The sequence below is a fragment of the Clostridium sp. chh4-2 genome (genome assembly GCF_002899675.1).
Classification (GTDB): domain Bacteria; phylum Bacillota; class Clostridia; order Lachnospirales; family Lachnospiraceae; genus CHH4-2.
This window is the reverse complement of the sequence record NZ_PKUU01000026.1, coordinates 1-57,671: the sequence shown is the minus strand read 5'-3', so window position 1 is coordinate 57,671 and position 57,671 is coordinate 1. Positions and strand designations below refer to the sequence as shown.

The window sequence follows — 57,671 nt, the reverse complement described above, 5'->3', positions numbered from 1 at the left end:
ATATCGTCTTTCTGCTCTTTTTACCGGACAAGTGGCCGCGCCTTCGAAGCATGGCCGCCGTATTTTCCTTGGGAATGTGCATTGTTACCGTGATGGTCCCCCTCTTTATACTGCCTTCCTTCCCAAGCTTTGTACTGTGGTATGGGCCGTTCATTTCCTGGTATAAAGTTTTGTGCGCTGTATTTCTGGCCGGTGCATCCCTCTGCGGCTGTCTGTCTAAACGCCCTCATGCCCATCTGGTTCTGTCAGCGGTTACTGCAAATGGAATATGCCTCTTATATGGTGTTTTGTCGATCGGCATTTTCGAACCTGTTATCGGCGGATGGCCGGAGGAATATGGCTCCTTTTGCATGGTGCTCTCCTTCGCCGGACTCATGGTACTCCGAAACCGGGAAATGTCCGCTGAAAATCTGCGCCTGACCAGCCATCTTCAGGAAGAGGTGGCGGAAAAGACAAAACACTTGAGCCAGCTGCTCACGGAACGCGGCCAGCTCATGTCAGAACTGGGCCATGACATGAAATCCCCTCTCACAGCGCTTTCCAACATGGCGCAGATTATCCTTATGAACGATATCATTCTGGATGCAGACATGAAGGAAAAGCTTCAGGGCATTGAAGAAAAATGCGGCATTTTGGCCAAACGCCTTCACTCGATTCAGGAGTTAGCAGGGGAAACAGCCAAAACCACACATATGGAACGTTTATCACTCAATCAGTTTCTGGCCTGTTTTCACAGAAGCAACCAGCCCGTAGTGGAATTGACAGGCCCTGATTTCCTATGCAGCCTCACTCCCCTTCCCTGCCGGATACTGGCCGATCAGGAGAAATTGACAAGAGCGCTGGAAAATCTCGTATTTAACGCTTCAGAATTCACTCCGCCGGGAGGAACCATCACCCTTTCTCTGGAGCGCAGCGGTGAATTTGCAGTCATCCGTGTCTCAGATACCGGCTGCGGAATCCGCGAAGAAGATCTCTCTTCCGTTTTCCACCGCTTTTACACTACCCGAACGGACGAAGGCGGGCAGGGATTGGGGCTCGCCATCACCCACGCCATCATATCGGAACACAACGGAGACATCACCGTCCACTCTAAACCCGGCAAAGGAACCACCTTCACCATCCGCCTGCCATTGATCTACGAATAACTAAAATTGTTATTTAACGTAGTTGGCGAAAGGGGGGACGCACGGAATCGGGAGGCGGAGCCGAAAGACAAAGGTCGGAGGGGCTGTCCGGGCCGGGGAAGGAAGATGCAGCCAAATGGGATTCGGGATTCGCCCCTAAGAGCTACTAAGGCCCATAAGGACAGAACGAGGCAGGCCAGCGCCATTCGCAGTGAACTCTTTATGACTTCGCTGCTCAGCGGCGCTTTAAAAACTGAGACGGAAATCAGTTTTTACCTGCTTCGTTCTGTCCTTACGGACCTAAGTAGCACTACAGGGGTTCCATACGATCCCATTTGGCTGCATCTTCCTTCCCCGGCCCGGACAGCCCCTCCGACCTTTGTCTTTCGGCTCCGCCTCCCGATTCCGTGCTGGTTTTCGCTAGCCTAGTTAAAAACAATGTTATGTATCGGTATTTACATAAAGCCAAATTTACCTAGATTATGGAGGGATTTTCAGAAATGCCTTCAGGTTTTACTTTAAACGTCAAGGCATTTCTGAAAAAGACTTAACGGTTGATATAAAAATTTACTTTCCCATCCACCAAATCTTTTTTTCCTTAGCTAGCCAAGCACCAGCCGGAAAGAAGGGGAAACCTGGGCGGGCGGCGGACATTGAGAAAGACAGGGGATCGTGTGCAACCCCTTAGTGATACTTGGCCGGCAAGAGTGGAAAAAGGCAGACAAATACTGAATTCCGAATCAGTATTTGAGGCGCCCTTGAGCGATGAAGTCATAAAGAGTTCATCGCGAATGGCGTCGCGCTGCCTTTTTCCGCTCTTGGCGGCCTAGTATCACTTAGGGGCGTAACCCGAATCCCCTGTCTTTCTCAATGTCCGCCGCCCGCCCAGGTGTCCCCTTCTTTCCGGCGTACCTTAGTTAACTAAAAAAGATTTACAGCAATATATCTTCTAAAGGGCGTTTTGGTACGTAGTGTACCTGATTTTCGTCCCGGTAATATTTTATGCTTCCGTCTTCCCCTACCGGCACAATCACCACTTCCTCCTTAGGTTTTCCAAGGGCCAGCACCAGATCGATGCTGTAGCGGCTGCTGTCGATGCCGAGGGCCTCTGCCAGATTGCTGCGCTGTACATTGGCTAACATGCAGCCGCCGTATCCCTTTTCCACGGCTCCAAGCATAATGGTCTGAGCGGTAATGCCGTCGTCGATAGGTTTATTCTGAGCTAACGACAGGTCGCAGCATATCAGGATATAGGCGCTTGGGCGTTCTCCCGGTTCCGGTCCGTCCCAGTCGGGGAGGGCGCCCGCCCATCCCAATGTATCAAATACTTTTTCATTCTCTTTTGGAGAGTTGATTATCTTGAATTTCAAAGCCTGGGAATTGGCTGTAGAAGCGGTTAAGCGGGCCAAGTCCACAAGTTCCTTCAATTCTTCATCCTTAATCCGCACATCCTCATAGAAACGGCGGTATGTACGGCAGCGCTTTACTAAATCAGATAACATAATTTCCTCCTATGCCGGTGCGGTTTACAATGGCTTATCTCGTCTCTGTAAACTTCTTAATATTGCTGGCATTCACATATTTTTTAATCTGTCCGTCTTTTACCACGACCAGAGTAGGAGCCTGCATGATGCCGAATTTTCCGGTCAGATCCGGGTTTTCCTCCGCATCCACTACCTGATAGTCCACATCCTTTAAGAATTCCTTAGCCATCTTGCAGTTAGGGCAGGTCTTCGTAGTAAATAAAAAGGTTCCTACCGGCATGTCTTTTTCAGACTTAGCCGCGGCTTCCACGATCTTGGTCGCAGCTTCCGTTCCCTTTTTCAGCGCTGAATTAGACAGGTCATAAGTGGTACGGTTCTTGTATTCCTGGGTCTTTCCTTCGTTCCAGTTCTTAACCGGGCGGTAATAGCCGGTAATTCTGCTGTAAACTTCCGATTCCTTTCCACAGATCGGGCAGGTGAAATGTTCACCCGACAGATATCCATGGTCTTTACAGATGGAATAGGTAGGTGACAGCGTGTAATAAGGCAGCTTATAATTCTCGGCAATGGTATGAACCAGTTTTGCGGCCGCCTGCCAGTCAGGAAGCTTTTCTCCCAGGAACGCATGGAAAACGGTTCCGGATGTGTACAGGGTCTGAAGTTCATCCTGAACATCCAAAGCTTCGAATACATCGGCCGTACAGTCAACCGGCAGATGGGAACTGTTGGTATAATAAGGGGTATCGCCTTCATGTCCTGCTGTCTTGATGCCGGGATAGCGTGCTTTGTCGTGTTTCGCCAGACGGTAGGTGGTGGACTCGGCAGGAGTTGCCTCCAAGTTGTACAGATCGCCGTATTCCTCCTGGTAAACCACAAGACGTTCTCTCATGTGGTTTAATACGTCCTTTGTAAAGGCCAGTGTTTTCGGATCGGTTAAATCCCCTCCCAGCCATTTTGCATTCAGTCCCACTTCATTCATACCGATCAGTCCGATGGTGGAGAAATGGTTCTCAAATGTTCCTAAATAACGCTTTGTATATGGATACAGTCCGCTGTTCAGCAGTTTTGTGATTACCTCACGTTTTGCCTTTAAGGAACGGGCGGAGATATCCATCATGCGGTCCAGCCTTGTATAAAAATCTCTTTCATCCTTTGCCACAAATGCGATTCTCGGCATGTTGATGGTAACAACGCCTACTGAACCGGTGCTCTCTCCGGAACCGAAGAAGCCGCCTGTTTTCTTGCGCAGTTCGCGAAGGTCCAGACGAAGTCTGCAGCACATGCTTCTCACATCGCTTGGTTCCATATCGCTGTTGATATAGTTTGAGAAATAAGGCGTTCCGTATTTGGAAGTCATCTCAAATAAGAGACGGTTGTTCTCAGTATCAGACCAGTCAAAATCTCTGGTTATGGAATATGTAGGAATCGGATACTGGAATCCACGCCCGTTGGCATCGCCTTCGATCATGGTTTCAATGAACGCGCGGTTGATCATATCCATCTCTTTTTTGCAGTCTTTGTATTTAAAATCAGCGTTCTTTCCGCCGATAATGGCAGGAAGCTCCGCCATATCATTGGGAACGGTCCAGTCCAGCGTAATGTTGGAGAACGGCGCCTGTGTTCCCCAGCGGCTCGGGGTGTTTACGCCGTAAATAAATGCTTCAATACATTTTTTCACTTCAGGGTAGGAAAGGTTATCTGCTTTAACAAAAGGAGCCAGGTAAGTATCGAAGGAGGAAAATGCCTGTGCGCCCGCCCATTCATTCTGCATGATGCCTAAAAAGTTAACCATCTGGTTGCAGAGAACGGAAAGGTGTTTTGCCGGAGATGAGGTGATCTTTCCGGTAATTCCGCCAAGGCCTTCCATCAGCAGCTGTTTTAAAGACCATCCGGCACAGTAACCGGTCAGCATGGACAGATCGTGAATGTGGATGTCCGCATTGCGGTGGGCTTCCGCGATCTCCTGATCGTAGATCTCAGACAGCCAGTAGTTTGCCGTTACCGCTCCGGAGTTGCTTAAAATCAGTCCGCCTACGGAATAAGTAACCGTGGAGTTCTCTTTTACACGCCAGTCCTCCACTTTTACATAACTGTTCACCACGTCTTTATAATCCAGAATGGTATTTTTCATATTACGGATTTTCTCACGCTGTTTTCTGTATAAAATATAAGCTTTCGCCACGTCGGTATATCCGGTCTGCTCCAGAACGTGTTCCACGCTGTCCTGAATCTGCTCTACGGAAACCGTTCCGTCATGCATCTTATCCTGAAAATCAGCCGTTACCCTCAAAGATAACAATTCCAGAATCTCGTTGTTATAGTCCTTTCCGGTTGCCTTAAACGCTTTTTTAATGGCCTCCGTAATTTTCACCAGGCTGAACTCAGCTTTTTCCCCATCTCGTTTTATTACGTTAATCATTACACTAGCTCCTTTCCTACCTACCGCTTCTTGTTATATCAGTTGCCCAAACAGTTCAGAAGGCACATATGCTTTCACTTCAATCCCGTCCTCCCGGTATTCTTCTGAAAGCAGCTGCCCGTATTTTCTGATCAGCTGGATCTTACCAGCATCCTGGTAAGAATAAACCTTTTCCAGATACACCTTCTGGTTCCTTAAAATATCGTCCAGAACCTTTAACAGTCCATCCGTTCCCTGTCCTGTTTTCGCCGATATCTTAACCTGATAATCGGCTTTCATATCTCTTAAAATGATGTCCAACGGTTCCTCATCAATCTTATTAAAGACGGTAACCATTATCTTATCATGAATACCCAATTCCTTCAATGTGTCGTAGACAACATACATCTGTATGTCCATCTGCGGATTGGAGCAGTCCACCACATGCAGTATGATATCGCTGTATTTGGCCTCCTCCAGAGTGCTTTTAAATGCCTCGATCAGATGATGAGGCAGCTTCCGTATAAATCCTACCGTATCGGTCAGCAGCATCTGCTGGCCGCTTGGCAGCTCTAAATTCCTGGTGGTGGGGTCCAATGTGGCGAATAATTTATCCTCCGCCAGAATGCCCGCTCCTGTCAGATAGTTTAACAGCGTTGATTTTCCCGCATTGGTGTATCCCACAATGGCAGCTACCGGAGTGTGGGTTCTGCTTCTCTGCTGCCGGTTCACCTCCCGGTGGCGCTCCACATTCCTGAGTTCCGCCTTTAACTGGCTGATCCTCTCGTGAATCAGACGGCGGTCCATCTCCAGCTTTTTCTCGCCGGGCCCTCTCGTTCCGATTCCGCCTCCCAGACGGGAAAGCGAGCTTCTGAGTCCCACCAGCCTGGCCGCACGGTATTTTAACTGTGCCAGCTCCACCTGGATCTTGCCTTCGCTGGTGGTGGCTCTGGATGCAAAGATGTCCAGGATCACCATGGTTCTGTCCATCACTTTTGTATCCAGTATCGTTTCCAGGTTGCGCAGCTGGGCCGGTGACAGTTCATCATCACACACCACTCCGGTGGCGTTCAGTTCCCAGATCCGCTCCCTCACTTCTTCCAATTTACCTTTTCCAAGATAGGTTCCGGGGTGCACCCGTTCCCTTTTCTGGATTATCTTGTCAACCGTTACGGCACCGGCTGTCTTCACCAGTTCTTCCAGCTCTTCCACCGATGCTTCCGTGTCATCCTCATCGCTTACGCTTGCCGCAATCAGGATCACCCGCTCTTCCACTTCTTTTAAATCGTATAATTCCGCCATCTTCGCCTCTCAATACCAGTCTGATTATCGTGTTTTCAAAAATGCTATTTCCCGGTCCGCCTGTTCGTTTGGACCGTATGTACTGTTGTATTTTTCAAACAATTCCAACGCCTTTGAAAACTCACCCTTGTATTCATAGGCAACGGCCTGGTTAAAATACAGTTCCGCCAGGGCATCTCCTTCACCTGCGCTGATTCCCTTCTCAAAATAAGAAATCGCCTGGTCATAATCCTCATTGTCAATCATACAGAGGCCCATCCGGTTATAAAGCTCCGAATTATTCGCCCCGTCCGCAACCGCCGAATTGTATAAAGCGATGGCATCGTCGTGGCGGCCCTGCTCCTCTAATGCCGATCCCAGCGCCAGAAGCGCTTCTTCAGAACCGGGAGCCTGTTTATCCATGGCATAGGATTTGGTAAAATCCTCTAACGCCTGGTCCGTCTGGCCTGCCAAAATAAGGCTCAGACAGCGGTAATTCAGATATTCCGGCTTTTCGCCGTCCACCTGTATCATAATCCCATAGCTGTGGGCAGCCGCTTCATAATCTCCTGCCTTATATTCTGCCTCCGCCCTGTATTTTAATACATCCAGTTCAAAATCATCCACCATTCCCTTGGAAAGTTCCAAAGCCTGGCCGAAGGAATCGATGGCGCCTTCATAATCTTCCGAATTCAGCTGTTCAATCCCCGTGTCCCTGAGCGTATACCGTTCTTTGCTTTTCCCCTGGCACCCTGTAATCAGCGACATGCTTATTAATGCCGCCCCTGCCAAAATCACAACCCGTCTCATATATCCTCAATTCCGCCGCCATGGGCAGCTGACTACTCTTTTCCGGTACTTCCGTGTCCGCCTCTGTCCTCATGTCCCAGTTTGTCGGTCTCCATAAATGAAATCGCCGGCTGGTGTTCCATGATGCGGAACTGGCAGATGCGGTCATTGGCGCTGATCACAGTGTCCCGCAGCGCATATGCCGGGAAAAACCACTGGTCCCCGTCGCCGCAGTAGGATTCATCCACAACTCCCATGTGGTTGGTCTGAATCACCCCATAGTTTTTAAATGTGCTGCTTCTCGGCACAATATGTGCCTCATAGCCTTTCGGCAGCTCCATAGCCACTCCAAGGGGAATCAGCTTAAATTCTCCTGCCTTCATCTCAATTTCTTCGGCAGCTCTTAAATCGATCCAGTCGGATTTTCCGTCGATGTATCTGAGTCTCTCAATCTTGTCGGTAAAATATTTAATCTTAATGTCAGGCATAAACCAGTTTTCCTTTCAGCTTTCATGGAGAACAACTTCTCCTGTTAACAGGGATCTCTGCACATCGATCACTCTCTGATTCGAGCTTCCCCTCCAATGCAGCTTCGCGTCTTTCAAAGCCACTACAAATTCTCCGTCTACCACCACATCCACCTTGCGGATACATGGAAGACTGCTGATACTTTCCCATTCATAACCGGTATACAGCCAGATGGTCTTATTGGGGAACCGTTCGCAGATCTCATCAATCAGACTGCTTATGTCTTCCCTGTTGTCAGGGTGAAGCGGATCTCCTCCGCTCAGCGTGACTCCTGATACGTACGGTTTTTCCAGTTCTTCGAACAGTTCGTCTTTTGCTGCCTGGTCAAAGGGGATTCCCCCTCTGATATCCCAGGTAATCGGATTATGGCACTCTTTACAATTATGATTGCATCCGGATGTCCACAGAACCACCCGCAGACCATCTCCGTTCAGCATGTCGTCTTTCGTTATATTATGGTAACGCATAATTACATTGATTTCCTCTCTGCTATTTCTGCCATCTTGGCGTCATTCAGTCTTGTATCGCCTTTCACGCGGGAATAGGAAAGATATCCGTTCATACGCTCAATCTTCGTCAGGTTCCTGCTTCCGCATACCGGGCAGACATCCATATCCAGTTCCTGATGCCCGCAGTCGTCGCAATAGGCCAGGGATAAGTTGACTCCCTCGTAGAAACCGTAATCCATCGCCCTGCGGACCAGGGTTTTAATGGCTTCTCTGTTGTAATCGATCGGGTATTTTACATACTGGATCTTGCCGCCGTTACTAAGCTCCCAGAACCGGTATTCCAGATCCTGTTTCTGAATCGGCGTAATATCCTCTGTTACGTGGCAGTGGAATCCGTTGCTCACATACTCCCGGTCGGAAACATTTTCAATGATTCCGTATTTGTTGCGGAACTGCTTTACCTGAAGTCCGCACAGGTTTTCAGCCGGAGTTGCATAGATCGCATACAGATTGCCATCCGCCTCTTTAAATTCATTGATCTTCTTATTAATGTGTTCCAGTGTTTCCAGTGCAAACTGTCCGTCTTCTGCCAGTGACTTTCCGTTGTACAGCCTCTGAAGCTCGTTAAATGCGGTGATACCAAAGGATGCGGTAGCCGTTTTAAGAAGCGGTTTAATCTTATCGTGAAGCCCCAGATGGCCGCCGTAGAAGCCGCCTTCGCAGTAAGCCAGCGGATTGGTGGAAGCCCTCATCTCGCCCAGATACGCATAAGTTCTGATGTGGATCTTGCGGATCAGTTCCAGATAATAATCCAGCACCTCGTAGAAATCCCTGCTCTCCTGTCTGGCCTTTGCCAGAATCATCGGAAGGTGAAGGCTGACAGCGCCTATGTTAAACCGTCCTACGAATACAGGCACATCCTGATCGTCGGCCGGATACATGCCCCCTCTTTCATACCACGGGGAAAGGAACGCCCTGCAGCCCATAGGGGAAATGATCTTGCCGTACTGTTTATACATGCTGGCAATGTAGCCCTTTCCTGTCAGAGACAGCCAGTCGGGATACATGGTCTTTGACGAGCAGTCAATTCCGGCTTCAAACACGTCTTCCAGCTCTCCGCCGGGTCCATGAAGCTTTTCATCATAGAGAAATACCAATTTGGGGAAGAGCACCGGCTTTTTGCATCCTTTCTTTCCCTGGCCTTTCCGTCTTACATTCAGCATGGTGATGGTTGCCATCTTGGCAAACCGGCTGGTACCCGTTCCCGCCGTCATGGTGATAAACGGATAATCGCCGCGGCTTGAGGATACGGAATTGAACTTATACTCCCAGCCCTGGAATCCCTGTTCCATGTCTCTTTGTATATCATCCCAGGCCACGGATTCGGCCTTTTCATGGTTCAGTCCCAGTCTTTCGTATTTATCGATGTATTTCTCATAGGAGATCTCAGCGTATGGAGCCAGAATCTCTTCCACATTGGGGACAGTAAAACCGCCATACTGTTGGCTGGCGGCGCTGAGTACGATATCTCCAATTACGTCAAATGCTACATCCAGGGTCTTAGGCTCATTGTACCATAAGTTGCCCATCTCAAATCCGCCTGTCAGCACATTCTTTACATCGAACAGGCAGCAGTTCATGGTATCACGCCTTGCGGACATATCGTGGATATAGATATATCCTTCGCGGCAGGCCTGTAATTCCTCCACGGTCATGAAAAACTTTTGATATAATGATTTATTTAACTCGTTGAAAATAAGACTTCTTTTGGTGGATACCAGCGCGCTGTCCGTATTGCTGTTCTCTTTATCGCCGATATACATGATGGACTGGCTCTTCTTGTAAACCTCATCCAGCATCTGTACGAAATCCTGCTTGTAATTGCGGTAATCCCGGTAACTCTTAGCCACCTGAGGATTAACCTTTTCAAGCGCTCCTTCCACCAGATTGTGCATCTGTGCGATGGGGATATACCGTTCGTTCAGCGCTGCCGCTTTCTCTTCTACAAACTGACAGATAAAATTAATCTCCGCCTGGGTAAATGTAATCATTGCCCTGTTTGCCGACTTATTAACCGCGACTACGACCTTCTGGACATTGAAATCCTCCCTCGTACCGTCTTTTTTCACCACTTTAATCTCGTTGCAGTCCAATCCCATTCCTCCTAATTCCATTTATCAAAATACTATATATTGTGTTTTATTTGTCACATATTCTCTATATGCTGTGCGACCTACTTCTAAATGGTAACACTTACCGCCTGTGTAGTCAAGGCTGTTTTTCGTTAAAATTGTTCTTTCTGTTACTGTTCGCGGCTCCTGGGTCCTCTGCCGTATATGCCGCGCCAAGCCGGACCAGACGGCAGAGGCCCCAGGAGCCGTGAACAGTAACTTCTTTATGAATCCGCTTCATTTTCAGGCGGCTGGTCATTTTGATTTTCTCCCAAACGGAATTCCAGCTCCTCCTGAACCTCCGCCTTGATCTCCTCTTCCTGTTCCGGATTCATAGTCGGCAGATCGGTCTTCGATCCCACGCCAAACCTACGTAAAAACTCCTCGGTAGTCGCAAATAAAGCCGGTCTGCCCGGTGCGTCCAGCCTTCCGACTTCGTATACCAAACCATATTCAACCAGACGGTTTACCGCATGATCGGAGGTAACCCCTCTGATCTTGGAAATCTCCATCTTGGTCACCGGCTGTTTGTATGCAATAATGGACAGGGTTTCCAGCACCACTTCCGTCAGAACCTGCTTTTTCGGGGCGGAAGCCACCCTGATCAGATTCTCATAATACTCGGCTCTGGTGCACATTTGAAACGCCTCTTCCAGCTCGATAATCTTCATGCCGCCCTTTTGCTTTTCATACCTGGCCGCCAGCTTTTCCACCACTTCCCTGGCGGTGTTCTCATCCTGGTCAATCGCAACCGCCAGCTGTTTGAGTTCCACGGAACGGCCCATGGTAAACAACACGGCCTCTATAATCGCTTCCCATTCCGCTTTCCGGTAAATGCCCTCTTTTTTCACCTTTTCATCCATAAAACGATCCTATCCTTCAAAATCATCCAGGCCTTCTAAATCCAGCTCCGCCTCTTCGCCCTCAGGTTCCAGTGCCTCTATGTACATATCGTCAAAAATGTGTTCCTGAACCAAATGGATCTTTCCGATCTTCATCAACTCCAAAACCGCTAAAAATGACACCACGACTTCCAGCTTGTCCGTCTGCTGTTCCAGCATCTGACGGAAGCTGAACTTCCTGTGCTGTCTGGCATAGCCTAACACAGACTTGATCTTCTGCTCCAGGCTGACCGGCTCTTTTTTAATGTTGCCGAACTTGCTTCTCACAGGATCGATCTTGTCTTCCTGCCGCTTCATCACCGACTCAAAAATGGCCTTCAACCGGGCCAGGGTCAGATCTCCCAGCAGCTGATCCAAATCCACCGGAGGTTCATATTTGGCAACTTCCTTCGGAATGGTGGGCTGTTTATACAGCATGTGCTGCGCCCCTTCCTCCATCTCCTGCAGCTCTAAGGCCATCATCTTGTACATCTTATATTCCAGCAGCCGTGCCACCAGTTCCGCTCTCGGATCTTCCTCTTCCCCGTCTTCGTCCACCTCAAGCGGCAGAAGCATCCGGGACTTGATGTCGATTAAGGTAGCGGCCATCACCAAAAATTCGCTGACCAGGTTTAAGTCCTCTTTCTCCATCTGGCTCACATAATCCAGATACTGCTGTGTAATCTCCACAATCGGTATATCGTAGATGCTCACTTTATTCTTTTCAATCAGATGCAGCAGCAAATCCAGCGGCCCTTCGAACTTTTCCAGCTTATAAGATATACTCATTTCTTCCTCAATTCCCGAAAAAATCGACGGTGTCATCTTCCGGCACCGTCGGTCTTATCTGGTATGTCATTATCAGTCATTTCACATAAAGCCAGTATAGCAGAGTTTCCCTTTTCTGTAAATATCAATCCCATCAAAATATGGACTTATTAGAAAGTTTCACTACTACCACTTGTGGTTTATTATTAATCCTTATATTAATCGAATGGGTTCCCAGTCCGCGGCTTACAATCATATAACGGCCGTCTTTCTCAAAAAATCCGGCGCAGCACGGCATAAAAAACTGGTACTGGGGCGTCATAACCCCGCCAAGCAGGGGAATCCGTATAGTTCCTCCGTGAAAATGCCCCGCCAGGGAAAGGTCTGCCCCCCACGCACAATAGGTCTTATGGTACAGCGGCGAATGGGCCAAAAGGATCTGAAACCGCTCCTTTGACGCTTCTCCCAGCCGTTTAGTCAGATACTCTTTCTTCATCTTCCTGACGAAAAACTTCTTATAATATTCCTCACCGATATCGATGGCGCTGACCGCAATATCCTCTCCCACATACACGGTTTCGTCTTCCAGATAATGAACGCCCGCCTTTAAAAGGCGTCCCTTGTATTCGTCATACTGTCCGCCGTAGACGTCCCGTATCCGGTTCATCCTGCATTCATGGTTTCCGTTGCCGCAGTACACGGGATAGCGCTCTGCCAGGCTGCAGATCAAATTCAGAGCCGTGTCCACTTCCTGCTTTCCCTTGCACACCATCATGTCGCCGCCGATCAAAATCCCGTCCGGCCTAACCTCGCCGATGGCCCTGATCAGATCCTCATTGTTTCTTCCAAATGTATTGCTATGTAGATCGGAAAGGAATACAAATGTTTTTTCTGATTTAATTTTCTCTGATTCAATTATGAACTCTTCCGTAACAAAATGCTTTCGTTCATAAGCGGACCGCATCAAAAACAATACGGCTCCGACAGCACATAGTATGCCTGCTATCATCATGCCCAAGCTGTCAATTCCTTTCTTTTCTATAATCAATTAAAATCAGCCGTCTTCCTCCATCCCTGCCTGCGCCGTCTCCGGCACAAGGCGGGGATGAAGCAATCCGGCTTCCAGTTTCCTTATTACCGCCTATTTTGCGTATGGAGCCAGTTCCAAGCGGATGAAATATCCCTGCTCGTGTCTACAGACCGGACATTTAGCCGGCGCGCTGGTTCCCTGATATACATAACCGCAGTTTAAACACATCCAGCCGGTTGACACATCCGATACGAACAGCTTGTTCTGCTCCATCAGATCTGCAAACAGGTTAAACCTGTCCCCGTGGGTTTTCTCGATCTCGGCGATCATATAAAAAGTGCTTGCAATCTGGGAAAATCCCTCCTCCTTTGCGATGTCGCCAAAGGTACGGTATACCGGATCGTATTCCTCATATTCGTTATGCCTTGCAGCCTTCAATAGATCCACGGTTTTATCAAATAAATCCACCGGATATCCGCCGTCGATATGGATGGTGTCCCCGGTCAGTTCCTTCAGATAATTATAGTAAACCTCGGCATGCTCTTTTTCCTGGCCTGCCGTAAACTGGAACACGGCTTCGATGACAGGAAGCCCTTCCTTTTTCGCCGCTGATGCAGCAAATGTATAGCGGTTTCTCGCCTGGCTCTCACCGGCAAACGCCCTCATCAAATTTTTCACTGTCTCGCTGTTTCTTAAATCTGCCATAGAAAATCCTCCTGTTATGATTATGTAACGATTCAAAGGGGGCATCTTCTTGCATGGCCTATGAACAGTTACATGATTTTCTATATACTATCTCCGCCATGTTGAAAATTATACCAGTTTTTCTTATTTTCCGCATCCTTTATCTACTTTTGATTCTTAAATACCGGATCGGCCGGATAGCCTCCCACGATCTTCTGCATAGTTCTCTGGACCGCGTCTTTGGAATCCTTCCAGTCCGCATCCTGGTTGCGGTAATCGTATTTCTCAATAAACCAATTGATATCGCCCTGGACACGTTCCAAGTTCTTTTCCGTCAGTTCGAAGAGAACAGGGAACCACTCCCCTTTCTCCTTTTCTCCCAGCCCCTCTTCACAGACCTCAATCAAATCTCCAAAATGGTGAATGCAAAAGCCCTTGGACTGCTTGATCAGATCTAAAAATTCATGATCCTTTTTTGCCAGATAGACAAAGGTGTCCAGCATGCGCCGGTACGTCTCGTTCACCCGTCCGCACACATAGCAGTGGCTTTCCTGCCCCCTGACCCAGGAGGTGATTCCATTGCCGGAGGAATCCGACTTTTTCATCTTTCCAAAAAAGGACGGTTTGGACGGCGTAAATCCCTCCATCTCCTTTTTCAGCTGCTTTCTCAAATACTCCATTCTGCTTTTCAAAATCCAAGCATTTCCCAGGGAATTGCCGTAATCGAACATGATCTTCGTATGTTTCCTGCAAAAGCCCTGTTTATCCGTCATATCCCGGATATCGCTTTCCATATAAGAGGAACCGAGCACAAATTCAATGGCCTCCTGCTCCAGCTTCCGTTCCAGATAACAAAACGGACATTCATCCCCTGATTTCACTGCATCCATTAATTCGATCGTATATAATTTTTCTTTCATCCCATTATCTCCCAACGTAATTGCTCATATTTTTCATCATACCTGTTAACGGAAGGCTAAGTCAAGCATAAGTTGTGAGACGCCATATATTTTGCACCAATAGTCAATCAGTATTTCGCCCTGATATTTATATAATTACCAATATTATCCATTTATGGTTAATATACATTTGTGGATAATGTTTGTTTAATGAACATAAAGGAGGCGAAATTATGATTGTTTACGACAATTTATGGGAAACATTGAAACGAAAACGCATCACTCAATATCGGTTAATCCGGTATTATGGAATCAGCCCGGGACAAGTCAGCCGCTTGAAAAAGAATATGTACATATCAACACATACCGTTGATGTGTTATGCGGGATTCTGAACTGTACGGTAAGCGACATTATGGAATATCTCCCTGATCCGCCCGCAGAAGAAAAGAAACCGCCTGCGCCGGTCCCAGTCCCCGGCAAACCTGAAGAATGTAAGAAATCTGTAAAGAAATGAATTACAAAACCGTATAATCTCATGATATAATAAGAAACGTGTAAGAATTTTGAAAATACAGGAGATCAAACCAATGAAAAAATGGAAGTCTTTTCTTATTATATGTATGAGTTTAACGCTGATTGGCAGTTCTGTTGTACATGCAGAAGAAACCGCTGTTTCGGCTCCAACGGTTGCCTCTGAGGGCGCTGTCCTCTTAAACGCCAACACCGGTGAAGTGTTGTTTGAAAAAAACGGTTATAACAAGTACTATCCGGCCAGCATCACCAAGCTGATGACCGCACTTCTCACATTGGAAAACTGCAGCCTGACCGATATCGTGTCTTTTTCCTCCACCGCCACCACCAATTTAGAAGCGGGAAGCGTTTCTTTGAAAATCACGGAAGGGGACAAGATCTCTGTCAAGGACTGTCTTTACGGCCTTCTCTTAAAATCCGCTAACGAAATTGGAAATGGCCTGGCAGAACACATCGCGGGAAGCAACAGTAATTTCGCTGATATGATGAATAACAAAGCCAAAGCCTTAGGATGTACCAATACCAATTTTGCCAATCCCCACGGGCTCAACAATTCCAACCACTACACCACACCATACGATATGGCTCTGATCGCCAGGGAAGCTTTTAAAAATCCCACCATCTGCCAGATCACAACTACCACCACCTATAAATTTCCGGCGACCAAGCTGGCCGGAGAGCGCACCATCGCCATGGGACATAAGATGGTATACACCAGTGATTCCAGATATTATCCCGGCATCATCGGGGGAAAAACCGGCTACACCTCTCTTGCAGGCAATACTTTGGTTACCTGCGTGGAACAGGACGGCGTCCGGCTGATCGTTGTTATCATGAAGAGCAAGTCCACCCACTATGCGGATACGAAAGCTCTTTTGGATTATGGATTTGCAAAGGTGAAGACAGCTTCCTCCCAGCAGCCTCAGGCTGCAGAACCGGGAGTTACCGCACCGGGAATTACCGGCACCGACGCACCCGGAAGCGGTTCTTCCAGCGCCGGCTCTTCCAATACCAGCCTTACCAACGGCCCCGGACAGGATTTGGATTCCACCCCGTCCGCTCCCGGGCAGACTGCCCAGACGAACACCGGATGGCAGCAGGATCAGACGGGATGGTATTATATCAAAGCCGACGGCACCAAGGCCGCTAACGAGTGGCAGACGATTGAAAATGTTACATACTGGTTTGATTCCAATCAATACATGGCTACCGGATGGCGCCAGTACAATAACGGCGCCTGGTACTATTTCAAACCCAGCGGCGCCATGGCCTGCAATACCTGGCAGCAGGACGGCGATCTCTGGTTCTATCTGGGAGCCGACGGAATTATGCTGAAAAATACCACGACGCCGGACGGATACCAGCTGGATGAACGGGGAGTTTGGATTCACTGATTTGTGATGGAGGATTTTACATCATTCAGGAACATGTTGAAAAAAAAAGATATGGATGTGCAGACAAGCTTTGATATGTTGTCTGCACATTTTCTTTTCCGTAAAATAAAAATCGAGGATTATCACTATAATTTTTCTTAAAATCATGAAACTTTTTCTCCTCCTGCTGCGCCTAATAGAGGTACAACGAAAAAAATGGAGGATTTTAATTATGAAAAAACAAATTGTATTACTCACCGCTATGGCATTTACCATCTCAATTCTGGCAGCCGGCTGTGCCCCAAAAACAGCTGCAAACACATCTGCCCCGGCCGCCTCGTCTGCCTCGTCTGCTGCAGAGACTACAGTTGCTTCGCAGGAAACGGAACTTCAAACAGAAAGCGCGGTTTCCCCATCGGACGAATCAGAAACCCATAACGAAAACATGGATGCTTCCAAACTCCAGGAATTTGCCGAAACTGTGCAGGATACGGTGGCAAAAAAGGATCTGAACTCTTTAGCAGCCCTTTGTGATTATCCTTTGTACCTGAACGGAGAAGAGATTGCAGACAAAGACGCGTTTTTAAAACTGGACGGAGATAAATTCTTTTCCGACGGACTGTTGAAATCCATTGCAGATGCAGACCCCTCTTCCCTGGAAATCTTCGGCGCAGGAGCCTCTTTAGGCAAAGATCAGGTGTTCTTCATCAATGAAATCAACGGCAGGATGGCGATCACCAGCATTACTACGGAATAAGAAGCCTAACCGGAAAATAAGCCAGCAAAACCAGCCAATTATCCTCACAAACCGGATAATTGGCTGGTACATGAACAAAATATTCTCTTGTTAATCTCTTTTATAAAGTCACGCCCTGCTTAAAGATAGCGATATCGTGATATCCCGCCACTTCCGACTTCACCTTTTCTCCGGATGCAACTTTAATCACATAGTCAAACAGCTCCTCGGCCAACTCCTCTTTTGTCTTGGTTTCCACCATCTCACCGGCGTTAAAATCAATCCAGTCCGCCTTGAATTTTGACAGTTTTGAATTGGATGAGATCTTTACGGTTGGCACCAGAGAAGCGAACGGGGTTCCTCTTCCGGTGGTGAAAAGCACGATCTGGGCGCCTGAAACCGCCAGTCCTGTGGCTGCTACAAGATCATTTCCAGGAGCGGAAAGCAGGTTTAACCCTTTTTCTTTTACACGTTCCGCATATTCCAGCACGCCGACTACAGGGGCGGAACCGGACTTCTGGGTGCAGCCTAAAGACTTGTCTTCCAGTGTGGAAATACCTCCTTTTTTATTGCCGGGAGAAGGATTTTCATAAATTGTCTGGTTATGGCTGGTGAAATAATTTTTGAAATCGTTGATCAGGTGAACCGTCTTCTCAAAAATTTCCTGGTTTTTACAGCGGTTCATCAATATAGTTTCCGCGCCGAACATCTCCGGAACTTCGGTCAGGATTGTGGTTCCCCCTCTGGAGATCAGAAGATCGGAAAACGCTCCTACCACAGGGTTTGCGGTAATTCCCGATAAACCGTCGGAACCGCCGCATTTCATGCCGATAATGAGCTGGGACGCGTCGCAGTCCTCTCTTTCGCACTGGTTTGCCTGATTATAGAGTTCTTCCAACACTTTAAGCGCTTCTTCCACCTCGTCTTCGAAATCCTGGCACTGCAGGAATTTAACACGGTTTTCATCGTATTCTCCGACATAATCCATAAGAACTGGAATGTTGCAGTTTTCGCAGCCAAGTCCCAGCACCAGCACGCCGCCTGCATTGGGATGGTGAATGATGTCTGCAAATACTTTTCTGGTGTTTTCCTGGTCATCTCCCATCTGGGAACATCCGTAAGGATGGGCAAATGCCACGATGTCTTCCACATTTCCAATTGGAAATCTCTTCTTGGCTTCCTGTTCGATAGCTTTCGCCACGGAATTTACACAGCCTACTGTGGGAAGAATCCACAGCTCATTGCGCACTCCAACCGTTCCATCCGGTCTTTTATATCCTTTAAATGTGGCCGGCTTACCGCTCATCTCACCGAATTTTACCGGTTTATATTCATAATCCAGCACATCTCCGAGAGATGTTTTAATATTGTGAACATGAATCCATGCGCCTGCGGCGATGTCTTCCTTGGCATTTCCGATGCAGGCACCGTATTTGATTACCGGCTCTCCTGCTTTCATATCGCAGAGGGCGAATTTATGTCCCTGTGGAATGTCCTCCAACAGGGTTATCTTCTGCCCGTCCACATTCAGACAGCTTCCTTTTTCCAGCGGTTTTAAGGCCACCGCCACCTTATCTTCTTTATTGATCTTAATAAAATCCTGCATAATTTCCTCTCATTTCTCCGGATTACCGGCCTGACGGCTTTCAATCTGCCGTAACGGTTCAGTACCCCGGCGGGTTTAAAAATGAAAAGGCCGCAGTGCGGCCTTTCCCTTTATCATCGAATGATTAAACTGCTAAAATAGCGTCGTATGCTTTGGACATACCTTCTGTTGTAATGCAGTCATACCATTTCTGAACATCCGGAAGAAGGGCGCTTAAATCCTCTCCCCAATATTCTTCTTTTGCCAGAATGTCGGCAACAGAAGCTGTCTTCATGAATTCCATGATATCTTCTCCGTCATTTGCAGCATCGGTTCTGTAGAATGCGATCAGAGCTGCCAGTGAGAAGGTAAGAGCCTGTGGGTATGTTCCGTACTGCTCTTTGTACTCTAAAATTGTAGGAAGCACTCTGGCTTTGAACTTGGAAACAGAGTTCAGAGCGATGGAAAGCAGCATATGTTTGATAAATGGGTTAGAGAAACGCTCTAACACGGCTGCGCCGAATTTACGGTTATCTTCCGTATCCCCGATAGTTGGGATGATCTCTTCAAAAATGCATTTTTTAAGAAGAGCGGACACTTTTTCGTCCTTCAGGCATTCGCCTACGGTCTCTAAGCCATAGAGATGAGCGCCTAAAACCATGGATGTGTGAGCGCCGTTTAAGATTCTCACTTTTCTCTTCTTATATGGGTCCACATTATCGGTCCAGATCACATTAAAGCCTGCTTTCTGAAGAGGAAGCTCGTCTTCGTGATCTCCCTGGATTACCCAAAGGTGGAAGATCTCAGCAGTATCCATCATATTGTCCTGCTCACCGATTCTCTCGCAGAGAGCTTCATGCTCGTCTCTTGGGAAGCCAGTAACGATACGGTCAACCAATGTGGAGCAGAAATCATTTTCAGATTTCAGCCATGTCTTAAAGTCTTCGCCTAAATTCCATAAATCAGCATACTGTAAACAGCATTTTTCTAATTCTTCCCCGTTGTGGTCGATTAATTCACAGGAAAGTACGATAAAGCCTTTTAAGCCCAGTTTATATCTCTTGTATAACAGCTGTGTCAGTTTTCCGGGGAATGATTTCGCCGGAGCGTCTTCGAATTTGTTGGTTGGAACGAATTCGATTCCTGCTTCTGTTGTGTTGGAAACGATGAAACGGAAATCCGGGTTCTCAGCCAGCTTCATATAGCTGTCAAAATCGCTGTATGGGTTCACACATCTGGAAATTACGTCGATATGTGTATGCTCGTCGATCACTTCTCCGTTGTCAATTCCTCTTAAAAACAGGTTGTATTCGCAGTTCTGCTTTTCCAGCATCTCACACATGCCTTTTTCGATTGGCTGAACGATCACTACGGAACCGTCAAATAAATCTTTGTCTTTTAATTTTTTAAAGAAATAATCTACAAATCCGCGTAAAAATCCGCCTTCGCCAAACTGAATTACTGTTTCTTTCATTATTAATCTCCATTCCGCCGTTTTCGGCACTTGATATTGTTTATATGCAATTTATTCAAGAGGGCAACTTCTTGCATGATCTGCCCTCTGAACAGTTACGTTTATGTTTTTAAATTTCGCTGAAATCTATGCAGACTTTCAGCATATCTCCAGGATTATTTGCAAAATCCTTAAATGCATCCGCAACATCGTCAAATTTATATGTGTTGGTGATGATCTTCTCAAGAGGCGCTTTTCCTGCCTTTACGAGGTCGATCAGTTCGATAAAGTCTTTCTTTAATGCATTTCTGGAACCGTATACGTTCAGTTCCTTCTTCTGAATTAATGTGAAGTTGAAATCCAGGTTCTTCTTGCCGACTCCGATCAGCACCATTCTTCCTCCGAAGCAGGCCGCATCAATGCAGTTCTGGAAGGTGGAAGGAAGGCCTACCGCTTCAATGGTAACATCGAAACCATTGCCCCCGGTGATCTTAGCAACTTCAGCGTCAAATGCTTCCGGTGATGAATTAAGAATGATTCCGTCGATGCCAAATGCCTGAGCCATCTCCAGTTTACCCTGGGCAACATCCGACATGTAAACTTCCGCGCCCTTTGCCTTTGCCGCAATCGCCGCCAGAACTCCGATGGTTCCGGCTCCTACAACCAGCACCCGGTCGCCTTCTTTCACTTCTGCTCTGCTGACTCCGTGATAGCTGATGCAGAACGGTTCAATGGCTGCCAAAACCTTAGGGTCCAGGCCTTTGCCATCATAAATGCGTTCCACCGGCATGGTGATGTATTCGCAGAACGCTCCGTCTCTCTGACATCCCATGGTCTGATTGTCCATACATGCATTGACAATTCCATGGCTGCAGGAATAGCAGTGTCCGCAGTTAAAATAAGGATTGCAGGTTACAACCATTCCCGGCTTTAAGCCCTGGCTGTTCTCTCCGATCTCCACGATCTCAGCAGAAAACTCATGACCCGGAATTCTTGGATAGTCAAAATATGCGAAGGTTCCTTTATAAGATCCTAAATCGCTTCCGCAGATTCCTCCGTACAGGACCTTTAAAAGTGCTTCTCCCTCTTTTCTCACCGGCATCTCTATGTCTTTTATCTCCACTTCGCCGGGTGCGTTAATATAAACAGCTTTCATAATGACCGCCTTTCCTTGTATTCTTTGTTGTATACATTAAAGTATACTTTTATAGGTACCGTTAGTCAATAGTATTTTTATATAAAATGCATTTTTTGTGTAAATTACTGATTAACTCTTCATTTTTTTGTTTAAAAATGACAATTATTGATGTTGCCTCATTCCAGAACAAGCTTGATTCCTGTTTATGAATATGATAAGATAAATTGAAATGCAGATAAAGAAAGGTTGTTATGTATACATGAGCAAAGTAAATTTAAAAACCCTTGCCTATAACAGCATCAAGAATAAAATTATCACCTGTGAATACGCTCCCGGCATGTTTTTAAATGAGGAGACGCTTACCGATGAATTGAATATAAGCCGCACCCCCATCCGGGATGCGCTGGGCCGCTTAGAGCAGGAAGGCCTGGTTGAAATCAAGGCGAAACGTGGAATTACCGTGACGCCCCTCAGCATGAAGGATATCAACATGATCTTTGAAATCCGCTGTATGTATGAACCATATATTATCGAACATTACGGAACCACGCTGAGTGACGAAAAACTGACGGAATTCTACCGCATCTTCTCCCATCCCAATGCGGAAAGCGAGCAGTTTCAGAACAATGATTATTATTATGAGCTGGACTCCGCATTTCACCAGATGGTCATTGACGCCTGTCCCAACATCTATATGAGGCAGAATTACGATTTGATTCAGACTCAAAGCGAACGATTCCGTTTCATGACCGGGAATATCTCCAATAACCGGCTGGAGGATACGTTCAGAGAACATAATGAGATTATCACGGCATGTCTGCAGAAGGATTGGCCGGCGGCGGCGGAGCGGATGGCGTTTCATCTGGAAGAGTCAAAAAAGGCTACTTTTAAACTGGCTTTTGACAGCATGATGGGGATTTAATAAAGATTTACTTTAAAATTCCCGGTATATAGCTGATAGTACTTTCCTTTTTCCTCCATCAGCTGCTCGTGGTTTCCCCTCTCGATAATCCGTCCCTGTTCCAGTACCATGATGCAGTCCGCATTGCGAATTGTGGAAAGACGGTGGGCAATCACGAATGTGGTTCTTCCCCTCATCAAGCGGTCCATGCCTTTCTGTACCAGGGTTTCCGTTCTCGTATCGATGGAGGAGGTGGCCTCATCCAAAATCAGTACCGGCGGATCAGCTACTGCGGCTCTTGCAATGGACAGCAACTGTCTCTGCCCCTGGCTTAAATTACCTCCGTCACCGGACAGCATTGTCTGGTAGCCGTCGGGAAGCCGTGTTATAAAATCATCTGCATTGGCCAGTTTAGCAGCTTGGATGCACTGGGCGTCCGTAGCCTCCAAGCGTCCGTAACGGATATTGTCCATTACCGTACCTGTAAACAGATGGGTATCCTGTAAAACCATGCCCAAAGAACGGCGCAGATCTGATTTTCTGATCTTGTTAATGTTAATTCCGTCATACCGGATCTTTCCGTCCTGGATATCATAGAAACGGTTGATCAAATTGGTGATCGTTGTTTTACCGGCTCCTGTACTTCCGACAAATGCGATTTTCTGTCCTGGCGTTGCAAACAGTTTAATATTGTGAAGCACAATCTTAGATTCGTCATATCCGAAATCTACGTCATTGAACACCACATCCCCTTCCAGCTTCGTATAAGTAACCGTTCCTTCCGCTTTATGTGGATGTTTCCATGCCCAAATTCCGGTACGCTCTGCTGACTCTTCCAATTTTCCGTCCTGATTTTCTCTGACGTTTACTAGTTCCACATAGCCGTCATCATATTCCGGCACTTCGTCCAGAAGTGAGAAAACCCGTTTAGCCCCTGCCATTGCCATGACGATGACATTCATCTGTTGGCTGACTTGGGTGATAGGCTGGGTAAAATTCTTATTTAAGCTGAGAAATGAAACCAGCGCGCCTAACGTGAGCCCTGCAGATCCATTTAACGCCAGTACCGCTCCCGCAATCGCACATAACACATAGCTGATATTTCCAAGGTTTCCGTTAATCGGCATCATAATATTGGCGAATTTATTGGCATGATAGGAACTTTCTCTCAGTTCGTCATTGATCTTTCTGAATTCCTCCAGGCTCTTTTCTTCATGGCAGAAGACCTTTACCACCTTTTGTCCGGCCATCATTTCTTCAATGTATCCATTTACAGTTCCCAGCTGTTTCTGCTGTTTCTTAAAATGGGCTGACGACTTACCGCCGATACCCGCAGTTGCTGCCAGCATCACCGCCGCCATACACAGGGCCGCGATGGTCAGCGGCACGTTCATCATCAGCATTCCGGCCAGGACGGTGATGAGCGTAAACAGAGAGTTCACCGTTTGGGGTATGCTTTGGCTGATCAGCTGTCTCAGAGTATCCACATCATTGGTATAGACGGACATGATATCGCCATGGGCATGGGTATCGAAATATTTGATTGGCAAAGATTCCATATGGGTGAAAAGTTCTTCTCTCAGATTTCGTAAAGTACCTTGACTGACATTTACCATAATACGGTTATAGCCATAAGAACATAAAATTCCGGCCAGGAAAATAAGAATCATTTTTCCGAGCGCCAGGGCAAGACCTGAAAAATCAGGGGAGGGGGTTCCTGTCAGAGGCAGAATGTAATCGTCGATCAGACGCTGCATAAAAGTCAATCCATTTAAAGTGGCGGCCGCAGAGCCGAATATGCCGAACAGTACCACAATACAGGAGCCTTTATATCCGCGGAAAATGGTTAAAAGCACACGTCCCATGGTCTTTGCCATTTCTCTGTTTGTATTTATATTTTCAGTCATTTTTTCTCCGTTCCGCTGTGCGCATTTTTCTTGTGCCCAGCATTCTTATTCTTATTAATTCTAAGACGCCTGGTCAAAATCACCGTTGCCTCTCATCTGGGTTTCGTAGATTTCCCGGTAGATCGCATTCTGTTTCAGCAGATTTTCATGAGTATCGAATCCATTTACTCTGCCGCTCTCCAGCACGATAATGCGGTCCGCGTCCTGTACGCTGGAAATCCTTTGGGCAATGATCAGTTTCGTGGTTCCGGGTATGCTGTCCGCAAATGATCTGCGGATTCTGGCGTCTGTGGCGGTGTCCACCGCACTGGTGGAATCGTCCAGGATCAGAATTTTGGGGTTCTTTAACAATGCCCTGGCAATGCAGATTCTCTGCTTTTGACCGCCTGATACGTTAGCGCCTCCCTGCTCGATATAAGTGTCATAACCGTCCGGAAAACCGGCTATGAATTCGTCTGCGCAGGCCTGACGGCAGGCATTTATACATTCTTCTTTTGTGGCATTTTCATTTCCCCATCTCAAGTTTTCCAAAATGGTGCCGGAAAACAGCTCATTTTTCTGTAGGACTACTGCGACCTGGTTCCGCAGCGCTTCCACATCGTATCGGCGGACATCAATTCCCCCTACTTCTACGGCTCCGCACGTCACATCATAAAGACGGCAGACCAGATTTACCAGGCTTGTTTTTCCGCTCCCCGTACCGCCTATAATCCCTATGGTTTCGCCGGATTTAATATGGAGATCGATCTCCCGGATAGATTCTTTTCCTTTTCCCTTCCGGTAGGAAAATGTAGCGTGATTAAAATCGATTCTTCCGTCGGGAACCTGTTTCACCGGATTTTCCGGATTGGTAATATCTGCCTCCTCATCTAACACTTGCGCAATTCTGCGGCAGCTGGCAGCGCTCATGGTTACCATGACGAAAATCATGGAAAGCATCATGAGAGACATCATGATTCCCATAATATAAGAAAACATGGAGGTAAGCTCTCCTGTAGTCATGATTCCGCCGATGATAAAATGGGCTCCAAACCAGGAAAGAGCAGTCACGCAGCCGTAGATTGCCAGCATCATGACCGGATTGTTAAACGCCAGAATTCCTTCCGCCTTAACAAACAGCTGGTAAAGGTTCTGGGCGGCCGAGGTGAATTTTTCATTTTCGTAATCTTCTCTCACATATGCTTTCACCACCCGGATTGCTGAAACATTCTCCTGAACGCTGGCATTTAAATCATCATACTTTTTAAATACCACATCGAAGATTTTTGTGGTTTTCTTCATAATAATCAGCAGCGCCGCCGCAAGAAAAAGAATGGCGGCAATGAAGATCAGGCTCAGCTTCACATTGATGAAAAAACACATTGTCATGCTGCACACCAACATGAGAGGCGCTCTCACCGCCACCCTTAATATCATCTGAAATGCGTTCTGCAGGTTTGTCACATCTGTTGTCATGCGCGTAACCAATCCGGCCGTACTGAATTTATCAATATTTGAAAATGAGAATGTCTGGATATTTTCATACATGCCGTCTCTTAAATTGCAGGCCAGACCGGATGAGGCTTCAGCCGCATATTTGCCCGCAAGCACGCCAAATCCCAGACTGAACATGGCCAGAACCAGCATGACGCCTCCATAAAAATAAACTTTTTTTACATCTCCGGCTTCAATGCCTTTATCGATAATGGATGCGGTGATAAATGGAATCAATACTTCCATCACCACCTCCAAGGCCGTGAATACCGGCGTCAGGATTGATGCTTTTTTATATTGCTTTATCTGTTTCAAGATCGTTTTCAGCATAATTTTTTGATTCCTCCTGTGCTCTTCTGCTAAATTTAATTTAATCGTTTCCCCTTCTCTTTTTGCTGTGATAAATGATTCACTAACGAATAATTTACTTCATTATCCGTTGATTGTGAAATCAAAAGATGTTATTATTAATAAATATCTTTTATTAATCCAGGAGGTATGTGATGAATACCACACAATTAGAATGTTTTTTAGCGGTGGCCGAACACCTGAATTTTGCCCGTGCTTCAGAGGATCTTCATATCACGCAGCCTGCGGTAACCCATCAGATCAACTCTTTAGAGAATGAATTCAACGTAAAATTCTTCCGCCGTACCACCCGGTCGGTAGAACTGACCCAGGAAGGGATAAATTTTTTAAATGATGCCAGAACGATTCTGCAATCCGTAAATCTGGCAAAAGCCCGTTTCTCTTTCCGGCAGGCCGCTTCATTTACGCATTTTAACATTGGCTGTCACAGCGTAACCGAATTGGCGCTGCTGCCTGAGCTTTTAAAAGGGCTGACGGAAAAGCACCCGAACGTCCACCCGGTCCTGCGCACGGTTCCCATCCGCGCCCTGGAAAATCTGCTGGAAAATGAATCATTGGATGTAATGTTTGATTATAAAGAAGAAAAAAGAAGCAAATCTTCCTCTTACCATGAGCTTTATAAAGCCGAGATCATCTGTGCTCTGCCCAAAGGCCATGCCCATGCTTCTGATCCCTTTATCAGCAAAGAGACCCTTCAGAGCCAGAAAATGATTCTTTTAGAACCCCATAAAATTTCCTCCATTCTATTTGATCTTCAGAAACCGTTTGCGCTCTGCCATATGCCTTCCGACCTCTACTTCTGTGAAAATTTCGAAAGCGCATTAACCCTTGTTAAATCAGGGCTTGGCATAACGATGCTGCCGGATATCCGGCCGCTTCGCGATCCTGATATCTGTTATCTGCCGCTTAAAGACCAAACCTCTTTATCCTACGGAATTCACTACAAACCCAACAGACGGACGGATGTGTTAAAGACCTTTCTTGCTTTGGCTGATGAGATGGCAGAAAAAACAGTCTTGTAAAACTACGGCAAAAAGCCGCCGGCTTTACAAGACTGTACAAAATTCCCCTTATTTTTTCAGCTTAAATCCCATCCCCTCATACACTCTCACCGCCTGCCCTCTGACAATCCGGCTGTGCTCCTTCCATGCCGCATTTTCCTGTCTTTCCCTGGCCTGGCGTTCCAGCTTTTGAAGCTCCAGCTCCAGTTTTTCCATGGCCCGCTTCTTATTCATATACTGGCTTCTCTCTTCCACGGACGTGACCGTGATTCCGGTGGGAATATGGATCAGGCGAACCCCTGTTTCCACCTTATTCACATTCTGGCCGCCTTTTCCGCCGCAGTGGAACCGTTCAAACCGGATTTCCGCCTCCCGTTTTGTCTGTTCACACTCCGGAATCACGCTGATATCCACAAACCAGTTTTTCCTCTTGTGCTCCGGCCGGTAAGGGCTGCGGCAGATCCACTGCACGCTGCCCTCCAGCCGGGACAAATCCTGCTCCGTCTCGGCGATAATGGAAGAATACGTTCCCGCTTTGCTTCCTTCTTTCATGCTGACCGCTTTCAGATCCGGGTATTCCCCCACAAGGGACTGAAACAGCAGGCTGACCGCCAGCTCACATTCTGCCGGCCCCTGGCCTGAACTCAATTGTATGATCATCTGATTTTCCTCCTCATTCCGCTCCGGCTTTAAAATTATAGACAGGCCGTATGATCTCATTTATCTCCACGGTATCGCCAATCTTACTTTGAATCTTTTCCATGGTACGGTAGGCAAACGGCGCCTCGTCCAGAGTTCCTTTCCCGATTACGGAACAGAAGATGCCCTTCATCTCCTTTTTAAATTCTGAGACCGTGTGGGAATTTTGCGCCTCGGTCCGGCTGGCAATCCGGCCGGAACCGTGGGGCGCCGACTCATTCCATTCCTGACTGCCTTTTCCCACGCAGATGAGAGCTCCCTCTTTCATATTGACCGGAATCAGAATATCTTCTCCCTTTCCTGCCGATACGGCGCCTTTTCTCAGCATATGAGTACCTTTTGAAGTGGAAATGTAATTGTGCACCGTATCAAACCGTTCCAGTTCCTTCCATTTCATCCCTTTCATGATCTCATCCGCAATACACGCCCGGTTCAGGGCCGCAAACTTCTGCACAATCTCCATATCGTGAAGATACTGGTCAAACAGTTCCCCTTCCACATAGGCCGAGGAAAAAGGCAGCTCTTCCTGATGCTCCCTGCACCATAAGGACGCCGCTTTCTGATAATACTCAGCAGTTTCCACCCCCAGATGGCGGCTTCCTGAATGGATTACCAGATAATAGGTACCGTCCTCTGCCCTGTCTAATTCAATAAAATGATTTCCTCCGCCAAGGGTTCCCAGGCTTAACAGCGCCTTTTCCTTCCGCACGGCTTTTTTGCAGTACAGCAGGTCAAGTTCTGCCTCTTCGGCAAAACGGTGCGCCTCTCCGCGTATTTTCATTCCGGACGGCACCCGCTTTGCGATCACCGCGTCCAGCTTCTGAAGCTCTATATTCTTATTTTTCAAATGAACGCAGGTCATGCCGCATCCGATGTCCACCCCCACCAGATAGGGAATCACCCTGTCTTTTATGGTCATTGACGTGCCCACCGTACAATATTTCCCCGGATGTACGTCCGGCATAATTCTGATTTTGCTGTCTTTAAAAATGGGATTGTCACAGATATTCTTAATCTGTGCAGCTGCATAGTCTTCGATATCATCGGTAAAGATGACGGCTGATGTATAGACTCCTTTTATCTCTTTCATATACCCTCTAATCTGCCGTTTTGAATAAATAACGGCATTCTTTCATATTTTCCTGAATTTTGGGTACAAAAATAGTACCCTGCCATGTTTTCCTAACCAAGCAGAAGTACCGGGAAGAGATAAACGAAAAGATTCGTTTAAAACTGTTTTTATGATCCTATCTGAATTCACGGACAGGACAACCCGGATTCCACCTGTTACCTTCATAATTGTTCAAACTGTTTACGCATCTCATATCGTTGTCCTCCTTTCCTGTGATTCCATTGGGAATCCTGATAATTTATGGGTTACTTTGTAATTGTAACGTCTGAATAAAAAAACGTCAACCCTGAAATTATCTCACCAGACATTTGGATAAACCAAAGCCCCTATTATAAAAGATCCGAAGAAAAACAGGCGTTTAAGCCCATTTTCTCCGGATCTCATTATCCTTAGTACTCTCCCCTTAAAACCAATTAAAAATCAACTTCCGTATCATAGTAACAGCAGGTCAGCAGTTTTTCCATCTCTGCCGGTGTGATCTGGCGCGGATTGGAGCCTGTACATGCATCGCCAACTGCCAGTTCAGCAACTGATTTTAATTTGCTGTTAAATTCCGCTTCATCGATGATTCCGCCTTCATATTCTTTAATGCAGGCCGGAATGTTCAGCTTCTCATTCATGGAACGAAGCTCTGCGATCAGGGCATCCACCAATTCATCTGTAGTCTCACCTTTTAAGCCGATAAATCTGGCAATATCCGCATAACGTTCTGCCGCAGCCTTTTCTTTTGCATTGAATTTAATAACCTTTGGAAGGTACATCGCATTGGCGCATCCGTGAACGATATGGCCGCCGCTGTAAGCCGCGCCCGTTTTATGAGCCATGGAATGAACGATTCCCAAAAGAGCGTTGGAAAATGCCATTCCCGCCAGACACTGTGCGTTATGCATTCTGTCTCTTGCGCTCATGTCCCCATTATAGGAATCGATCAGGAAGGTGTGAACCATCTTAATTGCGTGAAGTGCCAATGGGTCTGTATAATCGCTGTTTAATGTGGACACATATGCTTCAATCGCATGGGTCATCGCATCCATGCCGGTATGTGCGGTTAATTTTGCAGGCATGGTTTCCGCCAGATCCGGGTCCACGATGGCAACGTCCGGAGTGATGTTAAAGTCTGCCAGCGGGTATTTAATTCCCTTCTGGTAATCGGTGATAACGCTGAATGCGGTAACTTCAGTTGCCGTACCGGAAGTGGAAGGAATCGCACAGAATTTTGCCTTTGTACGAAGGGTCGGGAAGTTAAACGGAATGCACAGTTCCTCGAATGTGGTATCCGGGTATTCATAAAATGCCCACATCGCTTTGGCCGCGTCGATTGGAGAACCTCCTCCGATAGCCACAATCCAGTCGGGCCCGAATTCCCTCATGGCGTCTGCGCCTTTCATAACGGTCTCCACACTTGGATCAGGCTCTACGCCTTCAAATAATTTTACTTCCATTCCGGCTTCCTTTAAGTTTGTTACAACTTTATCAAGAAAACCAAAACGTTTCATGGAGCCGCCTCCAACTACAACGATGGCTTTTTCGCCTTTTAAGTTCTTCAGTTCATCAATCGCGCCTTTTCCATGATATAAATCTCTTGGTAATGTGAATCTAGCCATTATAATGCCTCCTTTATGTATATATAATTATGATAATTTGTAACTGTTCAGTAGGTCTGCGCATTTACTGCGCTGACCGTAATATAACGTGGAATACAGGCAGAAATCCCATCGCCGAAAGCGATTTCGCATGGATTTCTGCTCATAATTGTGAAGGTACTGAACAATTATGATAATTTTATATCAATCTTCGTTATTATTGTACCAACATTTCCACAAAAATAGTAATATAAAAGGATACATATCAGTATATAATTACTGATATGTATCCTTTTCCTATGCCGAAGAATTAAAAGTAAAGCCCACGGTACCGGTTAAAACATGCGAAAATCTCCTGTCTTCTTGGCCTGGCCAGTGAATCCGGGAGATAGGCCATATCCGATAAAGCTTCCAGCCCCTTTTGATCCATCAAATCCTCCAGTGCATCCACGATCTCCTTCAAACTCCGTTTTCCGTTCATCAGTTTCATCTCCCCATATTTAAGGAGATAGACCAGCGTCTGAAGCTGCTCCTGATCCACCAGCTGTTCCACATATCTTAAATCCACCACTTCCCGATCCAAAGAAACGGAATCCCGTCCCAGCACCTTAGACTTAATTCTGGTGTTATTTTTAAGAGCCGGATTGGTGCGCGGGCGCCTTCCGTTAAAATCCGCAATGTCCATAGGTTCTTCTATAATTCGGATTCCCGCATATTGGGAAGCAGCCTCTTTCGCCTCTTTTGTAATATCATAAGGAAGATAATCCTCCATCTGGATCACCGCATCCGCCACATGGAAATAAGCTCCTGAGCTTCCCGCCACCATGATGGTGGAAATCCCCAGCTGCTCATAGACAGCCCTCACCCGCTCCACAAATGGGGTAATGGGTTCCTTGCTCCGGCTCACCACCTGCTGCATCAACTCGTCCCGGATCATGAAATTGGTGGCCGACGTATCCTCATCGATTAAGAACAGGTCCGCTCCCGCTTCCACCGCCTCCACCGTGTTGGCCGCCTGGGATGTGCTTCCGCTGGCGTCCTGGGTATCGAACTGCACCGTATTCTTTCCATTGGGAAGATTGTTGATAAAGGGAGATATATCCACCTTCTTAACGCTTCTGGAATCCTCCGCCCTCAGCTTTACCGCCGACTTGCCGGTTATCACAAATTCTCTGCCGTCTCCGGGAATGTGATTGTATACGCCCAGTTCCAAAGCCTCCAACACCGTGGATTTCCCATGGAAACCGCCTCCCACGATCAGCGTAACCCCTTTCTTTATTCCCATTCCCGTGATAGGGCCGTGATAGGGAAGATCGATTGTAACCTCCATGGAGGACGGCGACTGAAATACAACCGCCTGTTTCATGGGCTTTTGTGATACGCCGCTCTCTCTCGGCAGAACCGATCCGTTAGCGATAAATGCGGCCAGCCCCATCTCATCTAATTTCCCCCTGATATGCTGCTGGTCCACGCAAAGGCGGACAGCTTTTTCAACAGCGCCATGGTTTAACCTCTTATAAAAGAAACTGGAACAGATGCAGTCCGGAAGGAAATCGAACAGGATTTTAATCAGTTCTCCTGAATTGATGGTTCTTCCGTTGGCCGGAAATCCGATCTCCATGCGTACCAGCACATCCCCGTTCTCAGGATTTATGGTGCAGGCGCTCCGTTCCAGTACTTCCTGACCGCACCTGCTTACGCCGATCAGGCCGCTTTTTCCTGAACCTTTTGCTTTAAAGTTATATTTTTCTATCTGACCGCCAAAAATCCGGGTCAGGTAATCCTGAAGGGTGATCCGCTTCATCCGTTCCTCATACAGCCGCTCGGGAAAACCGGCTTGTCTGCCTGATATCAGCACGCTCACCTTGGACGGAGACGCGAACGGATCTCCCTGCACATGGTCTATGGACAGTTTGTAATCCTTAAAATCATAGCTTCCCTGCACCGATTTATAAGCCGGATAACTTTTTCTGGCTATGGCGTTTAATTCATTTCTCAAATCCTGTGATGTCTTCATATCAATTCTCCTTCCGCTGCAATCTGATACCACTCCATACAAAGAAGGGTCCATTCCTCCCATTGATCCGTTAGCTGCCGTTTCAGATTTTCATACTCCTGCCGCAGCACCCATATCTCTCCCTGCCAGAACGCTTCCGACCTCTCCCAGTCCTCCTGCATTCCGCTTAAAGCCTCCTGCATCCGTTCCACATCCGTCTTCGCGGCTTCCATCTTTTCACCGGCCAGCCTCAGCTGCCAGTCATAATAAGCCTCTTCCTCCGGAATCTCTTTCAGCCTGTGCCGCTCCGCTTTTGGAACGGCCCTCATTCCGGCAATCAAAGCCTGCTCTTCCGCCTTCATCTGGGCCGCTATGCTCTCCCCCGTATTCTTTCTGGCGCACCGCTCCAGATAATGCTCATATCCGAATGGGTAATACATCACCGTCTGATCCTCAAAGATCATCACCGCATCCGCCACCTGGCGGATAAAATACCGGTCATGGGACACGAACAGAATCGTCCCTTTATATGCCTGAAACGCCGATTCCAGCGTCTCCTTCGCCTGAATATCCATATGGTTGGTGGGCTCGTCCAGGATCAGGAAATTGGGCCGGCTCTGCAGAAGCTCCGCCAGCACCAGCCTGGATTTTTCTCCGCCGGAAAGGGAACTCACCCGTTTTCCTGCTTCCCGCCCTCCGAACAGATAGGCTCCCAATATGCTTCTCACTTCCTTTTCCGTCAGCACCGGAAACAGGTCATGAAAATGCTCCGCCACCGTCTTCTCCGAAGAGATTTCAGCGGAATGCTGGTCAAAATATCCGATGGTAATATTATTTCCAAGGGAATATTCCCCGTCAAGAGGCGCCATCAGCCCTGCAACGGTCTTTAAAAAGGTAGTCTTTCCCACCCCGTTATCCCCCAGTATTCCGATCTTCTGGCCCTTCCGCATCCGCATGGTGATCTCCAGCACCGGGGTATCGTATCCGATCTTTAAATGCTCGGTTTCCAAAACGGATTTGCTTCCTGCAATCAACGGCTGAATCTCTCCGGTGAAAATATGTACGTCATCTTCCTCCGGCTTTGCGACCTCAGTCATCCTCTCCATGGCCTTTTTCTTGGATCTGGCAAATGAAGCCTTTTTCGGCTTATGCTTAAACCGCTCCACCAGTTCTTCCAGACGCTTGGTCTCTTCCAAATAGCGCTCGTAGGCCTTTTTCTGAATCCTTATATTCTTTAATTTCTGCTCCCGGTAGCTGCTGTAATTGCCTGCATAACGGATCAGTTTTCCCCCGGAAAGCTCATAGACCACATCCGCAGTCTGATCCAGGAAAAAGCGGTCGTGGGATACCATAACCACCGCCTTTTCATACTGTTTCAGATACTGTTCCAGCCACTGAGCAGTCGTAAGATCCAGGTGGTTGGTGGGTTCGTCCAGCAAAAGGATATCCGGTTTGGCCAGCAAAAGCCTGATCAGCGCAATCTTTGTCTGCTCCCCTCCTGAAAATGAGGACAGCTTTCTGCGTTTATCCCCTTTTGAAAATCCCAGCCCTGTGAACAGAGTATCGTATTCCCGTTCATATTCAAAACGCTCTCTGGCATAGGAATCCCTGCACGGACAGGAGGACAACAGCTCCTCCTCCACCGTCTTTTCCTTATCGGAAAATGCCTGCTGGCTCAGCATGCTGGCCGTAATCCTTCTGGAAGACTGGATTCCAGGCCCATTTCTTTTATCATCCCGGTCAAGTTCCAGTTCGCCGGCAAGGAGGCGGAGCAGAGTTGTCTTTCCGGCTCCATTTCTCCCCACCACGGCAATCTTTTCATTTCCCCGTATTTCAAAATCAATATGTGACAATATGGGCACGCCGCCCAAAGTCACCGTTCCGTCCGCAATCTGATATAACATCTCTTTTCCTTCTGTTCTGCATTTCTCAAAGTCACTTTGCTTCTGTTATAATATCACAGCCCGCCTCAATATTCCACATTTTTAGCTGTGGGTCATGTGACCTTCAGCAGATTTTCCCTGTCGCAGTACTCCCATATGATATCATAAACCGCATCGTATCCTTCCGCGTAATTCTCCACATTTTCCATCACGGTTTCCATATTTCCCTTATAATTCTCGTATGCGTGGACGATTTCATTCCGGTCCGACATGGACGTAACCGCATTGTCCACCTCCTCATTTTCACACGCTTCCGGAAAAAGGCTTTGAAACTGGCCGATGGCACGGCGGATGGAAATGTCTTCGTTCTTCCGTATTTCCCCTCCCGCTTCCATCACGGATTCCATGATATCCTGAAAGGCAATGACCATATATCCGAACCGGTTAGCCAGGCTGTCCCGGTAATCCAGCCGGTCAGTGCCTTCCGCATTCAGATATTTCCGGTAAATCCGTTTCATGGAATCGATGTGATCCTTCATCTCATAAAGCTTCATCTCCAATGTAAATGCCGTGATCTTCGCCCTATCATAATCTCTGGAATCCCCGCCTGTAATTCCCGCCTTTTTTAATGCGTCACCGAACGTTCCCACTTGCAGCCTCCTTCCTCACCGCTTTCATTATCGTTTCCTGCGGATTATCCCCATATTCTTCCATCATCTCTTTCATATAGCCGATCAATTCTTCCGGACAATACTCCGTCACCGCATAGGTATGGCCCGTCACAATGGAAATGTTGATATACTGGGACTTGACAAGCCTCATCCTCACCACATCATTGTCAATGTTCAGCTTGTTAAAATAATCCTTTGTATACGCATAAATCCGGAATGTAAGCCCCGGCTTCAAGGAAAAAATCCCAATATCAATATCGGAATCTTCTTCATAGCGGTCTGTCAGAAAACTGCCGAAAATGAGGATATTATACTCTTCACCGCATGGAAATTCCCGCGTCACAGCTTTGGAATAATCTTCCACAATTTTCTGTCTTTCTTCTATAGAAAGCATGCGATTCCTCCTTTTCTTAATGTCCCTATTCTTTCGTTTCCTATCTTAGGATTCCTATTTTTGTCGAATATTAATCATTTATTTCCTGCAGGGTTATTTTTGTCTCCTGCTGCACATATTAAAAATGGAAGTGATGAACAATGAGTCCGAAAGAATTAACTTATATCGAAGATGCGTTAGGCCACGAGAAGTTTTTAAAAACACAGTGCCAGGAAGCGGCACAGAATCTTCAGGATATGGAGCTTAAAAACTGTGTAGAACAATTACAGCAAAAGCACCAGCAGATTTTTGACAGTTTTTACAATATGATCTAAGGAGGAAACCCACATGGATGACAAATGTATTATGGAGAATCTTCTCCTGACAACAAAAGGCGTATGCGACCTGTATCTCCACGGCACCATCGAAGCGTCTACGCAAAATGTGCACCAGACATTTGACAAAGCATTAGAGGACAGCCTTTGCATGCAGGACGATATCTATAAAAAAATGTCCGCAAAAGGCTGGTACACCACCGAACAGGCGGAGCAGGAAAAAATTCAGAAAGTTAAGAATCAGTTTGCAGGGATGTAGGTAAAAGCTGCGCACAAAAGAGGGGGGACGCCGGAGGGCCGGAAGGCGGTTGGGGGCTGGGGGATGGAACGGGCGCGGGATGCGGGTTTCGGAGTTAAGATTCACTAAGGATCTGAAATTTTGCTAAAAACGCACGTCCAAATAAAAACTCGCGATGAAGCCGCTCAAACAGGTTTATTTGGACGTGCAACGCAAAACTTCACATCCTAAGTGAAACTAAACTCCTGCAAATGCATCCAGCGCCCGTTCCATCCCCCAGCCCCCAACCGCCTTCCGGCCCTCCGGCGTCCCCCCTCTTTTGTGCTAGGTTTTCGCTGGCCTGGTTAAAAGATTATTTTGGCTGTTCCCAATGATTATTGAAGTATTCTAAATGAATTAAGGTATACGGTATTATAAGAATTTGATACAGTATTTATTTCATGGTAATAGTACTAAATTTCTTACATCCATTTTATATATTTTTGATCTCCCTATACTTACTTCAATCTTTTCATCCCCAGCGGAGCCAGTACACAGCCAGGAATGAGGGGGAACCGGGGCGGCGCGGTGGGTGAATCCATGGGAAGGGGATTCGTGTGGAAGCCGTTAGAGTTACTTGGTTCGCAGGGACAAAAAAAGACAGGTAAAAACTGAAATTCCCATTCAGTTTTTAAGGCGCCCTTGAGAGGTAAAGTTATAAAAAGTTTACCTCGAATGGCGCCGCCCTGTCTTTTTTTGTCCCTGCGGACCTAGTAACTCTTCGGCCGAACCTCGAATCCCCTTCCCATGGATTCATCCGCCGTGCCGCCCCGGTTCCCCCTCATTCCTGGCGTACCCCCTGCCTAAAGCTTCATGGATCTTTTATTTTTATACATGGCTTCGTCGGCTCTTAAAATCATGTCTTCCAGTTTATTATCGCTTTCCGGGTTATAGAAGGAATAGCCAAATGCAACTCCTGCGCGGAAACCGGATGTTTTTCTGTATTCGTCCATCAGTTCTGTCAGCTTTTTGCAGGATTCTTTAACTTCATCCTCTGAAAGGTTGTCAACCAGCACTACGAATTCATCGCCGCCCACGCGGAAAACTCCCCCGAAAGGAAATGCTTTGCATATGGCCTCAGCCGAAAATCGGATATACTCATCGCCTTTATCGTGTCCAAAACTGTCATTTACCTGTTTTAATTCATTTAAATCGCACATGACGGCTCCAAGATGGGATTCTGCGCTCAGCTGTGCATTTAAGAGTTCCTGTACATGCTCAAATGCCCTTCTGTTTTTTACACCGGTCAGCGCATCGTAATCACGCTCTTCTTTCAGCGCTCTGGTTTGGAGGATTTCTTCCGTCACATCCATCACAACGCCGCGTACAATACCATCCTCCATTTTTTGAGTGATTCTCAGCCAATGCTCCTCGCCATCAATCCTGATCTTATACAAGTTTGGTTCATCCGTTCCGGACTGGCTGATCTCTCTTAAAAAATCCCAGAACTTAAATTTATCCTTTTCAAATTCGTGCTGCTGAGCTTTTGTAAGGTTCAGCATTTTCGGAATCTGGTTTGTCATAAAGACCCTGTTGGACCTCATCTTGATCTCGAATGCTCCCACCTGAACTTCCGACAGTTCCATCACTCTTGCCAGTTTGGTGAACCATTTACCGGACACAATTGCGACTATGATACCGATGCACAGGGAAATAAAAAATGCTGTCAAAAGCGCATTCAGAATTCTTTCCGGCTGCTGCATCAGCGCATCTTTATCCATCAGGCCTACCAGATACCATTCCTCTCCGTCATAAGGCGTGTTGTTGTAATACATCTTCATGGCATTGGTACAGGCGTAGAGATCCTTGCCGCCGTGGTGGTCTTTCAGCTCGTAGATAGAATTCCGGCTGTCCACCTCTTCTAACCTGAGCGTCTCTCCCGCATGAAGAATTCTGTTCTGCAAGGCTCCCTGAGCTGCAACCACATGCATGTTTGTTTCTTCATCAGAAAGAGTTCCTATTATGTATCCATAGGAGTTGGTCGGCTGCAGATCGGACGCCGGCAAAAATTTATACAGATAATTGACTGCGATCTCAACGCCGAATACACCAACAGGCTTTCCCTTTTTGTCGGACAATGGAATGGAATAGGTGATCACCTCTTCGCCTTCCGGCTTCACCCGGAACGGAGGACTCCAATATCCAAGCCAGCGTTCATTTGGAGCCATACCCACATTTTGAAACGGTTTTTCATAAAAATCCTGGTTTTCATCGGTGAGGGTCAGCCTGGGACTCCAATTGGAGTCCGTTACCACCTTCATCTTTTCCGCAATACGCCAGGAGCCGGAAAACAGATACAGATTGGAGTTTTTTTCGTCCGCCCTGTCCGGATTCACATTTCTGAAATAGACGGCGGGATGGGAATTTTCCGTATCCGTCCCCTCCTCCATGATTAAAAATGCTCCCGTAGTCTTCGTATAATACAAAGCGTCCATCACAACCGGAGCCAAATCTTCCAGAATCTCATTTTCCGACTTTGTAAAACCACCATCCGAATTATCGATCTCCGTAAAATACTGGCGGATCTGATTGGTATATAATTCAAAATTTGTCCAGACATTAGTCATCTCATTGGCCAGATTGTCCGCACGCCCGTTTACCTTTTCAGAAAATATCTTATATTCGTTAATTCTGGCCTGCTCAATCACGCCTCCCGAGATCAGCAGGTAAGAGATCAGCAGACTTTGTAAAACCACGGTTATAATAAACGCAATTGCCAATTTAAATGCAATCGTATCGCTTCTTTTTCTATTCATTCAAAATACCAGCCATTTCATTCATAAGACTATCATACCACTCGTTAAAATTGTCCTCTCCAGCCAATTCCTCCTGTACAGATTTTCTGTCTTCTCCGTTGGCAGCTCTCATTTCCAGCTCATTTAAATCAATTTCCGTTTTCCGGGACAAGGATTCTTTGAATATCTCGTCATAACGATAGGAATCATGAAATACCTGTTTGCTGTAAAAAATGCCTTTCTCCATGGCTTCCAACGTGGCGGACACACTCTTTTTAACCGCATCGCTGTTATCATTCTCTTTTACATGTTCAAGAAGCCTGGAAACGGAAGATAATGCCTCTTCCTTCACCGGAATATAACCTGTTGATACGGTAAATTCAATATTCTGTTCCAGATCGGTAAACCATTTTAAAAATTCTGCAGAAGCGTATTCGTGTACCTTATCGGATGCGGAAATCCCCATATTCGCTCCCCGCTGGTTCATAAACTCCTGACCGCCTTTAAAGACCGGATAAGGGAGGGCTCTGCACTCAATCTCATATTCGCTGGTTTCATTTAAGATCACAGACTTTGGGAAATAACCGGCTCCCGCTGAAGAACCGATATAGGCGATTAAACTTCCGCTTTTTATTCCATCCTGGTTATAAACCTGGCTTTTATACCATCCCATTATATGAGGAACATAATAGGCATCCCACACTCTCTTTGCCGTCTCTTTCGGATAGTAAAACTCTTTCAATGTATCCTGTTCCAATTTATAAGGAACAATTCCCATCTGGGCGGCAGACAAAAAAGCGAAATCATTATAACTGTTCATACCAAGAAACGGCTGACCGTCTGACCAAACATAATAAGTATGAGCCGCTTCGGCAAGTCCCTCCCATGTAGTCAGATTTTTATCCGTAATACTAGTTTCATCTTTAAATACTTCCCAATCCGTACTGTTCAGATAGAGAAGTTCCGTCGATTTTGCGATGGGAAGCATCTTCAGGGCATCTCCATCCCCCCAAATCCCTTCTTCCAAAAAATCCGGGCGGTATGATAAAAGTTCTTCTTCACTGAAATAGGCATTTAAATCTGCCAAAGGAGTAATTTGATCCAAGCGGTAAGCGCTGTCCGGATACGCAGTAAAAAGATTGGGCATCGGACTCGCCCCAATCACATGATTAGCCGAGTTATATAATGCTTCATCCAGCTCCTCGCTGGTTCCATACCCATATGCATCCACCACAATTCCCTTTTCCAGGCCCACAGTCTCGTTAAAGACCTGCACCTGCCGGTCAAATACGGCCTTCGCATAAGCATTATAAGCATGCCACAACGTAATCACAGTGGGTTCTTCCGGATTCAAAAGCGGCTTTTCTTTTTCCGAACAGCCTATAAGGAGCATTCCGGTCAATATACAGATTATCAAAGCTGATACAGTTGTTTTTCGCTTCATATACGCTCTTCCTTTATCCTGTTAATCTCTTGCATTAGTTTAAAAACAGGGACTGTTTTATTATATCATATATGAAAAACTTTTTACAGCATACCTAATCATTTAATTAAGCCCTAAACCAATGTAGGTAAATTGCTATTTAACGGAGTTGGCGAAGGAGTACGCCCGGAATCGGAAGGTGAAACCGGGAGCCAAAGATCGGAGGAGCCGTCCGGGCCGGGGGAAGGAAGGTGCAGCCAAATGGGATTCGGGATTCGCCCCTAAGAGCTACTAAGGCCCGTAAGGACAGAACGAGGCAGGCCAGCGCCTCTGAGCAGTGAACTCTTTATGACTTCGCTGCTCAGAGGCGCTTTAAAAACTGAGACGGAAATCAGTTTTTACCTGCCTCGTTCTGTCCTTACGGACCTAAGTAGCACTACAGGGGTTCCATACGATCCCATTTGGCTGCACCTTCCTTCCCCCGGCCCGGACGGCTCCTCCGATCTTTGGCTCCCGGTTTCACCTTCCGATTCCGTGCTGGTTTTCGCTAGCCTGGTTAAAAGCAATGTTATACATTAGTATTTACGTAAAGCCAAATTTATATAGATCACGAAGGGATTTTCGTAAATGCCTTCATGTTTTACTTTAAACGTCAAGGCATTTCGCAAAATGACCTCACCCTTGATGTAAAACCTACTCTTCCATCCACTAAATCTTTTTTTACTTAGCTAGCCAAGCAACAGCCGGAAAGAAGGGGAAACCTGGGCGGGCGGAGGTAATAGAGAAAGACAGGGGATCGTGTGCAGACTCTTAGTGATACTTGGTCGGCAAGAGTGGAAAAAGGCAGACAAATACTGAATTCCGAATCAGTATTTGAGGCGCCCTTGAACGATGAAGTCATAAAGAGTTCATCGTGAATGGCGCCGCGCTGCCTTTTTCCGCTCTTGGCGGCCTAGTATCACTTAGAGTCGTAACCCGAATCCCCTGTCTTTCTCTATTACCGCCGCCCGCCCAGGTTTCCCCTTCTTTCCGGCGTTTCTTAGTTAACAAAATAAAGATTTTCATGCTAACGTGTGAAGGGGGAGGCGTAATATTACGAACTTTAGAAAATGAATGAAAGATTAAGAATATTTAAAAATTCCTTCAAGTATTGTCCTATGACTGTATGGTATAATTTATAAAATATATTGTTAACATGAAAGGTAATCTATGAAGAGAAGTGCTTATTTATTATTGACTGCTGCCGCCCTTCTTTCACTGTCTGCCTGCAGTATTCCAAAAAAGCCGGAAGAGACGCTTCCTCAGGCGGAATCGGAAACCTATCCTCAGCCATCTTCTATTATAGAAGAGATGCTGAAGGCTCAGGAGGCGGAAACGGAAACCTCATTTTCTGAAGAAGAGGAAGCTTATTCCTTTGAAAATGGCCTTGAAATCCAAAAAGTTCCCGATTTGATTACCGGAGAATATAGATGGCAGTCCGTTGTGGAAGCAGGAGAAATCAAATACGATAAATTTGGCGGGGAATATAGAAATTATGATGTTGAACCGCGTTATTATGAGACTGTGGACGGTACGGAAAAACTGGATGTCAGAAGATGGGATAATTTAAAATACAGCTGCGGCGATTATTTGATTTACGAATATGACGGCACCTTATATGTGTCCAAGCCGGATAAACTGTATGAACCTGTTTTAAGTTTTGAAAATGGCAGCGATATTTGCCGGGCAGGCGATAACCTGATGGTGGAAAATTTCCATAATTCTTTTGTTTATTTTTATGACAGGGATTTCAATCCGCTTAACCAGTTAGATGGTGTACGCGTGGCAGGAGAAGACGTAATCACGGAGTTTTCCGATGGATATCTGCCTGTGGAAGAGACTCAGACCGGGAAATTCGGATATCTGGATACAAGCGGCACACTGGTTCTTCCTTTCCAATATGACGCTGCCACCAATTTCTCCAATGGGTACGCCGGAGTATTAGTCGGTGCTGAGTTAGCTCCATACACAGAGGACAGCGGAACCGTTACCCTGCATCTGGCTCAGGGCGGACAGTGGGGAATTATTGATAAACAGGGGGCTTTTGTATTGGAGCCAACCGAAAAAACAGGGAATACGGCGGAAAATGAAGAGGAAAAGAGCTTGTACGGCGGTGCGAAGGGCTTCGGACCGGTTCGGGCGGACGGTACTGTGGATTTCGTAAACCGGATGGATGGGAGCGTTTTATTTACGGAAAAATTGTATTAGGAGAAAGACATTTGAAAATACCATAGTAAAAAGGAGAACCACGAAACGCTGTCCAGCCTCCGTGGTTCTCCTTTTTACCGCGTAATTTTCCCTATAACTTCCGGCCTTTCCAGTGCCTCAGAATTCATATTGACCCACCGCTTCATTCTGATCTCATCATGGCCGTCAAATACAATTCTCACATGGTCGCAGAATGCCATTTCCGGAAATCTCCATTCCATCAGAAGCTGATTCTCCGTTTCCCAAAACGCACATGCCGAAACCTTCATCTCATCCAGTTCATACTGATGATGCAGATAAGCGCCCGTCATGGATGTGGAAGAGCCGATCCAGCGGTCAAGGCCGCAGGCAACCGTGTGATATCCTCTTTGATCTTCCATGGAAAAATTGATCTGTCCTTCCATAAATTCTAAGACAATCCGTTTAATCCCGTCCGTTTCATCCGAAACTTGGTATTCGTATTTTCCGTATTCACCACGTTTTTCATTTGAATAAGACCGGTATTTTCCTTCCAGCGTCATTCTAAGGCCTTTATTTTTCAGAATCTCATTTCCAATGCCTTCCTTTTGTTCCCTTTGTTTCAGCGCCGGGTCCACAATTGTTTTTTGAATCAATCCGCCTTTTGTAGCTCTGTAACAGCTGTCGGCCGCAGTCATGCCGATCACCATATTCAGTTTTGGTATGATGATGCTGCCCTGTCCGAACATGCCGGTGGCGGCCCAGATATCCCCGAAATGCTCCCAGTGGAAATTATATTCCGGGTCACCTTCCGACATCGTTACCATACACTTATATCCCAAAGCCATATCCACCCATTCCGGGGACAAAAGCTGCTTTCCATTCCACATTCCATGGTTCAGATACAGCATTCCCATACGGGTCATGTCTTCCACGCACAGGGAGATGCCGTTTCCTCCGGAACAGATGCCTTCCGGGCTGGTCTGCCATGTGAAAGCTCCAATTCCGATTTCCGGCATCAGGTTTTCTGCTAAATACTCATGGCAGGTTTTTCCTGTGACCTTCTGCACCACTGCGGACAGAATATAGCTGTTTCCGCTGGAATATAAATAGCGTTTACCGGGCATTTCCACCCATGGAACCTGGAAATACGCGTCGATCCAGCTGCTGGCCAGCGGCCTCCACTCATTTCCTCCGATTCCCCGTATCTGGCCGCTCCGCATGGTGATCAGATCCAGAAGCTTCAGCTCCTTCAGATATTCGTTGGCTCCGTCCGCATATTGGGGGAAATAGGACAGAACCTTATCTTCCAGCCGGAGCAGCCCGTTGGTATACGCCAGGGCTGCGGCCGTGTTGGTAAATGTCTTTGTATAGGAGTGCAGAATATGGGGGATATCCGCACGGTATGGAGCGTTATAGGCTTCGAATATCACCTTTTGGTTAACAACTGCCATGATCCCGTGGATTTCTGCGCCTTCCTTTTCCATTTCATTAAGAAAATCTATGAGCAGGCCGGAATCGATGCCCTCTTCTTCCGGCGTTGAACGTAAAAGCACATTTTTCATAATTAATCTCCTCAAAACGATTTAAAAGAACGGGAATACCAAAGGTAAAATACCAACGCAGCAGACAAAGCTGATGATGACTAGCGGCCATCCGAATTTAGCGAAATCGGTGAATTTCAAGTTGGTAAATACCATCAGCGTCTGGTTGGTTCCCGATGCGATCGGGGTCAGGTAAGAACATCCTGCGCCGATGGCGATGGCCAGCACGATTGCCTGGGGATTGGCGCCCATGGCCGACGCTATGGAGATTCCGATAGGAGCCAGCACGCCCGCTGTAGCCATATTATTCATTAACTGGGTCATCAGCGCAGCTCCGATAAAGAGCACTGCCGTAATCAGATAAAGATTCGTGGTATCTCCCAGAATGCTCAGAACCGTACTTCCGAAAATGTCTCCAAGACCGCTGTTTTTCATAACTGCGATAATCAGGTTAATGCCCGCACAGAAGATAATCATATCCGAACCCATGGAGGACAGAGACTCTTTTGGAGTTACAAGCCCGGTGAGAATAATGAGGGCGATCATGGCATATCCGATAAACAGAGGGTTTACCACTGCCAGCTTCAGGCTGTCGATAATAAGAGCGATGATAAATACCACAAATCCAATGCCCACCACCAACTGTTTTTTCTTGTGTTCTGCTGTTAAAATGCCCACTTCCGCGCTGGCATTTCCAGGCACTTCCTCATCGTAGGATGCGCACCAGCGGTTCATAAGGATCATGTAGATTCCGCCGATGATAAAAATAGGAAGACCTACCCATATAAAATCAAACATGCCGAAAAGTTCCAGACCGGCCTCCTCAAGCGCCGTGTTCGCATAGATGTTCGTCGGAGTACCGATCAGGGTACAGGCGCCTCCAAGAGTTGTGGCATAGATAATGAACAAAATCATTTTTGAATGGCTGATCTTGGTCTTCTTTGCAATACTGAAAATAACCGGGAGAAATGCCATAGCAACATAACTGTTTTGAAGTACAAAAGAAATCGCTCCGGAGATCGCATAGAGGATTGCGAAAATCACCATATCCCTTTTCTGCCCGCTCACCCCTTTGGTCGCCTTATCCACCACATTGCCGATGACAATATCCAATCCCGTGGCAGCAATCATACCGCTGAACATGCAGATAATGATCATCAAATGGAGACCTGAATTACTTAAAACCCCAAATACATCGGATGAACTCATGGTACCGCAAAATACCACGACCGGCGCCATACATACGAACGTCATCCAGTTTGGAAGCTTTGGAATTACTAAAACCGCAACAAAAATTATAAATGCTAATACAGCCCCTATTGTTGATAAACTCATACTTTCAATCCCTCCTGTTTTTACTCTTATGTAGTTGTCCCGGCCAGGATCTCAACACATTGTCCCGATATATCTGTGATTCATTTTATTTTCTTGTGAATTAATCATAAAATATATCGTATCATCTAAGATATTCTTATTATAACTTCCCAGTTGTTTGTTGACTAATACTAATAAAGTATGTTACTATAGCTCAAAGCTATGGACCATTTTCACAGGAAAGGAGCTGTTTTTATGGAAATTAAAGATGCCGATTATGTTCTGGCTATCGCCAGAAACCGTAATATCTCAAAGGCAGCCAAGGAATTATATATCTCCCAGCCGTCTTTAAGCCGTTATCTCTCAAATTTGGAAACACGTCTCGGAACTGTTTTATTCGAGCGGCAGAATAATGATATCGTGCCCACCAGCGCCGGAGAAATCTATATCCGGTATTCTTTGGATATCGCGGCAAAAAAGCAAGACCTTTACCGGGAACTCCAAGCACTGAAATCACAGGAAACCAATGTGATCAGGATCGGCTTCACCCTAACTTCCATCACCCTTTATCTGTGGGAAGACTTTGCAGAATTTTATAAAAAATATCCCAATTATCAGATTGAGACATCGGAAATATTAAACCGGGATATTGAACAGGCTTTAGTCGACAACCGTCTCACCTTTGCCGTCTCCTGCACGCCGGAAGACACAACGGTGCTGAATTTCCAAAAGGTATGCGACACTTATTTTCTGGTTCTCATCCCTGCCTCCAATCCGGTCTGTCAAAAGGCAGAACAGATTCCCGGCCTCCCTTTTCCCTGGATTGATTTAAATGAGATATCAAACGAAAAATTCATTCTACAGAATCTGGACTGCCGAATCCGCCGGGATATCAACCAGGTTTTAAAAAATAACGGGATCACCCTGCCTCATGTAATCACTACAGTGCAGAGTTCCACCGCAGCGATTCAGTATGCGGAAAAGGGCATCGGCCTGTGCTTCTGTTCGGACTCCTTTTATTCCTATATCAGCCGTCCGGATAATGTAAAAGTATTCTGCATCGGTTCTCCGGTGGCCATAGATGCATCCGGCATTCTTTCCCTTAAAAATAGGAAATTTACTCCTCAGGAAAAGCTGTGCATCAAAATCATCAGCCAAAATCTGATCTCCCGGACAAATAATCTGGGGCAATACGGCAGCTTCCTGCCATAACGGAAAGGACTTTCACATGAACACAGACCTGACTTTAGACCACTCGGAAAATAAGCTTTGGCGCTTTTTGCTCCCCATGCTGTTAAGCGTCATGTTTCAGCAGTTTTACAACATCGCCGACAGCATGATCGCCGGAAGATTTGCCGGAGAAGACGCATTGGCGGCCGTTGGAGCTTCCTATCCCATCACAGTCATCTTCATGGCATTTGCCACGGGCAGCAACTTGGGATCTTCCGTCATCGTTTCCCGGCTATTCGGAGCCAAAGATTTTAAAAAAATGAAATCGGCCGTCACCACTGCCTTTATCGCCTGCGGAATTTTAAGCCTTTTCCTCACAGCCTACGGCCTGATCTTCTGCGCCCCCATGATGAGGCTGATCCGGACTCCAGGCAATATCTTCGACGCAGGGGCTTTGTATCTTCGCATCTACACCCTTGGAATGACATTTTTGATCCTCTACAACGTGTGCACGGGGATTTTTACGGCAATCGGGGATTCCAAAACCCCTCTTTATTTTCTGATCGGTTCTTCCGTGGGTAATATCCTGCTGGATATCTTATTTGTGGCCGTTTTTCACATGGGCGTGGCCGGCGTGGCGTGGGCGACCTTTATTGCGCAGGGCATTTCCTCTCTTTTGGCGCTGTTTACGCTGTGGGGACGTCTGAAAAATATGACCGGCGGAGAAAATGCTCCCTTTTTTGACAAATACATTTTTAACCAGATTTCCTCCATCGCCGTTCCAAGCATTATGCAGCAAAGCGTGCTGTCCGTTGGCAATCTGTTCATCCAGGTGATCGTAAACCAGTACGGTTCCGTCACCATCGCAGGATATTCTGCCGCAATCAAATTAAATACCTTTGCCATCACCTCATTTATGGCTCTCGGCAGCTGTATGTCCAGCTTCACGGCTCAGAACATCGGAGCGGGGCGGCCTTTCCGCATCCCTTTGGGGTTTAAAAAAGGAATAAAGCTTTCCCTCATCGCTGCGGTGCCGTTCTTTGTCCTGTATTTCCTGTTCAGCAATCAGATGATGGGGCTGTTTCTCAATGAAAGCAGCGCGGATGCCATCCAAGCGGGAAGCTGGTTTTTAAAAATCGTTTCGCCCTTCTATTTCATGATCGCCATCAAATTGATGACCGACGGAGTTCTCCGGGGAGCCTCGGCCATGGTTTATTTCGTCATCGCCACGGTCCCGGATCTGATACTGCGCATTTGTTTTGCCTGGCTGTTCTCCCCTGCGTTTGGAAGCACGGGAATCTGGATGGCATGGCCCTTTGGCTGGATTGCGGCCACGGTTCTTACCGTCATCTTTTACAGGCGCATCCTGGCGAAGCTGCTTTAGCATCCATATATCGTTAACGGAAGGGGGATTTTATATGAAAATCCAGCGGCTGCTGGGGCTGCTCAGCATTCTTGGAGAAGTGGATAAAATTACGGTTCAGGAACTGGCCGAACGGTTCGAAGTTTCTAAGCGGACCATTTTCAGGGATCTGGAAACGCTTAGCTGCGCCGGAATCCCCATCGTATCCTATCCGGGACTTGGCGGCGGAGTGGCAATTATTAAGGAATATAAATTGGATAAAAAGATTTTAACGGAAAATGATTCAGAAAAGCTTTTGACGGCGCTGAACGGCCTGAAAAGCATTGACAACGACTCAGATGTGACGAATTTGACTGCAAAGCTGGTGCCCGGACAGGAATCCGATTTTCTGACCGAAAGCCCCTATGTGATAGACTTGTCTTCCTGGTTTCAGGACAGTCTGACACGTGAAAAAACAGCCGCTCTCCACCGGGCCATTCTGGACCGCCGCCTGGTGCGCATGGATTATATCGGGAAAACTTCCCGTTCCATAAGAACTGTGGAGCCTCATAAGCTTCTATTCCGGCAGTCCTATTGGTATCTGTATGGGTTCTGCCTTAAACAAGGTGATTTCCGCCTGTTCCGTCTAAACAGAATCGCGTCCTTTGAATTATTGGAAACCCAGTTTCAATTCCGCCCTGTCAAAACGCCTGAATTTAAAACAGATTTCGGGAAGGACCTTTTGTCTTTTCAGGCGAAAAAAGGCTGGTTTGAAGTGGTCTTGGAATATGACCTTTCCTGTGAATTTGACCTGACCCAAAAGATCGACGCGTTCTTCTTACATCCCCTGGTATCTTCAAACGGGGAAGGGCGGTCTACAGATCACGGGGAAATCCGTTTTTATACTGCCGACCTGTCCTATGCCGCCGATTCAGTCATAGGGCTTTTGGACAAAGTACGGGTTATCTCCCCGCCGGAGCTTTTTGCGGAAATTCAAAAACGGATTAATAAAATAAATTGTTTTTATAAAGGATGACATACAGCTGTCATCTTTTTTATTGTAGAATGATGACTGTTCAGTTACTATTCACAGCGACGGCAGAGGCCATCGGCGCTGTGAATAGTAAGCGGTTCAGAAAGGTGGAAATTAAATATGAAAAAAGAAGCGCTAATTTTTATTTTTGACGGTTATGCAGATTGGGAACCTTCGTATCTCTGTACGGAACTCAATTCGCAGGAAAGCGGCTATACGGTCAAAACAATCAGCTTAGACAAAGCTCCGAAACTCTCCATGGGCGGGTTTAAAGTCCTCCCCGACTATTCCGTCGAGGATTTTCCCGATGAGTTCAGCCTGCTCATCCTATGCGGCGGGTACGCCTGGATGGAACAGAAAAACAACGGCGTGCTCCCAGTGGTGGAATACGCGGTTAAACACCATATCCCTGTGGGGGCAATCTGCAATGCGGTTAATTTTATGGCCGAAAACGGTTATCTGAACACCATCCGTCATACGGGAAATACTTTAGAGTTCATGAAATCGCAGGCACCCCACTACATAGGAGATCAATATTTTCTGGAACAACAGGCGGTCTGCGATTCCGGCATCATCACGGCTAACGGTTCCGCCGCTCTGGAATTTGCCAAAGAAATCCTGATTTTTATGAAAACAAAACCGGAAGCTGACATTGCAGAATGGTACCGGCTTCATAAAACAGGGTTCTATCCCGGTTCCAACTCAAATTAATCGCTCAGTTTCACGTCCTGAGCAGACAGACTGCCGCTCCGGCTGCTGTAGATTTTCCACAGTTGGGGCGGCAGCCTTGTGTGATTTAGGAAAGATAAGCCGCCATAATGTATTCTTCCTCATTTTCGTCTATAACGCGAAAACCGGCTTTTTTATACATGTTTACCGCATAATTGGCCTTCTGAACAGACAGGGAAACCTTTCTATATCCGCCGGATTTCAGAATTGAAAGCAGTTCTTTTAACAGCTCCGTGCCGATTCCCATCCCTCTGTATTCTTTATGTACAGACATGGCAAGGGAGGGCGTTTCGTCGTCAATATGCCCGTAATCATTCATGATCCGCACCCAGACAGCGCCTGCAATCTTTCCTTTTATCTCTGCGGCCAGAGCCTTATCGTGCTTTGACTTTCCAAAATTCAAAACGTATTCCTGCAGTTCAGGCGTATTTATTATAGATTTCGGAGGCGGATTTACGCCCTCGGGAATATAAATTGCTTCGTACAAAAAATCATTTAATAACGGATATTCCTCTTCCTTCATCTCTCGTATTCTATACCCCATATCCAAGTTTCAAATTCTTCCTTTCAATATTTTCTGATTCAATCAATACCTGCTTTTTCATATTGTATCATAATCTAACCTGCTTTCACATAAATGGATTTTTCATTACGAAAGCCAACTGCAACCGTTCAGCCAATTTACCGTTTTTATAAAAAGCCGCATACGGCTTCACTAAATTTTTTTATTAAATAATCCTCCCATTATTAAAAAATCCCTCTTGCAGAAATCACGGATTCAGTGTACATTATGTTCTTAGAATCATACGAAGAAAGAGGACAAAACGATGTCAAAACAAGCGACAAAAGACATGACTTCAGGTTCACCAATGAAATTAATACTGGGATTTCTGATCCCCATGCTGTTCGGCCTTTTATTTCAGCAATTTTACAACATGATGGACACAATTATTGTGGGCAAATACCTGGGCGTGAGCGCATTGGCATCTGTCGGGTCAACCGGCTCCGTCAACTTCATGATCATCGGTTTTTGTATCGGCGTGTGCAGCGGATTTTCCATTCCCGTGGCACAGAAATTCGGTGAAAAGAACTACTCCGCCCTGCGCCGCTTTGTGGCCAACAGCGGATGGCTGGCGCTGATCTTCTCCGCTGTCATGACTACGGTTGTATGTCTGTTCTGTTACAGAATCCTGGTATGGATGAAAACGCCTGTCGATATCATCGACGGAGCTTATGATTACATATTTATCATTTTCCTGGGCATACCGGCCATTTATCTCTACAATATGCTTTCCGGCATCATCCGTTCACTGGGAGACAGCACTACACCGCTGTTTTTCCTGCTGATTTCCTCGGTGCTCAACATTTTGCTGGACTTATTTACCATCATTGTCCTTCATATGGGGGTTGCAGGTGCGGCTTATGCCACCGTAATCGCTCAGGGTGTATCCGGAATCCTCTGCCTCTTATACATGAGAAAGAAATTCACCCTTCTTAAAATGGAAGGGGATGAGTGGAAACCGGACGCAGGTTCCATGAAAATCCTGTGCGGAATGGGAATCCCCATGGGACTTCAATATTCCATCACGGCAATCGGAAGCGTAATCCTTCAGACTGCTGTCAACTCCTTGGGATCAGTGGCCGTTGCATCTGTCACAGCAGGAAGCAAGATCAGCATGTTCTTCTGCTGTCCATTTGACGCCATGGGGTCCACGATGGCAACTTACGGGGGCCAGAATGTTGGAGCCAAACGCCTCGACCGCATCAGCCAGGGACTGAAATCCTGCGTTATCTTAGGAGCGGTCTATTCGGTTATCGGCTTCGCTGCGCTCTATCTGTTCAGCGATACGGTGGCTCTTTTGTTCGTAAATGCAGAGGAAACGGAAATTCTTCATAATACAAGGCTTTTCCTCCTCGGCAACAGCCTGTTTTATTTCCCTCTGGCTCTTGTAAATATTGTCCGTTTCATGATACAAGGGCTGGGCTATCCCAAACTGGCGATTTTGGCCGGTGTCTGCGAGATGGCTGCCCGTTCCTTTGCAGGCTTCTGTCTGGTGCCTGTGTTCGGATATATCGCCACCTGCTACTCCAATCCGATCGCCTGGATTGCAGCAGACCTGTTCCTGATTCCGGCTTACCTTCGGGTGATGAAGGATTTGCGGAGGCGGTTTCAGATGGAATTTAACTAGCAATCACAAGGATTGGGAGGGACGAGAAGAATAGGGAGCCGGGAATGGGGGATGGGCCGCGCTTTGGCGGCTGCCTCCATTTCCGGCTCCCTGTTACTTGCTGGTTTTTGCTGGACTGGTTAATATTTTTTTACGTACATCCTCATTTTTTTACATCAACCCTGAAGGCATTTTCAGAAATGCCTTCACCCTTTACTTTAAATCCTCAAAGCATTTTCGAAAATGCCTTCACCCTTTACTTTAAATCCGCGTATCCCACCTGCCACAGAATACATTTTCATTAAAACGCCCATGGAACGGGGATTTTCCCATCATCTTATCCACAGCAGCGCTGATGGCCTCATCCGAATTTACATAAGCATTGATATATGTCTTTGCCATAGGCACATCGATCAAATGATTGGTAAAGTTCAATGACAGGAAAATGGTTGGCAGCTGTGATACATACCACGGCTGTGTGATCGGAAGCGACCATTTCACCCGCATGGTGTTAAACTGTGCAAAACCTGCCACATTGAGAACCACCAGGCAGAGATCGTATTTTGCGGATACTTCTTCCATCTTTCCCTTGATCTCCGGGTTGCCCGCATCCACTTCGAAGCCCTTTTCTTCCAGTATTTTAATCAAACGGGCTTTTACTTCCTCGCTGTCATCCGGTTTTAACTTTCCGGCCACAACGGTTCCTTCTCCGCCGATGAATACCAGCTTGATCCGTTTTTGTTTTTCGGGGCTGATGGGCAGATAATGTTTTGTGTCTTTTACAAGCGTGATGTAACGGTCTGCCATCCGGGCCGCTATTTTTTTGTGTTCTTCACAGCCGATTACGGATAATCCTTCTTTCGCCGGAATCAGCCTTCCTTCTTTCTGAAGCTTATGCAGTTTCAGGCTGGCCTTTATGCCCAAAATACGGCGGAGGGCATCCTCCATGCGCTCTTTGGAAATGATTCCGTTTTTATAGCCGTCCATCATATATCCGAAATCTTCTTCCATATCGTTGAAGAACAGGAACATATCGCATCCTGCGGCAATAGCCCTTGGCAGCTGCTCTCTTCTGGGCATGGCTGCGAACATTCCGATCATATGGGACGCATCGGTGACCACTAACCCGTTAAATCCAAGCTGTTCTTTTAATAAGCCGTTTATCAGTTCCGGAGACAGAGTTGCCGGAAGGATCTCTTCATCCTTCATTCCCGGGCAAAGCTTTTTGCTGTACTGGGGAAGGGCGATATGGCCTGCCATTATGGTCATCACGCCTTCATCGATCAGGGTTTTATATACTTTTCCAAAAGTCTGGTCCCATTCCTCGCAGGTCATATCGTTGACGCCCATGATGAGATGCTGGTCATTTTCCTCGGTTCCGTCTCCTGGGAAATGCTTACAGCAGGTTGCCATATTCTGCGTTTTTATTCCGCGGAAAAATTCTTTGGAATAGGCGATTACATCGTCAGGATCGTTGTTAAATGCCCGGCACTGTACGATTGTATTTCTCCAGTTGTACAGAAGATCCACTACGGGAGCGAAATTCCAGTTGCAGCCCACCGCCGCGCTCTCTGCCGCGCCGATTCTGGCGGATTCATAAGCTGTGGACGGGTCATTGGATGCGGCTACGGCCGCTCCGGTGGCGATGGCCGTTCCGCCTGCCACTCCGCCGTTTCCTCCCGCTTCACAGTTGGAGGCGATTAAAAGGGGAATTTTCGTATTTTCCTGAAGCACCCGGTTTTGTTCGTAGATCACTTCCGGAGCGTCGTTGTGATAGCGGATGGCCCCCACATGATAATGATCCACCACGTATTTTAAATCCTCCGGTTTCCGGCTGGTTACCATATTGACAAACAGCTGGCCCACTTTTTCTTCATCGCTCATTCCCGCAATGGTGGTTTCGATCCAATTGATATCTTCTTCTGTTAAACAATACGGTTTCTCTCTCAAATTTACCATAATCTTCGCTCTCCTTTATTTTAATAGATCCTGAAATTCACGAATCAGCTGTTCCTGGTAATCTCCTTTATAAGTTCCTTCCAATAGGCGGGGAAATGCTTCCGTTCTCAGGCGGGTCCAGGAAAATTCCTCTTTTCCCGGAAGAATGGGATAAAAGAACACCCCGTTTGCCTCAGCCGCTTTTAAATCTCCGGGCGCGTCTCCTGCCATCAATACATGGGATGTTTCATATCCTTCTTCCAGCTGCAGTCCGATACAACGGGCTTTGCTGCCCATATCCTGAGTCATCACGTCTTTCAGATAAGCGGTCAGACCGTGGCGGGTCCACTCCGCTTCCACGGCCTCCCGGTTGGCGGAAGACACTACCACGATATCGGCCTGACGGCTCATGGCTTTAAGCCCCTCTTTCACGCCGGGAAACGGTTTGTCGTCTTTTGGCAGCCGGGATATGGAATCATTTACCCGCTCGGACCAGTTAAGGGCCTTGAATAATATAGGGCTTCCGGTTTCTTTGGCCTTCTGTTCCAAAGCGCGGTTGGAAAGCTCGCCGCTCTCTTCCACCCATTTTGTCAGATCGCTGATATCCTCTTTCAAAATTCCCATGTCGGCATATGTGCTGAGCGCCAGCTCCAGACCGAGGAAGCGGTTAATTCCCCTGGTTTTGGAGTATAAGTTCAGCGTGTCCCATATTTTCAGGACTTCCGTTCTCCACGGTTCCAGAGCCCATACGTTTAAAAGCTCGGGGCCGAAGCAAAATTTATGTTTAACATTCATGGTATCCATGGCACATCCGTCGGAATCCACGCAAACCAGATACTTTTTTCTCTCCATAAGCGCTCCTTTCTAAGTTAAGCTGCTTTTCTGGCTGCCAGTTCGGTCTGGATCTCAGCCATTTTTTCCTTGTCCAGGCGGTACCATCTCATAGCTATGATGGTTGCCAGATGGCCCAGAATCGGCACGATACAGAAGCAGACCATGATTGCCATGTTAAATGTATCGTTAACCGGCTCATTTGGCTTGATTACCACATTACCTACGCCTGCCATGGTTAAGGCGAAGCCCTGGATCAATGCGGAGAAGGAAGAAATCATCTTGTCGATAAAGGAGAACAGCGTTCCCATCATGCCGGGCACGAAACGGCCGCTTCTGTAGCTTTCATAATCGGTACAGTCCGCGATCATCGGGATGATTCCTGAGTTGCCCATACTGGCGAGACATTTCTGAACCAGGAACAGGCCTAAGAAGATTGCCGGAGCTTCCGGATTGGGTTTTACGATGAACATGATGATTAACATGATCATGGAGCCCCAGGTACCTGTCAGGAAGGTTCTTTTCAGACCGAATCTTCTGGATACGAACACGCCTCCGATGGAGATTGCTACCAGCGGAATGATTAACATACTGGAAAATACGCCCTGAAGTTTTGAATTGAGAAGCATGTTGGCAAACAAGTAAGTCATCGTACCGCTCATCAAAAGCTGTCCCAATTTATCGGTAGCCGCTGAGATGATCAGCATCTGAATCGGGCGGTTATGTGCAATGATATCTGTGTAATCTCTGAATTTCAGCTTTGGCTGTGAGCCTGCAACGCCGAAGAATTCCGGTCTGTCTTTCTGGCTGATGCCGATCATCGCCAGGATGGTGAAAATGAAGGAGATCAGAGCCAGGATAAGAACCGCTTCTCTCCACATAGCCGGATTGATCATGCCTAATCCTTTGCCGTTTTCACCGATAAACTCGCCTACGGAATATTTTTCAGCCAAAATGGTGGTGATCAGCATAGGAACCAATGCGCTTGCCATCTGGGTTAACACGCTGTCGAAACCTGCAAAAATCGGTCTCTGTTTCGGGTTATTGGTAAGAACCGCCTGACCTGCTTTTGTAACGACGGTCTGGCAGGTATATCCAACAATGTATAACACATAGAAAACAGTGGTTAAAACGTATTTCTGTGTAAGGCCCAGAGTGCCCGGAATATTGAAAATGACGATCAAACAGGCCCAGATAATCACGTTGCCGACCAGCATATACGGTCTGAACTTGCCAAATTTCCCATTGGTTCTGTCAACTAAAAATCCTACGATCGGATCTGTGACAGCATCAAAGATACGGGTGCTAGTGGCTATGATTCCAATAATGGCTGCCGCCATACCGAGCACATTTTGTGTAAAATAGGAGTACTGCATCATTAAAAACATGGCAATGTTTGTTGCACAGTTATTTAATGAGAAAAACCCGATCTGCCAGATCTTAGCATTATTATATTGTTTTGCTGTTCCCTTATTGTTTTCCATATTATCCTCTCTTTCGCCTTTTACGGCATGTTTTTCGGAATGCTTCGTGACGGCATTTCCGAACGTTGCAGTTTCTAATCAACACTGAATTTAAAAGATTGTTTAAGGTTATTTCAAATTTATTTTTTCGCCGGCTTTATTGATATCTTTATTTTAGCAAAATTGACTTTTTACCGTTAGGATTATATAATTGTAATTAGCAATATTTTATTATATGATAAAGTCAATTTCAATAGATCTCAGAGAGTATTTTTGTGCATTTTTTATAATTTATTACTGTTCAGAAAGGAAAATAGCCCATTATGGAAGCAGCTTTGATCTCAAAACAGTTTATCGAAGCCTTAACGGAGGTTCCCGCCGCAGTATGTGAAAACCGGCTGGAGGATATGGAAGTTTACATTAAGCAGTACATCCCGGATTTTCTGAAACAGAATTTTCCGTTTTTTATTACGGAAACCATGGCGGAATCCTTTCAGCCCCGCATCCTATATCACATCACGGATTTCATCGGCTTGAATTTCACTTTTTTTCTGGTGGAAGAAACAAACCAATTATTCCTGATCGGCCCATACCTGCTCAATACGCCTGATAATTCTTATTGTGAACAGATTCTCCAGGAGAACAATCTGAATCTCTCCCTGCTGCTCCCGCTTTATCAGTATTATATGGGAATGCCGATTGCCACCAATTCCACCATGCTGGAAGCGGCCAGAACAGCTATGAAAGTGATCACCCATTATGAAGAAAATATTCCCTATCAGCATTACCAGCCCCAGGCAAAGCACAATAGAGAAGTTGCCAATCTGTCTCCTGAGGGATACGATGAAGCGATGATGGAACTTTTAGAGCAAAGATACCGCATGGAAAAGATGATGCTGCAGGAGGTGCGCCAGGGAAACTCGGATCTGGCGCTGAAATATTACCGTCTCTTTTCCCAGTACAGCCGTTCCATCGTCAGAACGGAAGATCCCATCCGCACTGCTAAAAACCTGGGCTTTTCCCTGAATACCATGCTGAGGAAAAGTGCTGAACTGGCCGGAATCCACCCGGTATATCTGGATATTATATCATCAAATTTCGCGATGCTGATTGAGAATTCCAACAATCTGAAGGAATTGGACGAATTTAAATTTCAGATGATAAGCGCCTACTGCCGTTTCGTCCAGAAGCACCGGCTGGACCAGTATTCGCCGTTAGTCAGAAAGGCAATTACCTATATTCATGTGAGGCTGGCCGATCCTTTGACATTGGGAAAAATCGCAGATGGAATTAAAGTGAGTTCCTCTTATCTGTCCAAACTGTTCAACGAAGAGGTGGGCAAATCCATCTCCAATTACATTACGGAAGCCAGGATTCAAAAGGCCGCAGAACTGCTGTCCTTTACAAGAATGCCGATACAAAATGTGTCGGGTTATGTGGGATTCAGTGATTTAAACTATTTCAGCAGATGTTTTAAGAAATATATGGGAATGACCCCCTCAGAATACCGCGGAAAAGAAAGCATTGGGGTGCATTAGAATTGTTGTTTAACGAGGGCGGATAGCGGAGGGTACGCACGGAATCGGGAGGCGGAGCCGGAAGACAAAGGTCGGAAGGGCTGTCCGGGCCGGGGAAGGAAGCTGCAGCCAAATGGGATTCGGGATTCGCCCCTAAGAGCTACTAAGGCCCGTAAGGACAGAACGAGGCAGGCCAGCGCCATTCGCAGTGAACTCTTGATGACTTCGCTGCTCAGCGGCATCGAGTAGGAGGCTACCCATTATTTGGGTAGCCGACCTCTCACACCACCGTACGAACGGGTCTCGTATACGGCGGTTCTTTAGTTTTCACATACTTTGGAATAATAATAAGAAAA

The 57,671-nt window shown here is 46.7% G+C and carries 47 protein-coding genes (1 of these 47 running past the window's edge); 15 read left to right on the top strand and 32 right to left on the bottom strand.

What is annotated here, in order from left to right; all coding sequences use genetic code 11:
* A protein-coding gene (locus C0033_RS22165) for a sensor histidine kinase (protein ID WP_103230104.1) crosses the window boundary here: on the top strand, positions 1–1,145 show its 3' portion. Its footprint begins 859 nt before the window's first position; only the last 1,145 of its 2,004 coding nucleotides appear in the window; the start codon falls outside the window, past its left edge; its stop codon occupies positions 1,143–1,145.
* 911 nt (positions 1,146–2,056) lie between these two features.
* Here the strand turns inward: C0033_RS22165 and C0033_RS22160 are convergent.
* The 12 genes from C0033_RS22160 to C0033_RS22105 form a co-directional block, all read right to left on the bottom strand.
* A complete protein-coding gene (locus C0033_RS22160) occupies positions 2,057–2,626 on the bottom strand; it encodes a nitroreductase family protein (RefSeq protein WP_103230103.1) in 570 nt (189 codons plus the stop codon).
* Positions 2,627–2,660: 34 nt separating this feature from the next.
* The gene (locus C0033_RS22155; protein WP_103230102.1) at positions 2,661–5,027 is read right to left on the bottom strand and encodes a ribonucleoside triphosphate reductase; all 2,367 of its coding nucleotides are present in this window, start codon (positions 5,025–5,027) and stop codon (positions 2,661–2,663) included.
* 33 nt (positions 5,028–5,060) lie between these two features.
* Positions 5,061–6,308, bottom strand: coding sequence for a GTPase HflX (gene hflX / locus C0033_RS22150; protein WP_103230101.1), 1,248 nt, complete (start codon positions 6,306–6,308; stop codon positions 5,061–5,063).
* Positions 6,309–6,332: 24 nt separating this feature from the next.
* A complete protein-coding gene (locus C0033_RS22145) occupies positions 6,333–7,097 on the bottom strand; it encodes a tetratricopeptide repeat protein (RefSeq protein ID WP_103230100.1) in 765 nt (254 codons plus the stop codon).
* 32 nt (positions 7,098–7,129) lie between these two features.
* Positions 7,130–7,564: a dUTP diphosphatase gene (locus tag C0033_RS22140; RefSeq protein WP_103230099.1), complete on the bottom strand. Its 435-nt coding sequence runs from the start codon at positions 7,562–7,564 to the stop codon at positions 7,130–7,132.
* 15 nt (positions 7,565–7,579) lie between these two features.
* Positions 7,580–8,071, bottom strand: coding sequence for an anaerobic ribonucleoside-triphosphate reductase activating protein (gene nrdG, locus C0033_RS22135; protein ID WP_103230098.1), 492 nt, complete (start codon positions 8,069–8,071; stop codon positions 7,580–7,582).
* A 2-nt stretch (positions 8,072–8,073) separates the two neighbouring features.
* Positions 8,074–10,227 (bottom strand): anaerobic ribonucleoside-triphosphate reductase, encoded by a 2,154-nt coding sequence (gene nrdD / locus C0033_RS22130; protein ID WP_242984575.1) that lies wholly within the window; start codon positions 10,225–10,227, stop codon positions 8,074–8,076.
* Between the two features lie 221 nt (positions 10,228–10,448).
* Complete coding sequence (scpB, locus tag C0033_RS22125; RefSeq protein ID WP_103230097.1) at positions 10,449–11,087, bottom strand: SMC-Scp complex subunit ScpB; 639 nt, start codon at positions 11,085–11,087, stop codon at positions 10,449–10,451.
* A 9-nt stretch (positions 11,088–11,096) separates the two neighbouring features.
* The gene (locus C0033_RS22120; RefSeq protein ID WP_103230148.1) at positions 11,097–11,894 is read right to left on the bottom strand and encodes a segregation/condensation protein A; all 798 of its coding nucleotides are present in this window, start codon (positions 11,892–11,894) and stop codon (positions 11,097–11,099) included.
* Between the two features lie 133 nt (positions 11,895–12,027).
* The gene (locus C0033_RS22115) at positions 12,028–12,921 is read right to left on the bottom strand and encodes a metallophosphoesterase (RefSeq protein WP_347501207.1); all 894 of its coding nucleotides are present in this window, start codon (positions 12,919–12,921) and stop codon (positions 12,028–12,030) included.
* Between the two features lie 93 nt (positions 12,922–13,014).
* Positions 13,015–13,608 (bottom strand): rubrerythrin, encoded by a 594-nt coding sequence (gene rbr, locus C0033_RS22110; protein WP_103230096.1) that lies wholly within the window; start codon positions 13,606–13,608, stop codon positions 13,015–13,017.
* A 143-nt stretch (positions 13,609–13,751) separates the two neighbouring features.
* A complete protein-coding gene (locus tag C0033_RS22105; RefSeq protein WP_103230095.1) occupies positions 13,752–14,507 on the bottom strand; it encodes a DUF6062 family protein in 756 nt (251 codons plus the stop codon).
* Between the two features lie 212 nt (positions 14,508–14,719).
* On the opposite strand from C0033_RS22105, the gene C0033_RS22100 reads away from it, so the two are divergent.
* From C0033_RS22100 to C0033_RS22090, 3 genes are all read left to right on the top strand, one after another.
* Positions 14,720–15,001: a helix-turn-helix transcriptional regulator gene (locus C0033_RS22100; protein ID WP_103230094.1), complete on the top strand. Its 282-nt coding sequence runs from the start codon at positions 14,720–14,722 to the stop codon at positions 14,999–15,001.
* 73 nt (positions 15,002–15,074) lie between these two features.
* On the top strand, positions 15,075–16,412 hold the full coding sequence (locus tag C0033_RS22095; RefSeq protein WP_103230093.1) for a D-alanyl-D-alanine carboxypeptidase family protein: 1,338 nt from the start codon (positions 15,075–15,077) through the stop codon (positions 16,410–16,412).
* Between the two features lie 211 nt (positions 16,413–16,623).
* Entirely contained in the window at positions 16,624–17,148 is a 525-nt protein-coding gene (locus C0033_RS22090) for a hypothetical protein (RefSeq protein WP_103230092.1), read from the top strand.
* A gap of 100 nt (positions 17,149–17,248) precedes the next feature.
* Here the strand turns inward: C0033_RS22090 and C0033_RS22085 are convergent, their stop codons facing one another.
* The 3 genes from C0033_RS22085 to C0033_RS22075 all read right to left on the bottom strand — a co-directional run bounded on the left by C0033_RS22085 (position 17,249) and on the right by C0033_RS22075 (position 21,321).
* Complete coding sequence (locus C0033_RS22085; RefSeq protein ID WP_103230091.1) at positions 17,249–18,733, bottom strand: altronate dehydratase family protein; 1,485 nt, start codon at positions 18,731–18,733, stop codon at positions 17,249–17,251.
* A gap of 124 nt (positions 18,734–18,857) precedes the next feature.
* Positions 18,858–20,186: a tagaturonate reductase gene (locus C0033_RS22080; protein WP_103230090.1), complete on the bottom strand. Its 1,329-nt coding sequence runs from the start codon at positions 20,184–20,186 to the stop codon at positions 18,858–18,860.
* Positions 20,187–20,295: 109 nt separating this feature from the next.
* Positions 20,296–21,321 (bottom strand): zinc-binding alcohol dehydrogenase family protein, encoded by a 1,026-nt coding sequence (locus C0033_RS22075; protein ID WP_103230089.1) that lies wholly within the window; start codon positions 21,319–21,321, stop codon positions 20,296–20,298.
* 241 nt (positions 21,322–21,562) lie between these two features.
* Between C0033_RS22075 and C0033_RS22070 the strand changes: the two genes are divergently transcribed.
* Complete coding sequence (locus tag C0033_RS22070; RefSeq protein ID WP_103230146.1) at positions 21,563–22,225, top strand: GntR family transcriptional regulator; 663 nt, start codon at positions 21,563–21,565, stop codon at positions 22,223–22,225.
* Here the strand turns inward: C0033_RS22070 and C0033_RS22065 are convergent.
* Positions 22,222–24,111 carry an ABC transporter ATP-binding protein gene (locus C0033_RS22065; protein WP_103230088.1) on the bottom strand — a complete coding sequence of 630 codons (1,890 nt, stop codon included), beginning with the start codon at positions 24,109–24,111 and terminating at the stop codon, positions 22,222–22,224. The genes C0033_RS22070 and C0033_RS22065 overlap by 4 nt on opposite strands.
* Positions 24,112–24,171: 60 nt before the next feature.
* Positions 24,172–25,914, bottom strand: a complete 1,743-nt coding sequence (locus C0033_RS22060) for an ABC transporter ATP-binding protein (protein ID WP_103230087.1) — start codon at positions 25,912–25,914, stop codon at positions 24,172–24,174.
* A gap of 173 nt (positions 25,915–26,087) precedes the next feature.
* On the opposite strand from C0033_RS22060, the gene C0033_RS22055 reads away from it, so the two are divergent.
* On the top strand, positions 26,088–26,975 hold the full coding sequence (locus tag C0033_RS22055; protein WP_103230086.1) for a LysR family transcriptional regulator: 888 nt from the start codon (positions 26,088–26,090) through the stop codon (positions 26,973–26,975).
* Between the two features lie 48 nt (positions 26,976–27,023).
* Here C0033_RS22055 and prfH read toward each other — a convergent pair whose 3' ends face one another.
* The 7 genes from prfH to C0033_RS22020 all read right to left on the bottom strand — a co-directional run bounded on the left by prfH (position 27,024) and on the right by C0033_RS22020 (position 35,312).
* Entirely contained in the window at positions 27,024–27,614 is a 591-nt protein-coding gene (gene prfH / locus C0033_RS22050; RefSeq protein WP_103230085.1) for a peptide chain release factor H, read from the bottom strand.
* 13 nt (positions 27,615–27,627) lie between these two features.
* The gene (locus C0033_RS22045; RefSeq protein WP_103230084.1) at positions 27,628–28,743 is read right to left on the bottom strand and encodes an RtcB family protein; all 1,116 of its coding nucleotides are present in this window, start codon (positions 28,741–28,743) and stop codon (positions 27,628–27,630) included.
* A gap of 455 nt (positions 28,744–29,198) precedes the next feature.
* Positions 29,199–30,389, bottom strand: coding sequence for an iron-containing alcohol dehydrogenase (locus tag C0033_RS22040; RefSeq protein WP_103230083.1), 1,191 nt, complete (start codon positions 30,387–30,389; stop codon positions 29,199–29,201).
* Positions 30,390–30,678: 289 nt separating this feature from the next.
* Positions 30,679–32,385: an ABC-ATPase domain-containing protein gene (locus C0033_RS22035; RefSeq protein ID WP_103230082.1), complete on the bottom strand. Its 1,707-nt coding sequence runs from the start codon at positions 32,383–32,385 to the stop codon at positions 30,679–30,681.
* Positions 32,382–34,268 (bottom strand): ABC-F family ATP-binding cassette domain-containing protein, encoded by a 1,887-nt coding sequence (locus C0033_RS22030; protein WP_103230081.1) that lies wholly within the window; start codon positions 34,266–34,268, stop codon positions 32,382–32,384. The genes C0033_RS22035 and C0033_RS22030 overlap by 4 nt, the downstream gene beginning before the upstream one ends.
* A gap of 92 nt (positions 34,269–34,360) precedes the next feature.
* Positions 34,361–34,897, bottom strand: coding sequence for a hypothetical protein (locus tag C0033_RS22025; protein ID WP_103230080.1), 537 nt, complete (start codon positions 34,895–34,897; stop codon positions 34,361–34,363).
* A complete protein-coding gene (locus C0033_RS22020; protein ID WP_103230079.1) occupies positions 34,881–35,312 on the bottom strand; it encodes a nucleotidyltransferase domain-containing protein in 432 nt (143 codons plus the stop codon). Before C0033_RS22020 ends, C0033_RS22025 begins: the two co-directional genes overlap by 17 nt.
* A 140-nt stretch (positions 35,313–35,452) precedes the next feature.
* Here C0033_RS22020 and C0033_RS27190 point away from each other — a divergent pair, with 140 nt between their 5' ends.
* On the top strand, positions 35,453–35,626 hold the full coding sequence (locus tag C0033_RS27190) for a hypothetical protein (RefSeq protein ID WP_180994854.1): 174 nt from the start codon (positions 35,453–35,455) through the stop codon (positions 35,624–35,626).
* Positions 35,627–35,639: 13 nt separating this feature from the next.
* The gene (locus C0033_RS22015) at positions 35,640–35,885 is read left to right on the top strand and encodes a spore coat protein (protein WP_103230078.1); all 246 of its coding nucleotides are present in this window, start codon (positions 35,640–35,642) and stop codon (positions 35,883–35,885) included.
* 821 nt (positions 35,886–36,706) lie between these two features.
* Here C0033_RS22015 and C0033_RS22010 read toward each other — a convergent pair.
* Both C0033_RS22010 and C0033_RS22005 read right to left on the bottom strand, forming a co-directional pair.
* Positions 36,707–38,659, bottom strand: a complete 1,953-nt coding sequence (locus tag C0033_RS22010; protein ID WP_103230077.1) for a sensor domain-containing diguanylate cyclase — start codon at positions 38,657–38,659, stop codon at positions 36,707–36,709.
* Positions 38,652–40,082: an extracellular solute-binding protein gene (locus tag C0033_RS22005; RefSeq protein ID WP_103230076.1), complete on the bottom strand. Its 1,431-nt coding sequence runs from the start codon at positions 40,080–40,082 to the stop codon at positions 38,652–38,654. The genes C0033_RS22010 and C0033_RS22005 overlap by 8 nt, the downstream gene beginning before the upstream one ends.
* A gap of 1,188 nt (positions 40,083–41,270) precedes the next feature.
* Here C0033_RS22005 and C0033_RS22000 point away from each other — a divergent pair.
* Complete coding sequence (locus C0033_RS22000; protein WP_103230075.1) at positions 41,271–42,308, top strand: WG repeat-containing protein; 1,038 nt, start codon at positions 41,271–41,273, stop codon at positions 42,306–42,308.
* Between the two features lie 74 nt (positions 42,309–42,382).
* Here C0033_RS22000 and C0033_RS21995 read toward each other — a convergent pair whose 3' ends face one another.
* Complete coding sequence (locus C0033_RS21995) at positions 42,383–43,831, bottom strand: serine hydrolase (protein WP_103230074.1); 1,449 nt, start codon at positions 43,829–43,831, stop codon at positions 42,383–42,385.
* Between the two features lie 21 nt (positions 43,832–43,852).
* Complete coding sequence (locus C0033_RS21990) at positions 43,853–45,145, bottom strand: SLC13 family permease (protein WP_103230073.1); 1,293 nt, start codon at positions 45,143–45,145, stop codon at positions 43,853–43,855.
* A 234-nt stretch (positions 45,146–45,379) separates the two neighbouring features.
* Between C0033_RS21990 and C0033_RS21985 the strand changes: the two genes are divergently transcribed.
* The 4 genes from C0033_RS21985 (at position 45,380) to C0033_RS21970 (ending at position 49,380) form a co-directional block, all read left to right on the top strand.
* Positions 45,380–46,336: a LysR family transcriptional regulator gene (locus tag C0033_RS21985; RefSeq protein ID WP_180994853.1), complete on the top strand. Its 957-nt coding sequence runs from the start codon at positions 45,380–45,382 to the stop codon at positions 46,334–46,336.
* 16 nt (positions 46,337–46,352) lie between these two features.
* Positions 46,353–47,678: an MATE family efflux transporter gene (locus C0033_RS21980; RefSeq protein WP_103230071.1), complete on the top strand. Its 1,326-nt coding sequence runs from the start codon at positions 46,353–46,355 to the stop codon at positions 47,676–47,678.
* A 34-nt stretch (positions 47,679–47,712) separates the two neighbouring features.
* Positions 47,713–48,672 carry a YafY family protein gene (locus C0033_RS21975; RefSeq protein WP_103230070.1) on the top strand — a complete coding sequence of 320 codons (960 nt, stop codon included), beginning with the start codon at positions 47,713–47,715 and terminating at the stop codon, positions 48,670–48,672.
* A gap of 117 nt (positions 48,673–48,789) precedes the next feature.
* Positions 48,790–49,380, top strand: a complete 591-nt coding sequence (locus tag C0033_RS21970) for a type 1 glutamine amidotransferase family protein (RefSeq protein WP_103230069.1) — start codon at positions 48,790–48,792, stop codon at positions 49,378–49,380.
* Between the two features lie 85 nt (positions 49,381–49,465).
* Here the strand turns inward: C0033_RS21970 and C0033_RS21965 are convergent, their stop codons facing one another.
* Complete coding sequence (locus C0033_RS21965) at positions 49,466–49,942, bottom strand: GNAT family N-acetyltransferase (protein WP_103230068.1); 477 nt, start codon at positions 49,940–49,942, stop codon at positions 49,466–49,468.
* Positions 49,943–50,225: 283 nt separating this feature from the next.
* On the opposite strand from C0033_RS21965, the gene C0033_RS21960 reads away from it, so the two are divergent.
* The gene (locus tag C0033_RS21960) at positions 50,226–51,587 is read left to right on the top strand and encodes an MATE family efflux transporter (RefSeq protein WP_103230067.1); all 1,362 of its coding nucleotides are present in this window, start codon (positions 50,226–50,228) and stop codon (positions 51,585–51,587) included.
* A 240-nt stretch (positions 51,588–51,827) separates the two neighbouring features.
* Here C0033_RS21960 and C0033_RS21955 read toward each other — a convergent pair whose 3' ends face one another.
* Genes C0033_RS21955 through C0033_RS21945 form a run of 3 tightly spaced genes read right to left on the bottom strand, consistent with a single transcriptional unit; the run spans position 51,828 to position 55,819 of the window.
* Positions 51,828–53,525 (bottom strand): glycoside hydrolase family 3 N-terminal domain-containing protein, encoded by a 1,698-nt coding sequence (locus C0033_RS21955; RefSeq protein WP_103230066.1) that lies wholly within the window; start codon positions 53,523–53,525, stop codon positions 51,828–51,830.
* A gap of 15 nt (positions 53,526–53,540) precedes the next feature.
* Positions 53,541–54,356 (bottom strand): HAD hydrolase-like protein, encoded by an 816-nt coding sequence (locus C0033_RS21950; RefSeq protein WP_103230065.1) that lies wholly within the window; start codon positions 54,354–54,356, stop codon positions 53,541–53,543.
* 17 nt (positions 54,357–54,373) lie between these two features.
* Positions 54,374–55,819, bottom strand: a complete 1,446-nt coding sequence (locus tag C0033_RS21945; RefSeq protein WP_103230064.1) for an MFS transporter — start codon at positions 55,817–55,819, stop codon at positions 54,374–54,376.
* Between the two features lie 302 nt (positions 55,820–56,121).
* Between C0033_RS21945 and C0033_RS21940 the strand changes: the two genes are divergently transcribed.
* Positions 56,122–57,336: an AraC family transcriptional regulator gene (locus C0033_RS21940; protein WP_103230063.1), complete on the top strand. Its 1,215-nt coding sequence runs from the start codon at positions 56,122–56,124 to the stop codon at positions 57,334–57,336.
* Positions 57,337–57,671: the final 335 nt, after the last annotated feature.

What these genes read in the sequence shown, in the direction of transcription:
- C0033_RS22160 (WP_103230103.1), bottom strand. Translation starts at nt 2,626, where the DNA reads ATGTTATCTGATTTAGTAAAGCGCTGCCGTACATACCGCCGTTTCTAT.
- C0033_RS22155 (WP_103230102.1), bottom strand. Translation starts at nt 5,027, where the DNA reads ATGATTAACGTAATAAAACGAGATGGGGAAAAAGCTGAGTTCAGCCTG.
- hflX (WP_103230101.1), bottom strand. Translation starts at nt 6,308, where the DNA reads ATGGCGGAATTATACGATTTAAAAGAAGTGGAAGAGCGGGTGATCCTG.
- C0033_RS22145 (WP_103230100.1), bottom strand. Translation starts at nt 7,097, where the DNA reads ATGAGACGGGTTGTGATTTTGGCAGGGGCGGCATTAATAAGCATGTCG.
- C0033_RS22140 (WP_103230099.1), bottom strand. Translation starts at nt 7,564, where the DNA reads ATGCCTGACATTAAGATTAAATATTTTACCGACAAGATTGAGAGACTC.
- nrdG (WP_103230098.1), bottom strand. Translation starts at nt 8,071, where the DNA reads ATGCGTTACCATAATATAACGAAAGACGACATGCTGAACGGAGATGGT.
- nrdD (WP_242984575.1), bottom strand. Translation starts at nt 10,227, where the DNA reads ATGGAATTAGGAGGAATGGGATTGGACTGCAACGAGATTAAAGTGGTG.
- scpB (WP_103230097.1), bottom strand. Translation starts at nt 11,087, where the DNA reads ATGGATGAAAAGGTGAAAAAAGAGGGCATTTACCGGAAAGCGGAATGG.
- C0033_RS22120 (WP_103230148.1), bottom strand. Translation starts at nt 11,894, where the DNA reads ATGAGTATATCTTATAAGCTGGAAAAGTTCGAAGGGCCGCTGGATTTG.
- rbr (WP_103230096.1), bottom strand. Translation starts at nt 13,608, where the DNA reads ATGGCAGATTTAAGAAACAGCGAGACAGTGAAAAATTTGATGAGGGCG.
- C0033_RS22105 (WP_103230095.1), bottom strand. Translation starts at nt 14,507, where the DNA reads ATGAAAGAAAAATTATATACGATCGAATTAATGGATGCAGTGAAATCA.
- C0033_RS22100 (WP_103230094.1), top strand. Translation starts at nt 14,720, where the DNA reads ATGATTGTTTACGACAATTTATGGGAAACATTGAAACGAAAACGCATC.
- C0033_RS22095 (WP_103230093.1), top strand. Translation starts at nt 15,075, where the DNA reads ATGAAAAAATGGAAGTCTTTTCTTATTATATGTATGAGTTTAACGCTG.
- C0033_RS22090 (WP_103230092.1), top strand. Translation starts at nt 16,624, where the DNA reads ATGAAAAAACAAATTGTATTACTCACCGCTATGGCATTTACCATCTCA.
- C0033_RS22085 (WP_103230091.1), bottom strand. Translation starts at nt 18,733, where the DNA reads ATGCAGGATTTTATTAAGATCAATAAAGAAGATAAGGTGGCGGTGGCC.
- C0033_RS22080 (WP_103230090.1), bottom strand. Translation starts at nt 20,186, where the DNA reads ATGAAAGAAACAGTAATTCAGTTTGGCGAAGGCGGATTTTTACGCGGA.
- C0033_RS22075 (WP_103230089.1), bottom strand. Translation starts at nt 21,321, where the DNA reads ATGAAAGCTGTTTATATTAACGCACCCGGCGAAGTGGAGATAAAAGAC.
- C0033_RS22070 (WP_103230146.1), top strand. Translation starts at nt 21,563, where the DNA reads ATGAGCAAAGTAAATTTAAAAACCCTTGCCTATAACAGCATCAAGAAT.
- C0033_RS22065 (WP_103230088.1), bottom strand. Translation starts at nt 24,111, where the DNA reads ATGACTGAAAATATAAATACAAACAGAGAAATGGCAAAGACCATGGGA.
- C0033_RS22060 (WP_103230087.1), bottom strand. Translation starts at nt 25,914, where the DNA reads ATGCTGAAAACGATCTTGAAACAGATAAAGCAATATAAAAAAGCATCA.
- C0033_RS22055 (WP_103230086.1), top strand. Translation starts at nt 26,088, where the DNA reads ATGAATACCACACAATTAGAATGTTTTTTAGCGGTGGCCGAACACCTG.
- prfH (WP_103230085.1), bottom strand. Translation starts at nt 27,614, where the DNA reads ATGATCATACAATTGAGTTCAGGCCAGGGGCCGGCAGAATGTGAGCTG.
- C0033_RS22045 (WP_103230084.1), bottom strand. Translation starts at nt 28,743, where the DNA reads ATGAAAGAGATAAAAGGAGTCTATACATCAGCCGTCATCTTTACCGAT.
- C0033_RS22040 (WP_103230083.1), bottom strand. Translation starts at nt 30,389, where the DNA reads ATGGCTAGATTCACATTACCAAGAGATTTATATCATGGAAAAGGCGCG.
- C0033_RS22035 (WP_103230082.1), bottom strand. Translation starts at nt 32,385, where the DNA reads ATGAAGACATCACAGGATTTGAGAAATGAATTAAACGCCATAGCCAGA.
- C0033_RS22030 (WP_103230081.1), bottom strand. Translation starts at nt 34,268, where the DNA reads ATGTTATATCAGATTGCGGACGGAACGGTGACTTTGGGCGGCGTGCCC.
- C0033_RS22020 (WP_103230079.1), bottom strand. Translation starts at nt 35,312, where the DNA reads ATGCTTTCTATAGAAGAAAGACAGAAAATTGTGGAAGATTATTCCAAA.
- C0033_RS27190 (WP_180994854.1), top strand. Translation starts at nt 35,453, where the DNA reads ATGAGTCCGAAAGAATTAACTTATATCGAAGATGCGTTAGGCCACGAG.
- C0033_RS22015 (WP_103230078.1), top strand. Translation starts at nt 35,640, where the DNA reads ATGGATGACAAATGTATTATGGAGAATCTTCTCCTGACAACAAAAGGC.
- C0033_RS22010 (WP_103230077.1), bottom strand. Translation starts at nt 38,659, where the DNA reads ATGAATAGAAAAAGAAGCGATACGATTGCATTTAAATTGGCAATTGCG.
- C0033_RS22005 (WP_103230076.1), bottom strand. Translation starts at nt 40,082, where the DNA reads ATGAAGCGAAAAACAACTGTATCAGCTTTGATAATCTGTATATTGACC.
- C0033_RS22000 (WP_103230075.1), top strand. Translation starts at nt 41,271, where the DNA reads ATGAAGAGAAGTGCTTATTTATTATTGACTGCTGCCGCCCTTCTTTCA.
- C0033_RS21995 (WP_103230074.1), bottom strand. Translation starts at nt 43,831, where the DNA reads ATGAAAAATGTGCTTTTACGTTCAACGCCGGAAGAAGAGGGCATCGAT.
- C0033_RS21990 (WP_103230073.1), bottom strand. Translation starts at nt 45,145, where the DNA reads ATGAGTTTATCAACAATAGGGGCTGTATTAGCATTTATAATTTTTGTT.
- C0033_RS21985 (WP_180994853.1), top strand. Translation starts at nt 45,380, where the DNA reads ATGGAAATTAAAGATGCCGATTATGTTCTGGCTATCGCCAGAAACCGT.
- C0033_RS21980 (WP_103230071.1), top strand. Translation starts at nt 46,353, where the DNA reads ATGAACACAGACCTGACTTTAGACCACTCGGAAAATAAGCTTTGGCGC.
- C0033_RS21975 (WP_103230070.1), top strand. Translation starts at nt 47,713, where the DNA reads ATGAAAATCCAGCGGCTGCTGGGGCTGCTCAGCATTCTTGGAGAAGTG.
- C0033_RS21970 (WP_103230069.1), top strand. Translation starts at nt 48,790, where the DNA reads ATGAAAAAAGAAGCGCTAATTTTTATTTTTGACGGTTATGCAGATTGG.
- C0033_RS21965 (WP_103230068.1), bottom strand. Translation starts at nt 49,942, where the DNA reads ATGGGGTATAGAATACGAGAGATGAAGGAAGAGGAATATCCGTTATTA.
- C0033_RS21960 (WP_103230067.1), top strand. Translation starts at nt 50,226, where the DNA reads ATGTCAAAACAAGCGACAAAAGACATGACTTCAGGTTCACCAATGAAA.
- C0033_RS21955 (WP_103230066.1), bottom strand. Translation starts at nt 53,525, where the DNA reads ATGGTAAATTTGAGAGAGAAACCGTATTGTTTAACAGAAGAAGATATC.
- C0033_RS21950 (WP_103230065.1), bottom strand. Translation starts at nt 54,356, where the DNA reads ATGGAGAGAAAAAAGTATCTGGTTTGCGTGGATTCCGACGGATGTGCC.
- C0033_RS21945 (WP_103230064.1), bottom strand. Translation starts at nt 55,819, where the DNA reads ATGGAAAACAATAAGGGAACAGCAAAACAATATAATAATGCTAAGATC.
- C0033_RS21940 (WP_103230063.1), top strand. Translation starts at nt 56,122, where the DNA reads ATGGAAGCAGCTTTGATCTCAAAACAGTTTATCGAAGCCTTAACGGAG.